Source organism: Nitrospinota bacterium, from assembly GCA_016235255.1.
Taxonomy (GTDB): Bacteria; Nitrospinota_A; UBA7883; order UBA7883; family JACRLM01; genus JACRLM01.
This window is the reverse complement of the sequence record JACRLM010000105.1, coordinates 1-57,671: the sequence shown is the minus strand read 5'-3', so window position 1 is coordinate 57,671 and position 57,671 is coordinate 1. Positions and strand designations below refer to the sequence as shown.

The following is a 57,671-nucleotide window of genomic DNA, read 5'->3' as shown; positions in this document are numbered from 1 at the left end:
AGTCATTCTCCACCCAGGCCGCCTTGAACGCGGGCTGGAACGCCCAGTCGGTGAAATCGTTCTTTTCCGCCTTCGCCTCCAGCGACAATTTCAATTTCCCGCCCATGGCCGTATATTCGTTCTTGGCGAAAAAGCCGTACAGATTGTTCGTCACGTCGGGCATTATCACGGCGTCCGTGCTGGTGAAACCGGAAGCGGACACCCGGTAGTTCAGCCCCGCCGTCAGAGTGTGATTCGTAATCCCGCGGTATGCAAGCTGGGCCTCCACATCCCCCGTGTCCAACGCCTCTTCAAAGAATATTTTGTTGATGTGAGTGCTGTCATAGTAAGTCTGGAACGACGCCGCCAGGTTTTCGGACAATGTCCGCTCGGCCCTCAAAAGGATGTTCTTCCCATTGTATTTGTCGTCATTCTCATATCTGACCACACCTTCGGACAATGACTTGTAAACGTCCCCTTCGGAGCCGCTTGTGTTGTCATATATGTCGCCGTGAAGCGAAATCCTCGAATCGGCCCCGCTCCAGTCGGCCCGGAATCCGGCCTGCATGTTCCGGCTCTTGTTATACAGTTCGCCCCCGTCGGCGGGATTGTCCGACCACACGTCGTTTATCACCCTCCCCCGATCCGACCCGGAGCCGGTGAAATAGGCGCTGGCGGAGGAATTTCCCCCCATTTCCCACCCATAGCGGGCCGTCCCGAACCATTTTTCCTGGGACCCTCCCCCGGCGCTCACCATCGGCCCGGCGGTCTTCGAGGCGCTTTTTGTGATTATGTTTATTATCCCGTTGCTGGCGTTGGCGCCCCAAAGGGCGGAGCCCGGCCCCAAGATCACCTCTATCCTTTCCACATCGTCCAGAGGATAGTTCACGGCTGGCCACCACACCTGTGAGAAGGTGGGGGAATGGATGGACCTTCCGTCTATCATCACCAGCAGCTTGTCGGTGAAAGGAAGGTCGCTGTAGCCCCTTGACGTGATGACGTAATTGTTCGAGTCCTTGCGCGCGACGTACAGGCCGGGGACCAGGCGCAACGCCTCCGGGATGTTTGTGGCGCCGCTCCTTATGATGTCGTCATGGGTCAGCACGCGGATGGCGGAGGTGGACCCGAAGGCGCTCTCCTCCTTTTTTGATGCGGTGACCACTTTTACGTCCATCAGGTCCTCGATGGACAGCTCCGTCAGCGAGCGGGGATCCGATTTGTCCGCCATGGACAAGGCCGGAGAAACGATGAGTTTTAGAGTGACGGCGGCGATAATCACCGGGCCATAAACGCTCACAAGTCCACGTTTGGTCACAAACTTCCTCCCAAATTTTTTCAGTTGGAACCGGCGATGCCATGATTGGGCGCCATCGTTTCAAGCGGCTCAAAAAATCACGGTCGCCCGGATATCTTTTCGGACAGGGCGAACATGGCGGCGATTTCTTCTTCCGTCATTCCAGCCCCGCGCGCTACACCTGTGGCGGTCTGGCGGCCCATAAGGTCGCGGGGGGAATGCGTATCTGTGTTGAAAACAAGCCCCGCCCCGCATTTGCGCGCAATGGCGGCCACATGGCCGTTGGTGAAGCTGTGCCCGCCTCGGCCGCTTATCTCCAGAGCCACTCCGTTTTTCGCCGCCAGGGCCGCCTCCTCCTCGCTGATAAGGCCGGGATGGGCCAGAATGTCCACGCAAGCTTCAATGGCGGCCTTGTTGGTCCCTGGGGCCACTGGTTCGACGATGGTCTCGCCATGCACGACAACTATCTTCGCCCCGGCTTCCCTGCACAGGCGCACAAGCTTTCCTATCTGCCATGGCGGAGCGTGGGTGATCTCCGCGCCGGGCAGGACTTTTATGGGCGCAACGGCCATTTCGGCCGCGAACCGGGCGATGGCGGGGATAACCGCGCCGTAATTGGAATAGTCCACATGGTCGGTGATCGCAATGGTCCTGTAGCCGATCGCTTCGGCCCTCCGGACAAGCTCGGAGGGTATAAGTTCACCGTCGGAGAAAAGGGAGTGAGTGTGCAGGTCTATCACACGAATCATCCTTATATGAAGAGGTTGATAACAACCATGGTACCCGAAGATAAGAATATATCATTCAAACATATATGGCAATAGCGATGAACCTGGTGACAAGTTGCGCCATGATGATCCATGGGAAGACTGGTTTTCCATGACATTTTTAGTCACCGTAAATCCCGGAATAGTTGAGTAAAAACAGCAAGTTATGCTTTTCTTAAAGGTGGATGGTCAAATGTCCTGACAATAAGTGTCATTTAAAGGGTTGGTTTGAATTGGTTCTAAACTTGAAAAAGTGATGATTTGATTAAATCGTCTCCTCCTTATTGAGGTTAACATATTGATAATCCAGTTGAAATGAGTTGCGAGAGATTATTGTCTCGTCACTTTGCCCATTATGGCATAAGCATTGAAATATACATTGGCAACAGCGGGTGATAAAGCCCGCTAATAGGAAACTCATTTATATAATTGGGAGGAATTACAACATGTTGCGCAAGCAAGAAGGCTTTACACTCGTTGAGTTGTTGATCGTTGTGGCGATCATCGGCATTTTGGCCGCCATCGCGATCCCGCAGTTCGCCGCCTACAGGGCGAAATCCTATTGTTCGGCAGCCAAGTCCGACTTGGCCAACTTCGCGATAGCCCAGGAGGCTTATTTCACGGACAATAACGCTTACACCACCACCACCACAGTCACCGGCTTCTCGCCGACAACTGGCGTTACCCTTACCGCCGGCACGGTTGACGCGACCCACTTTGAGGTGACCGCCAATCACGGTAACTGTCTGCAGAACAGCACTGGCCAGGCTGCCGGCACATTTGCGTGGAACTCCGCCAACGGCGGCTTGGTCCCCTAACGGCGACCTGATCTGTCTTTGGTTCGGGCATGGTGTTGCAAAACGCCATGCCTTTTTTTATTTCTTCCGCAATGAATGCGTGATTTCTTCTCCGGCGATAACGTCCCTCTCCCGCACGAATAATTCGTCCTTCAAGCCGTCCTGCGCCAACAACCTGTATTTTGAAACCTGCCCATATTCCGGTTTTTCAGAAGAGTATGGAAGAGTCGCGTGAAAAACGCCGTCCGGCCCGGCCGCCACGTTTTTTCTGTACACCCTTTCCCGCCCCGCCGAGGATTTGAACGAGTACGATATCTCCAGCCGTTCACCTGGTTTTCCACCGTGGACTGCAAGGCGCGCCCCATTAACAAACTCGTAGAATTTCCATTGTGCCATGTCATCATCTTTTTCAGAGTCCACCATCATCCGAAACCTGTCGAGCGCCGGAACAATGAATTTCTCCCCCTTGGCGTTGGACAATGACGTCTCTGACCCCGCAAGTTTGGCCAGGCGGAAAAAAATGGTTTCAATCATTTTGGGCAGGAATAACTGGCTTACCGGCTCCGATGCGCCCGGTATCGTCACCGCCCTGTGGAATTGCGACGGGCTCTGCCCCGTGTAAATCGCGGCGGAGTCCACAATGCCTAGCATGTAATCGGCCACAACATATCGTACGCCCCGCCGCTCCAGTATTTTTACGGCCTTTGCCTCGTCCGTTTCTATATAGAACTCCGCCCAGTCCCGATACGAATCCTCGCCTGCGTGTGAGCCGAAATTGCAGGCCACCACCGGCATGTCCGCCAGATAAAGTATTTTGTGGCCGATCCCCCAATGATTCATCACCGCCGGGGCCGGGCTTATGGCCCTGTGCGTGGGGTTGCCAAGGCCTGCCGCTTTGCGGAAATCCTGGACGGCTTCGAACACTTTTACGTCGTATGATTTACCGGCCGATTTGTCCATGGCTCCGAAAACGGCCAGAAGTTTTTGCGGATCGGCCGCGTATTGCGCGTAATACGGTTCAAAGGCCGCAACGCAGATCAAGGCCGCGGCCATGAAGGATATCGCCCCGCTCCAGCGAGCGCCAGCAAGGCTCTTCCCCGCGATATGGCCGGCCAGGGCCGCGCGGATTTCCACGATGAACCATCCGGCCAATATGGCCATGGCCGGAGCCAGCGTCTCGGCGAAGCGGCGTTGTTTTAACGTCATCAGAAAAAGCGCACCCGTCCATACCACCAGCAAGAGCTGTTTTGCGTCCACGGCCCCTTGTTTGCGCCATTTGCGGAACATGGCCGCAAGCATTACCGGGATTATTAGGAAGAAACCTGAAAGTGACATTACCGCTTCGGAAAAATGCCAGGCCTCAAAGCCGGCGATCACCGGCCGCGACTCCATCACCGAAGACATGAACTTGTCCGTGGTGAGCACCCATCCCATCCCCTCCACGACGGCCTCGGTCATAAAGTCCAGGGCGGCCCACACGCCAGCCGCCAAGGCCGCCCCCACGCCAATTTTTGCTTTCCACGACGTCATTTTCAGTCCCGCCGCCGCCCCCCAATTCAACACGGCCGCGCCAAGCCCGATACAGCAGAGTATCCCTATATGGAAAAACGAAGTGGTGACCGACGAAAAGGGCCTGCCGCCATGCGAAATTGTTTCCATGACCACGGGGAGCATGGCCGCCGCCGCCGGAAGGTGCGTCCCCCATATCACAGGCGCCACTTTCAATCCGGCGCCCTTCCAGTCCATGATGAGCAGGGTGAACAGGTAAAGGTCGAGAATGGCGGCATGGAAAATATATCCGTTCCAAACGCCGAACCCGGCCGCCATGGACAGAGCGGCGAGGAATGTCCACCACCATTTCCTCGTGTTTCCGGAGTCCAGCGCCTTGAGGACGCAAAGTAACATCAAGCACTCGATCAAGGTCACCGCCACATGATGGTCCACGAATCCAATCCGGCTGTAGAAGATGTGCGCCGGGATCAACGCAAGGAAAACCGCCGCCAGGGCCGCCGCAGGAGCTCCTGCTATCTCCAGCGCGATAAAAAATACGGGAACGCACGTCACGGCCCCTATGACCGGGACTATATAAGCCGACAACGCCTCCACCTTGCCGGTGTCCTGCGCACCATATCCCGCCAGCTTGTTCACCGCCGCCACGAAAAGATCGAAAAGGGGCGGCCATATCACCACCGAGCCTTCTGGATAATTAAGGTACGGATCGGAATAGGGGACATGGGGATAGCCGGCCAGGGTCATGAACACCCGCCTCATATGGTACAGGGGGTCGAACTCCTGCAAAACCACACCGTCGGCGGTGAAAACGCTTTGGGCGTCCGTGGCTCGCAGGACGAATCCGGCGAAGATCACGCAGGAAAGGAAAAGAACGGCGGCAAGAATTTGTCGGACCGGCATCTTCGCAACCTATTAATACTTTACAGGCTCCCGGCCATAAGTCCTCCAAGACCGCGCCGGGCTGTAATACAATACTTCAACAATCCGGAAAAGCAAACACCGGCGGGGAGCCTGCATGGACGGCCCCCGCCAAAACAGGTGACGATTTGGACAATAAAAAGTATCCTCTGGACGGCTGGCAGGTTGCCGCGCCGTTGGTGGCCATCATCTCCTTCACCTGTTATTCCGGGACCTTCCATTTCCCCTTCCAATTTGACGACGAGACTATGTTCGTCAACTCCGACCCGTCGGGATTTCTGAAGGATGCACGGACGATATGGAGTGTCAATCCTTCGCGGTTTGTCCATTTTCTGAGCTTTGGGATCAACTACTGGATCGGCGGGACGGACACCTTTGGATACCATGTCGTCAACTTCGCGATACACCTTGCAAATGTGTTTCTAGTATGGCGGCTGATGGAAATGATCGTCGGCATGGAGTGTCACCGCTCGTGCGGGCCGTTTGCCATCGGCTCGATCATGCGCCGCGCCCCGTTGTTCGCCGCTCTTTTGTTCGCGGCGCATCCGCTCCAGACGCAGGCGGTCACCTATATCTGGCAGAGGTCCACTTCGCTGTCGGCGTTTTTCTATCTGTTGTCGCTTCTGCTTTATCTTAAGTTTGCGCGCAGCGAAATATTGGGGGCCCCGCGCCGAAGGTTGCTTGCCGTGTCCCTGCTTAGCGCCATCGCCGCCATGTTCACAAAGCAGATAGCGGTGACTCTGCCGGTGGCCGTGGCGATTGTGGACTATTATTTTGTCAGCCGTTCCCTTTCCGGGCTGCGGCGCAGGATGACGGTCATCGCGGCGTATCTCCCGGTTCTGCTGGTGGTCCCGGCGATGTCGGCCATGGGGTACAGCAGGGAATTGACGGATGTTTCGGACCGTGCGCTCCGGGTGGCGGCGCATTCCGAATATCTTTTTACCCAATTTAACGTGATTGTGACATACATACGGCTTCTCGCGTGGCCCGTAGGGCAGAACCTGGACTACGATTATCCGCTGGCCAGGTCGTTGGCGGACTGTTTGCCGTCGCTCGTCCTGCTTTGCGCCATCTTCGCGTTGGGAGTGTGGCTGTTCCGGCGTAACAGGATCGCTTCTTTCGGGATCATCTTCTTTTTTCTGGCCATAAGCGTGGAATCTTCCATTTTCCCGCTGGAGGACTTGATATTCGAACATCGTGCCTATCTGCCGTCGGTGGGGGCGTTTGCCGCTTTCTGGGCATTGACGATGCCGGTAATCGGAAAAATCACCTATAGTGACAGGGGACAAAGGATTATTGCCGTGGCGTTCATCACAGTCATTCTCATACCGTTAATTGCGGCCACCCGCGCCCGCAACGAAGTGTGGAAAGACAAAATCACACTATGGTCGGACGTGGCGGAGAAATCCCCCGGCAAACCCCGGGGCTACATTCACATCGGGCTTGCCCATATGCGCGCAGACAGGCTCGGCGACGCCGAAACATGGTTTAATAAAGCGGCCCAGGTGGCGCCGCAAAACGCCTACGCCCATTACATGCTCGGCAAAATATACGTCAAACGCGGAGAAGACGGACGCGCCATCGGTGAATTTGAGGCCGCGTTATCAAGGCAGGACAATCTTTCACTGGCGCATATGCAGATTGGCGACATACACATGCGGCGGGGGGATTGCCCACTTGCCGCCAAAAGTTATATCCGCGCCGTCAACCTGGCGCCGGGCATGGTGGAATTCCGCATGAAACTGGGGCGCGCGCTGGAAAAGTGCGGTGACAGGCGCGGCTCCGCGACGGTGTTCGAAAGTGTCCTTAAAATAGAGCCGGAAAATATCGAGGCGCGCCAGGCGCTCGATGCCCAAAAGGGGGGGAATAGCGGCAGGTGAACTTCGCGCGGCAAACATCATTCGCCGCAGGCAGGCCGTCCCGCTTCACCGTCTCGGCTTGAACATGAGCATGCCAAGCGGCGGGAGCGTTATCCTTATGGAATCAGGCTGGCCGTGCCACGGCTGCCTGTCCGCCCACACCCCTCCGAAGTTGCCGACATTCGATCCATAGTAAATCTGTGCGTCCGAATTGAGGACTTCTTCGTAAAAAGCGTGTTCCGGCACCCCCAGCCTGTACTCCCACCTTGGCACCGGCGTGAAGTTGAAGACATACACGGTATGGTCCGCCGGGTTCTCCGCGCGCCGGACGAAGGATATCACGGACGACTCCCAGTCCCCGAAGTCTATCCATTCGAATCCGTTCCAGCTGAAGTCCACCTCCCACATGCTTTTTTCCCTGAGGTAAACGCCTCCCAGGTCGGCCATGAATTTCTGCAGTCTTGCGTGCGGAGCGTACTTTAGAAGGTGCCATTCCACCGACTTGTCATGATCCCATTCGCTCCACTGGCCGATGTCCCCCCCCTGGAAAAGAAGTTTCTTGCCGGGATGGGCGTACATATAGCCGAGCAGGAGCCTCAGGTTGGCAAACTGCCTCCAGGTGTCCCCCGGCATCTTGCCGATGAGCGATCCCTTGCCGTGCACCACCTCGTCATGGCTGAATGGGAGGACGAAGTTTTCATGGAACGCGTACAGCATGGCGAAGGTCAGGTTGCTGTGGTGATGCTTGCGGTGGATCGGGTCCTTGCTGAAGTACTCGAGCATGTCGTGCATCCAGCCCATGTTCCATTTCATCGTAAAGCCCAGCCCTCCCACGTATGTCGGGCGGGAGACGCCGCCCCAGGAGGTGGACTCTTCGGCGATGGTCACCACTCCGGGGAATTTTTCGTGGACGAGCACGTTCATCTTTTTGAGGAACTCGATGGCCTCCAGGTTCTCCTTGCCGCCGTACTGGTTTGGCGCCCATTCGCCCGCCTCCCTGGAGTAGTCCAGGTAAAGCATCGAGGCCACGGCGTCCACCCGGATCCCGTCCAGATGGTAGTGCTCCAGCCAGAACAGCACCGAGGAGAGCAGGAAGTTGGCCACCTCCGGCCGGCCATAGTTGAATATGAGCGTCCCCCAGTCCTTGTGTTCCCCGCGCCGCCAGTCCTCATGCTCGTACAGCGGAGTCCCGTCGAACCTTCGCAGGCCGAAATCGTCCTTTGGGAAGTGCGCGGGCACCCAGTCTATGATCACGCCGATGCCGTGGTTGTGGAAAAAATCTATGAAATATTTGAAGTCGTCCGGGCCGCCGAAGCGGGAGGTGGGGCAGAAATAGCCGGTCACCTGATAGCCCCATGAAGCGTCAAAAGGATGTTCGTTCACCGGCATGAGTTCCACATGCGTGAAATTCTGCCGCCGGCAATATTCCACCAGCAGCGGCGCCATGTCCCTGTACGAAAGCCAATGGGCGCCGTCCACGCTCCTGGCCCATGATCCTAAATGTACTTCATATATGGCCATGGGCTGCTTTAGCAGGTCCCGCGAATTCCTTGTCTTTATCCACTCCGAGTCGTCCCATTTGTACCCCTCCATGTCCCACACCACGGAAGCTGTGCGGGGGCGAAGCTCGCTGGCGTAGGCGTATGGATCTGCCTTGGTGAAAACATCGCCGTTCTTGGCCTTTATCTCGTATTTGTACATTGTCCCCCTGTCGGCGCCGGGGATGAATATCTCCCACACCCCGGAGCTTCCCAGCACACGCATGGGGAACCTGCGTCCGTCCCACCCGCAAAAATCCCCCACCACCGACACCCTTCTTGCGTTGGGCGCCCAGACGGCGAACCTGGTCCCGGTCACCCCGTCCACATTCATCACGTGGGCGCCCAGCTTTTTGTGTATATCGTAGTGGTTGCCTTCGTTGAACAGGTAAAGGTCCATCTCCCCGAGAAGCGGCAGGAAACTGTACGGGTCCCTGTTGACCCGGCTTTCGCCGCGGTAATTGACGATGTGCAGGTCGTAGGCGAAGACGGTCCTGTCCGGGACGAACGTCTCGAAAAAACCGGCGTCGTCCACGCGGGTCATCTGATATCGCAGCTTTTTGGAGTGTATGTCGACAACCGCGATTTCCGCCGCCTCCGGATCAAACGCGCGTATCGCAACGCCGCCAGCCGCCGGGTGTATGCCGAGCACTGTGAACGGATCATGATGGTCCGCGTGGATTATCCTGTCTATCTGGTGACGGGGGACGGTCGGGCACATATTTTGGAACCTTTGGTAAGAGGCCACGTCCGGCGTAATTGCCGCTTGTGTAAATGTTACAGTCGAACATCCCGCAAGGCAAGGGGTGATGATTCGGGCGCTTAAGGTTTTGACTTGTGCGGAGTATTCTCGATAGAGCCTATATTTTGGGCGCGGCCGCTTGATAAAGCTTTGTTTGTAGGCGCCACGTCCTGCCGATATACTCTTGCAAGGGGCCATTTATCAGTGTAATCTCTTGAAACTCAAAATGTTGACTTCAGCTCTGCCGTATTCTTTCTTTTTGGCGCCACGATTGCTCAATGACGTGTCAGCAATAGCATTATTGATACGCCAGGCTTATGGTGGCTTTGGCGTCGGATTTTCGGCTCACAACTTTGGGTTACAGGTAGAGGAGGTATTCATGAAAAAGGTGGTTCTTGGACTCATGGCTCTATTTTTCGCCGCAAGTTTTTCCCCGGCTCAAGCCGTTGATTTGGCCGATGGGTTCAAGCTAACCGGCTTTGTCCAAACCGATTATGACAATCAGGACAGGTCCGGTGTCTCCACATTCACCCTCGAAGAGGCGGAAGTGGATGTGGAAAAGTCCATTAAGGATGTGGGTGGAATGCGTTTTGACCTTAACTACAGGTCTTCGGACAGGATGACGGCCGTCAGCGCCAAAGCGGGGGAGACAACCGCCACGGTGGCGGGCCTTGCGGACGTCTCGCTGGAGCAGGGCTTCGTGTGGATCAACCTGCCGGCCGGCTTGAAGCTGACTGTGGGCAAATTCAACGCCCCCATCGGGTTTGAACTGGTGGATCCGAACCAGATGTTCCAATATTCCCACGCCATGGTTTTTATCTACGGGCTCCCGACCAACCTGACCGGGGTCAACCTTTCCGGCGCGGCGGGGATAGTGGATTTCCAGGTGTATGGAGTTAACGGTTGGGATAAACTGCAGGACGACAACAAGGACAAGACCATAGGCGGCCGGTTGGGAATCACGCCTTTGGAGGGGGTGAACGTGGGGCTTTCGTACATCACCGGCAAAGAGGGGAGCGACGCGAACAACGCCGCCGCCAACAACCTTTCCGCGTTTGACGTGGACGCCACGATCACGTCGGTAAAGGGGCTGACTATCGGGGCGGAGTTCAACTCCGGGAAGTTTGAGAAGCAGTCGGTGGTCAATCCCGGCGGCGACGCGGAGTGGAGCGGGTTTCTTGTGATGGTCAACTACGCCATCACGGACAAGGTCAGCCTGACGGCGCGGTATGACACGTTTGACGATAAGGGTGGCGCCAGGTTCGGCTCGGGCGTCAAGGAGAAGCGCGACGCTATTACGATAGCGCCCACATACACTTTCACCCCCGGCTTTATCGCCAGGGCCGAGTACAGGATGACCAAGTCCGACCAGAAGGTGTTTGTGGACAAGGACGGCAATTCCAACGACTCCGTTACGGACATCGCGCTGGATTTCGTATATTCTTTCTGAAGCGGTGAACTGGCTCCCCGGGCAGGTGTTGGGCCGGCCCGGGGCGGCTTGAGAGACGAAACTTAAAACGACAGGATGGGAAAGATGAAAAAGGTGGAAGCGATAATAAAGCCCTTCAAGCTCGAGGAGGTGAAGGAGGCGCTCACCGGAATCGGCGTGCAAGGCCTTACCGTCACCGAGGTGAAGGGTTTTGGGCGGCAAAAGGGGCACACGGAGCTTTACAGGGGGGCGGAGTACGTGGTTGATTTCCTCCCCAAGATAAAGCTTGAGATTGTGGTGGACGACGGGATGGTGGAGACTGCCATCGAAAAGATCATCGGCGCGGCGGCCACCGGCAAGATCGGCGACGGGAAGATTTTCGTCAGCCCCGTGGAGGAAGTGATCAGGATAAGGACCGGCGAGAGGGGAGCGGAGGCCATCTAGCCTTTTGCGCCCTTGACTTGGCGGCCGTGTTATGAAAGCCTATGCGCTTTGAAGGGCCGTTCGCGGCGTTTGAAGGCGGTGGTCTTTAAGGACAACGACATGGATCTAAACGCCGCCCGGGGCCGTTTCCGCCAAAAGCGGGCGCGGAGCCGGGCGGCGCGTGACGTATTATGTTTTACCTTATTGAACATTTTCATTCAGAAAACAGGGAGGATTAGATGACACCAAAAGAGGTATTGGAGTTCGCCCGCGCGAACAAGGTCGAGATGTTCGACGTGAAATTTCTCGATCTGCCCGGTGTTTGGCAGCACTGCAGCTATCCGATGTCGGAATTGAAAGAGTCCACCTTCACCGAAGGGCTTGGTTTCGACGGTTCCTCCATAAGGGGCTGGAAGGCGATCCACGCTTCGGACATGCTCATCATCCCGGATCCCACCACGGCGATGATAGACCCTTTCTGCAAGTACACCACACTTTCGCTGGTGGCCAACGTTTTCGATCCGCTCACCATGGAACCGTATGAGCGCGACCCGCGCCACATAGCCAAAAAGGCCGAGGCGTACCTGAAATCCACCGGGATCGCCGACACGGCGTTCTTCGGCCCGGAAGCCGAGTTCTTCATATTCGACGACGTGCGCTACCATTCCGGCCACGGCTCGTCGTTCTACTCTGTGGACTCCGTTGAGGCCCAGTGGAACTCGGGGCGCGACGAAGGCCCGAACCTGGGCTACAAGCCGCGCTTCAAGGAAGGCTACTTCCCGGTTCCGCCGGTGGACAGCCAGATGGACCTGCGCTCTGAGATGGTGATGGTGATGCAGCAGTGCGGCATCGAGATCGAGGCCCAGCACCACGAAGTGGCCACGGCCGGCCAGGCGGAGATAGACATGCGCTTCTCCCCGCTGCTTCCGATGGCGGACAAGCTGATGCTCTTCAAGTACATCATCAAGAACGTGGCCCGCAGAAACAACAGGACGGCCACCTTCATGCCCAAACCGATCTGGGGGGACAACGGCAGCGGCATGCACTGCCACCAGTCGTTGTGGAAGGACGGAAAGCCCCTGTTCGCCGGCGACGGCTATGGCGGCCTTTCCCAGATGGCGCTCCACTACATCGGCGGCATCTTGAAGCACGCCCGCTCGCTGGCGGCCATCGTGGCGCCCACCACCAACTCATACAAGAGGCTGGTGCCAGGCTATGAGGCCCCGGTGAACCTGGCGTACTCTTCCCGCAACCGCTCGGCTTCCATCCGCATCCCCTCCTATTCGTCCAGCCCGAAGGCAAAGCGCATCGAGGTCCGCTTCCCGGACCCGAGCACGAACGCCTATCTGGCCTTCTCGGCGATGCTGCTGGCCGGCCTGGACGGCGTCCAGAACAAGATCGACCCGGGCGCTCCGCTGGACAAGGACATCTACGGGCTCACCCCGGAGGAACTGGCCGAGGTGCCCAGCCTCCCCGGTTCGCTGGAGGAAGCGCTGGAGGAACTGGAGAACGACCACGACTACCTGTTGAAAGGGGACGTGTTCACCCAGGACCTTATCGACACCTGGATCGGGTACAAGAAGGAGAAAGAGGTGGACGAGCTTCGCAAGAGGCCCCATCCTTACGAATTCACGCTGTATTACGATATTTAAGGACTGTGGGGGCGGGTTTAAAACCCGCCCTTGCATTGTTAATTGTCACCCTGAGCCTGTCGAATGGGTGAGGTTGAATTCACAGCCGGGAAGGAGAAATCCTTCCCGGTTTTTTATTTTGCAGGGGCGGGTTTTAAACCCGCCCCTGCGATGATTGCAGAACGCTTTCTTTTTTACGCATTGTTCACGTATTGGGAGGAAATTCCAATTTATTGTCATCGCAAAATATTGCCGCTGTCCGGGGTGTTCTTCACCCCGGTTTCCTTGGCGCATTGTTTCATTGGCGCATATGTTAGGACGCCGGGGTGACGCGCTGTCGCTTAAACACCCCTGCTAACAGTAAAAAGTCAAAAGTAGAGACCTGCCCCCTTTCCACCTTTCCACTAATACCCGCTATCTTACCAGGCAGGCGGCGTAATGGCCGGGGGAGCGTTCTGTCAGCGGGGGGACGGTGGCGGCGCACATATCTTTAGCCAACGGGCAGCGGGTGCGGAACACGCATCCGGAAGGGGGATTTACCGCGCTTGGCACGTCCCCCTCAAGGCGTATGCGCTTGCGGTGTGAATCGGGATCCGGCTCCGGCGTGGCGGAGAGCAGCGCTTCCGTGTATGGATGGACATGCCTGGAATATACCGCCTCAACAGGGCCGGTCTCCACTATCTTCCCCAGGTACATCACCGCCACCCGGTTGCACAGCCTTTCCACCACCGAAAGGTCGTGCGATATGAAAAGGTACGCCATGTTCATCCGGGCCTTTAAGTCCATGAGCAGGTTTATCACCTGCGCCTGGATGGACACGTCCAGCGCGGACACCGGCTCGTCGCAAACAACAAACTCGGGATTCAACGCTATGGCCCGGGCGATGCCGATCCTCTGGCGCTGCCCGCCGGAGAATTCGTGGGGATAGCGCGAAACGCAGTCCGCCCCCATGCCGACTGTTTCGAGGGCCGCCAGGGCCATGTCCCGCCTATCCTTTTTCGCCCCGACGTTGTGGATGTGGAACGGCTCGGCCACAGTTGCGCCCACGGTCATCCTTGGATTGAGCGATGCGTAAGGGTCCTGGAAAATTATCTGCATTTTGCGGCGCAACGCCCGCATCTTATCGCCGGGGAGGGCGAAAATGTCCTCCCCCTCGAATTTCACGCTCCCGGCCGTCGGCTCCAGAAGCCGCAGCACGAGCCTGCCGGTGGTGGACTTGCCGCAGCCGGATTCCCCCACAAGCCCGAAGGTCTCGCCGGGATTTATCGCAAAACTCACCCCTTCCACAGCCCGCACTCCTCCGGTGATTTTTGAAAGGATCCCCGACCGGAGCGGGTAATGCTTCACGAGGTCTTCAACTTCAAGCAAGGCAACTGGATTCATAGGGTAATTTTATGTCAACCCGGGCCGATGTCAATCAAAGGCGTGCGGCGGCGTTAATCAAACGACCGGGAAAATAGTCTTTTCGTTGAATTTGGACTCGATTTCAAAATAGAACTGGGAGCCGATTATCATCCTGTCGTATTCCACCCCCTCCATTTCGTCCAGAAGATAGACCGGCCTGTCTAAAAAAGTGGACGTCAACGAGTCATGAGGCGTGGAGGAGGCGAAGCCAACAACTGAAATACCGTTTTCGGTCAGAATCGCGAAAAGCCCACGGGCGGCCTGGCCGGTTCCGAAAACAACCACCCGTCTGACCCCGTCTTTTTTAAGCGCCGCCACTGTTCCGCGCTCCCTTGGAACCAGCAGGTGGTCCCACTTGTTCCTGTATAAATGGTAATTGGCGCGCAGATGGCCATGTTTGCCGGAATCCTTCATCGTGGCGGACTCGTGGTGTACGCTCTCCGCCCGCGGAACGTAAACGACACCCGCGCCATAGGCGGCGGCCTTCAGGCAAAGATCAACGTCCTCATAGCCCCACACAAATCCCTCGTCAAATCCTTTCACCCCTTCGAACACATTCCGCCTGGCCATCAGCATTGCCCCGGTCACGGCGAACATTTCCTTTTGCGAATTGAATCTTGCGTCCTCGCTCATGCCGCCGGAGCCGTAGTTGGAGGCGTATCCCCAAAGCATCGGCACAATACCCGCGTGCTGCACCCGCTCCGATCCGGGAAAAACGAGCTTTGCCCCGGCCATCCCTATTGTTTTGTCGGTGGAGAACGCCTCGGCCATGGCGGCCACGCTGTCCGATCCCACCGTCACGTCGTTGTTGAGGAAAAGCAGCATTTCGCCCTTGGCCCGCGCGGCGGCCTTGTTGTTCGCGATGGAGAAGGTGAGGTTGTCATCGTTGCGCAGATAAACGAACTTGCCGAACTGCCCGCCGAATTCACCGCCTAGCTGCGTTGTCTCGTCGGTGGAAGCGTTGTCGGCAAGGATGACCTCCATGTCCGTGGCGCAACTGGACCGCGAAAGTGACGACAGGCACTCGCGCGTCATGTCCACCTTGTTATGGGCAAGGATAATAACGCTGATCACCGCCCCATTCCTCCGATTTTCACCGAAAGCGCGTCCTTATATATTTCATGAATCATATCGCCGATCCTTTTGCTGGAGAACCTGGCGGACGCGTCCGCCGCCGCCGCCTTTGGATCATGCCCGGCAAGATTGCTTGCGGCCATTTCAAGTTTCTCCGCCAAATCATCCCGGCTGCCGTTTTCGCAAAGAAAACCCTTTGCGTCTCCATCTATTATATCCTCCGGCCCGCCGCAACGGGTGGAGACCACCTGTTTTCCGCACGCCAGCGCCTCCATCAGCACGCACCCGAAACTCTCATACCGGCTTGTGAGGACGACGATATCGCATTCGTCCCTGATGGTATCCGCCATTTTCATCCGCTCGTTGGCCGGTATCACCGGCAGGAACCGGACGGCTTTGCCTATCCCGAGTTCGCCAACCATTCTCTTCAAGCCCTCCTCGCAAGACGGATCGGAAGGTTTGCCGGAGCCTATCATAGTCAATGTGGCGCGTGGGATCGACTTCAAGACGGAAGCGAAAGCGCCAATGAGCAATTCCAGGTTTTTTACCGCCCGGAAATATCCGATGAACGCAAAACGTGGCGCGGCCAGATCGGGCGCTGGTCCTGTGGAGGGATAAAACACTGAAGTGTCCACGCAGTTTGGGACCACGGCAAGCTTGGCCCGGTCCCGCTCGTCCAAAAAACCGGCAAGTTTGTCCCTGTGCGCCCGGGACACCGCTATCACCCGCGAAGCTGTGGCGATGTTTGATCTTATGACGCCCGCGAACCTGTCGTCGCTAAAAAGCTTGTCAACCTCACCAAGATGCTCCGTGATAACGAGCGGGACTCCGAATTTCCCGGCGATGGCCGCGCCCGCCGCGCCGTCGTGGAACGTGGAATGGGCGTGGACTATATCAAAAGGGAACAGGCCGTGAATATTACGCACGGCTTTTAAAACGGGACGCCGGTAAAAATCGGCGTGATTCCAATAGCTCCACAGCAACGGATATGGAATGTGGATGGCCGGGACGCCACCCACGTCATACCAGCGGGCGTCATGAAATGTCCGCAGGTAGTTCGCCGCGGTGAAAGGAGAAAAAGCTAGCGCGGCGGGAAATCCCAGGTCTAAGTTCCGGACAATCCAGAACCTGTATGGCGCGATTGCCCGTGCGTCCACCCCGGCCTCCCGCAGGGCCCGCGCCTGGTCCAGAACAAAGCTTCCGGAATCATAAATGGGGTTGGGGAACATCTGCGATATGAAAAGCGATCTTGCGCTCCACCCGGTTATTTTTTCTTTTTCCGGGTGGAACGGCCTCCATTTTTCATCGGGGATAAACGGCCTGTAACTAAGAACGTTCCCCCATGGATCGGATTTTGCCATCAGCGCAACGCCAGCCTCTTGCATTCACATTTCCGGTCAGCATACCCTCGCCGGAGCACCGGCGCTATCATCGTAAATTGTATTTGTACGGGTTTCAATAATGATGGCTAATGAATTGTCCGCCCGTAAATCGCCGGCCGCCTGAAACACTGTTGTATAATGTGCGGATTGCCTCTATCAATGGAAGCGGAAATCAGGATGGAATCCACGCCGGAAATTCCCGGAACGGTCGGCGCCAAGACCTTAGCCGTCACCGCCACCACTCGCATGGACCAGTTGGCGGTTGTTGTGGAGCGCTTAAATAAACTGTTTCCGGAAACCAAGATAACCATCGTGGCTCAGACGGGAAAAACGGACTCCGTAAATAACGCTATTGCCGGCGTTAACGTGGTGGAGGCTCTGCCGGGCGGCATGTTGGGCTACGGCAAGATTCCATCGGTGAAATTTGGCGCGGTGAGAGCATTGAAGGCGGACATAATGGTGGTGGTGTACAACAATCCTTCAGGCGCCGGTTACCGGCTGCTTGAGCTTGCGGCGCTGGCGTTCAATGGCAAAACAACGCTTGGCGTGTTCTGCGATGACAGCGAGGGCCGCGATAAATCCGTGTTCAGGGAAATAACTTTGGGGGGAATCGCCGCGCCGGTCTTGATGGACATTGCCATGATTCCCGTGGCGCTGGCTGTCAAAGCAGTTGTTGAGATTGCGTACCTTGTGGCGGTGGCCATTGGCCGCATCCGGGGGGATTCGTCCTCCTGGGACAGGAATTGACGGCTCTGTACTTAAAACAACGCCGTTCAGTCAAAATGAGAACGAGTTCAAATTTACGCAATGCAAGGCGGCCAGATCAGGAATCAGTGTCCCAAAGTTTTTTTATCACGCCAGAATAATTGCCAATATTGAAAATGTCGGCGGCGGCTTTCATGCAACGGGCCGAATATCCAGCGCGATCGTCGGTGAAGGTCTTAAGAGCCCCGGCGAGGGTCTTGACGGACAGGGAATCCCAATCGCACAAAACCCCTGCGTCACGCTGGTTTAATATCCTGGCCACATCAATCTGGTTTCCCGACGCAAGCGCCGGGACCCCCGCGGCAAGATACTCGGCAAATTTTGACGGCAGCCCGATATCGATGGCCTCCGCCGGTTTCCGCAAAAGGAGCGCGCAATCCATACACGAAGTGTACGCCGCAAGTTCATCCCTTTGCGGCGACATCAGCCGCACCCGAGCCGGGTCGGCCCCGCTCATCCGCAAAAGCGATTCGAACCATGCGGCGTCCTGCGAAAGAATGAGGCCGCGCGTATCCGGATCCTGGGCAGTAAGTTGGGCCATAAGGCGCGCCACAAGTTCCGGCGACTGGTAATGGACGGCTGAGCCGGAATAGCCGGCGACACGCATTCCTGAAAACCCAAGTTTCTCCCTGTACACGTCGCGCAGCTCCGCCGCCTTTGCGTAATGATCCGTGTCGACCGAGCAGGTGATTATCACCGGCGGCCTGGGCATTTCGTAGTTCTTTGAGAGCAGGGCCGCATGGGCCTCCCCAACGGCTATCACATGGTCTGCGCAGCCAAATGCGGCCCTTGTCATCGCCATGTCCAGATTTCTGGAAATAGGGCGCGTATTGTAATATCCGGACAGGATATTCTCCTCCATCCATGCTCCACGGGTATCGAATACAAACCTCAATCCAAGCGTTTTCTTGAGGATTGCCGCGATGAACGCCGGGCCATAACTCCGGGCATGCGTTGTCCTCACCCCATGTATCGCCGCCGCCAGCGTCAATTTGGGCAGGGCGCAGATAAGCATTCTGTGCATGTTCGGATCGAACCGGGACTCGATCCGGACAGCGTCGTCCAGAGGGAATGGGATATTGGCGTTCAACTCGATGCGACCCTCGAATGAAGCGAACACCGCCCGTTGCCCGGTTTTTTTTATCCATGCAAGACTATGGCTCAGAACCAGTGGATCCTGCCAGCTGTCGTTTGCTATGTATAGTAGCTGGTATCGGCCCCTGCGGTGGACCAGGCGCGTCATGACCGCCAAAATGAGCGCGGCGGGAAGGACCAGCAAGGACAAGACGGTCAGGATCCATCTTCGCGCGCTCCTGGTGAGAAGATCAAGGAGGACCGCGATGGTGATCGGCTCAAAACCACCTTTCGAGTGGCTCCAATAAGCCTCTTTGGCCATAAGCCACGCCAGGGCGAAAACAGTGAAATACCCCTCGGCAAACCGGTCGCTTACAGGCACGACGGCCATACGGTAGCCTTTGGCCTTCAGCGAGGGCACGTCTACGCTTTTAAATGTGAACCAGCGGGACTTGGCCGCAATCACCTCCCGCGCCAGGCCAAACTCCTTCACAGTGTCCACTGCCTCTGGCTGGGCCAGAACGTCGACGGGATTTTCGGGATACTTTTCTTTGGCTGCCCGCAATGTGTTGAGAAACACCGGCCACTGCGCCGACCTGAATATTATCAACGGCTGGGCGGGCGCATGTTCGTTGGCTAAAATCATTTGTGGACGCGCTGTTCCTGCTGACGCTAAAAACAGATAATGAATAGCATGCTTATTCCATATATCATGTCTACATATCATAAAGGATACTCCATGTCCATACGCCCTTGCCCAGCATGCCGCTGGAAAATTTCTTTACCTTGTTGACTGAGGTCAATACGGCTCATGCAGGCGCGCTGGCCGGGCTGGAAGCCACGCTGGAGCGTGGATAATTGCGATGACAGAGCTTGTTGAAAGGCGCAATTGCCCGGTATGTTCCACCGCGTCAATGGGGACGGTTTACTCCTGCGCTTACAGCATGGAACCGGTCGCCGGATTTCTGCGCGAAAGTTATGCCCCTTTTGCGGCCGGAAAGCTTGCCGAAGCGCTTCATGAAGCTGAATTTGCGCTGGACGAATGCGGCGTGTGCGGTCTTGTTTATCAGCGATGGGCGCCCGGCGAAAATTTGCTGGCCGATATCTACGGCGAATGGGCCTATCAGGGATCCAGCATGGAGTCTGCGGAGAAAAGGCTGTCGCTTAACAATTATGCCGCTTTTACACGCGAAATAATGACCATGATCGCCATGTTCGACAGGCCCCCCTGGTCCATAAGGGCGCTGGAATATGGCATGGGCTGGGGATTCTGGGCACGGATGGCCAAAGCTTTCGGCGTGGACGTTTGGGGCATTGAGGTGTCGGGCGAGAAGGTGGAGCGCGCGGCGGGCTGGGGCATTTTGGCGCCCGACGAGAGCGTGGCAGGGTCGTTTGATTACGTCAACGCCGATCAAGTCATGGAGCATCTTCATTCGCCACTGGAGACCATGAAAACGATTGCCGGATATTTACGGCCAGGTGGAATCGCGCGGATTGGCGTCCCGGATGGGAGCGGGATAAAGGAGGAATTTGCCGGGCGGGGCGTGTCTCCCGGCTTGAACCTCGCATTTCCGCTGCTTCACCTGAACGTTTTCAACGAAAGCTCTTTGCGGAACCTTGGCAAGCTTGCCGGTCTGACTCCATATTCGCCGCCGCGCCGGAAGATATTTGTAACGACCAACTGGACACCTCTGAAAAGGGCAATCCTGAGTGTCTGGCGTCCATTGTGGAGAAAAAATTACTGGGGGGATGGAGTGGCATATTTCATCAAAGATGGCAAAGCGCCGGAAGGCCGTTAGCTGCCAGCCAATATCTCCACTATTTTCCCGCCCGCGTTTCCATCGCCGTACACAGGCTTGAACACCGGCGCGGATTTCGACAACGCCCATCGCATGGCTGAGGCCATCCTGTCCGGATCGGCCCCCGCCAGGACATTCGCCCCGGCGTCCACAAGCTCCGTCCACTCGGTTTCATCCCGCAACGTGACGCATTTGCGGCCGGAGAAATAGGCCTCTTTTTGAAGCCCGCCCGAGTCGGTGATCACGAACGAACAGCTTGCAAGGTGCGAAAGGGTGGCAAGATACGAGAACGGCTCGCATCCGTCCACGTTTTCCGGCAATGCAATTCCGGTCCGCTCGATCATCCCGCGCGTGCGGGGATGGAGGGGCAAAATGATTTTTATGGGGCATGTGGCAAGGCCCGCGAATATGGCCGCCAGCCTTTCCGGGTCATCGGTGTTCTCCGCCCGGTGGATTGTGCAAAGTGCGAATGGCCCGTCGATTTTCACTGGCTCCGCCTTCTTCCTGTAATGCACGATGGCGTCATACATTACGTCGCCTGTGACATGGACTCCTTCCGTCACCCCTTCCCGCGCCAGTTGCTCCGCCGAATTTTTCGAGGGGCAGAGAAGGATGGACGCCACATGGTCCGTCACCACCCGGTTTATCTCCTCGGGCATCCGGCGGTTGAAACTTCGCAGGCCGGCCTCCACATGGGCCACCGGGACGTTCAATTTCGCCGCCGCCAATGCGCCCGCCATTGTGGAATTAGTGTCGCCGTAAACCAGGACGATGTCCGGCTTCCTTCCGATTATCTCCCGCTCGATACCGGCGATCATGGCCCCTGTCGTCTCGCCGTGAAGCCCGGAACCTATGGACAGGTTGACGGCCGGCTCCGGGATTTCCATCTCCGCGAAAAACACGCCGCTCATGTTATGGTCGTAATGCTGGCCGGTATGCAGGATGGCCTCGGTCAACCGGACGGATCCGGCGCGCGCGTTATATGCGGCTATGGCCCTGCTGACCACCGCCGCTTTCACGAATTGCGGCCTGGCTCCGGCGATCGTCAAAATTTTCACGGCGCTGGCGACACGGCGCCTTTTTTATGAGTGTACCTGGTCCCGCACGCGCCGCAGACCGCCTTTTCTTTGCGGAACGCGAGTTTCACCCCGCAATGGCACATCCACCCTTTCTGGACGGCGGGATTGCCCACCATCAGCGCATGGTCCGGAACGTCGCGGATGACCACCGCCCCCGCCCCGATGAAGCAAAAGCTCCCAAGCGTTATCCCGCAAACTATCGTGGCGTTCGCGCCGATTGTCGCCCCCTTTTTCACCAGGGTGGCCTTGTACTCGCTTTTGCGGGCGATATGGGAGCGCGGATTCATCACGTTTGTGAACACCATGGACGGCCCGCAGAACACGTCGTCCTCCAGCGTCACCCCCTCATACACCGAGACGTTGTTCTGTATCTTGCACCCGTTCCCCACCGTCACGTTCGGCCCGATCACCACGTTCTGGCCGATGTTGCATTTCCCGCCGACAACGCTCCCCTTGAGCACATGTGAAAAATGCCATATCTTCGTCCCCGCCCCTATCCGGCACCCGTCGTCCACCACGGACGTTTCATGGACAAAGTGATCCGCTTTTTCCTCATGCCCTTGCGCATGGCGGGCAAGGCTTATCACGCGCCCGCCTTGTTCCATAGAGGCCTGGCAAGCTGTCAGCACCCTTAACACATCGAGCCCTTCCCTGCCGTCGGTGAATGGCGGAACACCCGTTTCCACCGCCCTTATAAAACTCCTGCATTCATTTTCCAGCGGCTCGGTCTTTTCCAGTTCCACTTTGATGGCTTCTTTCTTGTCCGGCACCGGCACGCCCCCGCGCCAGTTGATCACGTGCGGATACAGCAGAAGCTTCTCCTCCGGCTCCATGTCGTTGAACACGGCCATTTTCCTGTCCCCCACCACCACAAGCTTCTGCTCCTTGAACGGATGCAGCCAGTTGACGAATATATGCGCGCTCACCCCAGAGGGGAAAGTAAGGTTGCTCAGCGTCACGTCCGCAATCGTCTTGTGCAGGAAATAGGAGCCGAAACTGGCCACGCTGTCCGGCGTCTGGCGCGTTAGCGAAAGGATCACGGAGATGTCGTGCGGGGCGAACGACCAAAGGATATTTTCCTCCGTGCGTATCTTCCCGAGATTTAACCGGTTTGAATATATGTACTGCAGCCGCCCAAGTTCGCCGCCGTGCACAAGTTTTTTGAGCGCTATGACCGCCGGGTGGTATTGGAGCAGATGCCCCACCATCAATATTGTTTTTTTATCAACCGCAAGCTTGAGAAGTTTTTCGCCGTCGTCCACGTTCAAGCAAAGGGGTTTTTCCACATACACCGCCTTGCCCGCTTCAAGGCAGGCCACGGCCAGCGAATAATGGGTTTCGGCGGGAGTGGCTATGGCGACGGCGTTCACCTCCGGGTCATCAAGGACCTCCTTGACAGTGGACGCGCCGCAAACGCCCGGATATTGCCGTTGGAAACCGGCCAGCGTGTTCGGATCGCTGTCGCAAACGGACTTCAACGCGCCGAGCGAATGGAAATTGCGGACAAGGTTTTTCCCCCAGTAGCCAGCTCCGATCACAGCCACTTTGACATTGCCGGTTGCTGCGTTCATTTGACGCTTACCTGTTTAAAAATATGGATGGCGTTGTTTTTAGCGTCGGCGGCCAGAAGGTCTCCTCCAAGAAACCGGGCATCGGCCATGATGGACAGGCATTGGGAGTCAAGTTTCATTTCCGCCCCGCCGGACAAAAGCGCCCCTATCTGATATATGGCCCTGCCATCGGCGCCGTAGGCCTGCACACCCGTGTCCGTGGCGACAAAAAGGATTCCCTCTTTGTTTTTAGCCGCGCTCACCGGGGTGAGCAAATGGTTGTCATCAACAAATTTCCATTCTCCTCCCTCCGGATCGAATTCGCGCACCGCGGCGTCCGCCGGGAACGCCGTGGCAATAAAACGTCCGCCCGCAATCTTGATCTCCCCAAGCTCTACAGGAGGAGCGCCGATCAACTCGCAACTCATAAAATCTCCGGAAACCCTGAAAATCCCCTTGGCTCCAATCTGGTCATAAACGATAAGGCCGCTGGAATTGTAATAAGCCTTGTAGGGCACAAGCGGCTCGCCCTGATAAACAACGGCGGGGATGTCTGTGATGACGCCGGTTTCAATGTTCAGAATCTTGAGCATATAACCGCCGTTCGGATCAGCGGGATTCGTCCGCATGACCATAAGAATTTCGCCTGATGGCGCCCGGTCCAGGCAAGTTATCACGGCCGGGTTGTCCAATAGCGGCCTGAGGCGGCATGCGCCGTCATCCTCCTCGCACAGGAAAAGTTCCTGCGCCCAGACATCACTGACGATGAGCCTGGACGCCGAAAGCGGAAGTATTAAATGCGGCCTTATCGCCTTGGCTGTGTATGGATGCAAGAGGTGGATGCTTTTCAAATAACCGGCGTCGGCGCCGGAGGGGAGAGAAAGACCTTGCCCTAAAGCGCCACTGATCAATTCCCCTTCGACAAGGCGTATTGTGGGAAGCTGACTGGACAATATCTCCTGGCGCCTGGAGGCTTTTTGCCAGTCGGCGGCCCCGCCGCCTTCAGAAGTTGAGAACCTGCTTATGAATTTGCCGGAAAAGAAAAGCTCGCCATGCCTTTGAAAGCGCTCGGCGGCCTCCAGCGCCTGCATTGGATTGGCCCGGCGGTATGTCTCGTGCCGGGTTTCCAGCGCCTTGTAAACAAAGTCCGCCGTTTCAACATAGTCCCATACCACGCATGCGTGGGCTATGATTGTTAACACCTTGTTCGAGTAATTCAGGCTGTCGGATCCATAAGGTTCAAGCAGGGCTGAGATGAACTTCTCGCTTTCCAGCGGTTGGACATTTTCAGGAGCGCCCCCCAGAAGCATGATCGACTTCCTTGTGTACTTGATGTGATCCAGCAGGAAGCCCGCCGCGGCGAAAGCATGAGCGCATGCTTTCACATGCACAGTTCCCGGGCTATTTAGCCTCTCCGACAGCCAGACAACGATTTCCGCGAAATCCTTGCCACGCGCTTCAAGTTCGCTTTCCATTAATTGCTGAAAATCGGCGCGCTCGCCGGAAAGACGCTCCATCCACGTATCACCCGCAAAAACATCCGTAAGCCTGGCCATGTCTTCCATCAGCGCCCAACGCAACATTGAACGCTTTTTCTGGAGCAACTTGGCCGAAAGGGCCTCTTTCATCGCCGCTTCGTTCGCCACGGAAGCGGCGGCCCTGTCTTTTGCGCCGTAGACCGCTTCCATTGCCTCGCAATGCGACGCCACCGCCCGCAGCAATTCGCTTTCCGTCTCCATAAGCCCCCTGGCCGCGGAGATGGCGGACGACCTGCATGCACCGGCATACCAGCTCAATTTGCCGTCCGTCACTTTGCCCTTCGGGGCGCAATCCAGATAAATCCGCCATTCATCACCGCATTTTTCCGTCCAGTGGTTTGGAACAGTCTTCAACTCTTCTTCATCGGGGAAATCATGTGGCGCCGCGGCCGCCGCAAGCTTGTTCCATTTTTCATGGTCAAACTCATAACGGTCTACGACTTTCCTGACGCCATCGGCGATGAATATTTCCGTGACGCCATCCCCCCTTTTGCGCGACAAGGCGGCGGGGGGGCGTGATATATCGGCGTCAAACGTCGCCTCCACAGACAGCCACGGTTTCTTGATATCCATGATTCTTGGAGCGGAGCCAACTGCTCCCACCAGTACAACGCTTCCGTCAACCGGCGTGATCGAGACGGGGAAATGGTATGGCGGATGGCCTTCAACGTCCAACTTAACGATTTTTGTATAATCACCGGTTTTAGTTACATGAACGAGGCGGCGCGAGCCGGTGTCGGCTATCACAAAAGTCCCGTCATCCAGCCGTGCAAAGGACATCGGGTAATTAAGCCCGCGGCTGGCCGCCCCCGCGCCGAGCAGGATCAAGAGGTCATTTTGCGCCTGTTCGGCCACCCTTGTCATATACCCGCCAAAAACGTAAACGGTCACGCCGCCAAGGGCGCATTTTTTAACTCTGTGGTTGCACCGGTCCAGTATCCATACATGCCCCTCCCCGGCGTCTAGAACGGCCGTTGGCTCGTCAAATCCGCTTCCGCCGTTCCCAACCGAGCCGAACGATCCGATGTGGCCGCCGTCCATGCCGAACCGCTGGATGCGGTGGTTCCACGCGTCGCACACCACAAGTTCCATAACTCCGGCGTTTTGGACGACGGCCATGCCGCGTGGATACCAGAACTCACCCGGACCGCCGCCCCGCTTTCCGATGACCGAGACCACCTCGCCACCATCCGAAACCTTCAGGACGCGATGGTTGAATTCGTCGGAAAGGAAAAAACCGCCATCGGGACTTGCCACTATGGAATGAAACGGCATAGGGGAGCCGTCAACGGCTCCTGTGATGGGAATGGACCCGGCATGTTTCAAAGGAGAGTCTTTTTCGCTCATGCGTCCAGGTTAATGCGTAATAGGTTTAATATAATAACATCAAGCGCTGATGCGGCGGCGCAATAAAGGCCGCCTCGCGCGCCGCTACTTTACGGCCCTTATATATATGTCCAGCCCCATAAGCCTTCCCAGCGTTGGAAGTAGCCGATGACGGGGGGCCACAAGCCTGCCCCTTAAATAAAGGTCGTCGCAATTCTCCTTGCGGAACGTGACCCTTGAAAATCCGGAAAGCATCTTGTTCAACTGGCTGATCGATGAGAAGACCGTCTCCGGGGCCGCTTCCCCTCCGCCTCCGGCGTCATATGCTTTTTTCTGGTCCTCGCTTGCCGTCTCAGGCCCTCGCCCCACGCCGAAATCCCGGGCCAGGGCGCGCAAATTACCCCCCGGCCAGTTGATCCACTGCCTCAGCGAAAACTGATTATATACCATGATTACCGCCACTCCGCCGGGCTTGAGAATCCTGCGCGTCTCTTCAAGGCATTTGCGCAGGTTGCCCGTATGGTGGAAACAGCCGATGGAGACCACCGCGTCCATCGAGGCGCTTGCGAAAGGGGCGTCGAGCATGCTTCCCTGGATGGCTCGCCCGTTCATGCCCTGCACCCGCAGTCTGCCGCGCATCATCCGCACAGGCCCCTCGGCGATGTCCATGCCGGTGTATCTGGCCCCGCGCTCGGCTATCTTCTGCCCGACGGTCCCATACCCCAGCCCAACCTCCAGCACCTTGCGCCCTTTAAGCTCGTTTGGCCTTATTATTTGCGGCAGGTATGGATAGAAACCCAGGTAGTAGTCATCGAATCTTTTCAACGATTCGGGCGAATGGTCTTTTATCCCCAAGGCCCGCGCCGCGTTGCTGCCGCACAGTTCATTCCAGAAGTCGCGGTTTGCCTTGTCCGTCCCTTCCTGGCCCACGGTTCCGCCTGAAATCGCCATCAATCCCGCCCTTGGTCCGATAGCGCCCGTTCATATAACTCAGCCAGTTTCCATGTCACCTTGCTGTAATCGAAGTTCTCTTCGGCGTACTGTCTGGACAAAAGCCCGGCTCGTTTTCTCTCCGTTCCGGAAAGCAGCATACCTCTGATAACGTCTTTGGCGTTATTCACCGTGGCTTCAACAACCGGAAGATTCTTGTAATGGATCCTTTGACGGCCTGAAACATGGCCGATGACGGGGACTCCCAGCGCCATTGATTCGCGCGCAAAAGATCCGAACGAGCCGTATCGCAACTGGTCTATCACCAGGTCGGACTGCAGAATATGGTATCGCAGGTCGCGGAACGATATCCCGGTCACTTCCCTGTAGTCAACCCGCAATCCCTCCCGGGCAAGATCCTCCATCGCCCCTTTTATCACCGCCGAACCTTTCACGTCACCCCGGTTATTTCCGCCCACTGCATGCAGTACACGCACTTCGCCCTCTTTTTTTGCGGGAAGCGCATGCTCCGCGGGTATCCGCAGGCCCGGACGCCAGAAGTTTATGTCTATCGACCCTTGAAGGAACACCGCGGATGAATTAGTCCCGGTAAAATCGGGCTCGTGGTTTATGATCACATTGGCCCATTCCGATTCGCGTTCGAGCCGTTTGCCGATGATTTCGTCGGTGCATGACTTGCCGTACATCGGACAAAATCCGGAGCACAAACCTTCGTCACGGTCAAAATCAGATGGCGTCCTCCCGTCCCTGCATCCCCACCTGCTCAAAAAGACCTTTTTCCCCGCTTTCCTCAGGATTTCCAGGTCGGCCCCGTAATAGAACCATGGGAACAGGGTGTATCCGCTATGGAAGTGGAATATGTCATACCTGTCCAGCGCGGACAGGAAATACTCCATGACCGCCGGATTGAGCAATCCGTCTGATTGCAGGATGATCTGCCCCGGCTCTTCGAAAGTGAAGGATGAGTAATTGGGATTTTTGTCCGCGTCTATATACAGCAGGTCCACTTCCACCCCATGCTCCCTCAGGCCCCGGGTGAGAAGCGCCGGCTGGTAAAGGGCTCTTATGGGGGCGTGAAGCACACGGTAACCGGGCCCATTATTTTTGTTCATCTAAATCCTGGCGGCGCGTTGGCTTATTCCAATCCGGCGAACTTCGAAGACGCCCAACGTTTAATTTATCGTCCCGGTTCGAGGCAAACTTGAGCGGCGTAAAGCGGCCAAACCGGCCCTTCCCGGAATTGGGCGCGGCAAGGGCAATTTTACCTCAACAACTGCGGCGTCACAACAAGCTGCTCACGCCGGTCTCTTGCGGGCATCGTATTGATGGGATAAACTTTATCTGAATTCGGGCGGAATCAAAAATATGGGGGCCGGTGAGCGGATTGGGAGTGGATGAAAGTTCCGGCGTGTTGATGTTCCGCTCGGTCCCATGGGCCGGTTTCCGGCGGTATCAGGACGCTGTGTCAGCGATTTTTCCGGGAAAGGCCATCACCGTTTTCGCGCGGGAGCCTTTTGAAGAAAAGCCCCCGTCTTCCAACATAAAATATGCCGGCTATTCTTCCTCCATCGTAAAACTTTCCAGTGACGACATGCGTGATATCGGCATATCGAGCAATGCCTTCGAATGGGCTGTGATCCCCTGCCACAAAAAGGCCGCCGCCCCATACAGGAATCTGGCCGAAATCGCGCTCCGCGCGGTCACCAAGGGGATAATATTCCTGTTTGACGACCTCTCCATGGAGACCGTCGCCCTTGATGATGGCGAAACAACATGCCCCCGGGACAGCCTGGCTTTCCGGAAAAAGCTGTATGGATTGGTACACAAGAACGATCCATTCTTCTGGCCGGAAAGGCAGTTAAATTACGCACACAAGGTCTATGGTGATGAACTGCCGGAAAACCTGCCGGGAAATGGCGAGGCTGGCGGAGTCCTTCTTGTTTACACGCATCTTCTTGAAGCCAACGCCGCCACTGTGGACGAAAGCATACGGTCATTTTACAAATATTCCACTTTCCACGTTTTGGGACTGAACGCGGAGATGGGAATTCCTCCGTTTGTCCGCAAAATGCGTTTTGCGGCCATCGTCCTCCATTATTCGGCATTTTATCCCCTCCACTTTCTTGATGAACGTTATCCGGAATTCCGCTCGTTTTTGAACGGACTAAATGGCTCCGTAAAAGTGGCCTTTTTCCAGGACGAGCATTTCGGATGCGCAAAAAGGTTCAAGTTCATCAATGAATACGGGATTGATCTTATTTATTCTTGCTTCGCCCCATCGGCGTTCAAGGATTACTATTTCAAGTTCACCGGCCCGAGGGATGTGCGTTCATGCATCCCCTCATATGTGGACGGCGCCCTGCCAGCGATCGCGGCCAGGTTCTCGCTCCCCCGAGATCAAAGGCCGGTGGACATCGGCTACAGGGGCAGGCCGGTGCCATGCTATATGGGCAAAGGGACATATGAGAAATACGAGATCGGGGACGTTTTCGCCCAAAAGTGCGCCCAAAAAGGGCTTAAGTTGAAGCTGGACATCGGCCTTACAAGCAAGGGCCGGCTGTATGGAGATGACTGGAACAGGTTTTTGGGCTCCTGCCGGGGCATGCTGGGGGTGGAATCGGGAAGTGATCTTGTGGACATCGGTGGCAAGGCGTTTGACGCCTGCGCAAAGCTTTACGAGGAAAATCCTGAGATGCCGTTCGGCGAAATGTATCAGCGGGCCGGCCTTGCCAGACTGGACAATAACATGAGCTACCGGACCATAAGCGCCCGGCATTTCGAGGCGGCGGCATTCATGTGCGTCCAGATACTTTTCGAGGGGGAATATTCCGGCATGATGAAACCGATGGTCCACTACATTCCGCTAAAGAAAGACTTCTCCAATTTCGATGAAGTAATAATGATGTTCAACGACGGGGAGCTTTGCGGAAGGCTTGTGGAAAACGCGTACAATGACCTGATCGCAAGCGGGCGTTATACATACGAGTCGTTCATCAGTGAATTTGACAAGGCGCTCGCAGGCCACATAGAGGGCAAATAAGAAAGGACATGGCGGAAAATCCCTGCAAACGGATTCTGATGCTGTACTGGGACCCGAATCCGTACAAATATCAGCGGTCGAATTTCACGGCCCACCGCCGTGTGATGGAAGCATCCGCAAACAAACATGACATCCTCTATTTCAACGTGCTCGCCCCTCCGGCTGCATGGATAAGAAAGCACAGGTGGGATGCGGCCATCCTTCACACCTCGTTCTGGAGCCCGCGATTCCTGGACACGCCGGGCTTCGAGGAATGGAGGCGAAAGCTAGGCTGGGTGCGTGACCTCGACTGCCTGAAAATCGCCATGCCCCAGGATGAGTACGACTTCTCCGAACTTCTGGACGAATGGCTTGACGAGCTTAAGGTCGCCGTAATTTTCAGCGTTTTTGACGAGCCGCTTTACAGGCTTATTTACACCGGCATGAGCGGCAGGGCTGTGTTCCGCAAGTGCATGACCGGCTATATTGACGAACCAGCGATGGCCAGGGCGCGGCAGTTTATCACTCCCTACGCAAGCAGGGCCATGGACGTGGTGTATCGCGCAAGGAACCTCCCGTTCCAGTTTGGGAGCCAGGGGCAGTTAAAAAGCAAGATTGCCGGCGCCGCATCCAGCGGAGCCGCCAAACTGGGCCTTAAGTGCGACATTTCGACCAAGATGCAAGACACGATCTATGGAGAGAAATGGCTTAAGTTCCTCGCCGATGGCAAGTGCACCATCGGTTGCGAATCCGGCGTGAGCGTCCTTAACCGCCGGGGAGAGATCAAACGCCAGGTGGGACGCATCCTTCGATCATCCCCTTATATTGAATTTGAAGCGCTGGCCAGGCAAATGCCGCCGGGGTGGGACGATTACAAGTTCTTCGCGCTGGGCCCGCGCCATCTGGAGGCGGCGGCCACCATGACCCTCCAGATACTTGTGGAGGGGCGGTATGACGGCGCGCTGGAGCCAGGACGGCATTACATCCCGATAAAAAGGGATTTTTCGGACATGGACGAAGCGCTGGAGAAAATCGCCGACGTGGATTTCGCGGAAAAAATGATCCGGACGGCGCATGAAGAAGTGTACTTGTCCGGCAAGCACAGTTACAGCGTTTTGGCGGCGCAGATTGAGGATGCCATAAACGAATTTGGCGTAAAAAATGCCACTTCCGGAATTTTGCCGGCGCTTCCATGGGGAATCAGCAAAGCGATCGCCGCCGCGCAGGAGATTGACGGCATATTCACCTACCATGGCATCGCGGCTTTGCGAAGAATCACGCAGAACATGACGCGGAGCATAGCGGGCAGGTGCATGTTCGGCAGGAATTGGCGCGCAGGAATTGAAGCGCACAAGCTGGCGGCGCGAAAGGTAATAGTTTTCCGCTCCGCCAGGCCGCAGGTGATACGGCCGCTTCTGCCGCTTGTCGTAAAGACTTTGGACAGCGATGTGCTTTTCGCATGCCACGAGTCACGCATCAGCGAAAACTTGAAGCCGGGCAAACGGATCACTCCGCTTGCGCTCAAGGAAAACGGGTTCCTGTTCTGGGACAGTCTTGGGAACGGCACGCAGGAGGCCCTCCGCAATTTCGGCGCGGACATTGTGATAATTCCTACAATGAGCTACTCTTTGGGTGAAATCGTCGAGACGTACCAGAACATATGGGAAATAGCGCGCGCCATCGCTCCGGGCAGGATAATCTTTGTCACCAGGAACGGCGAAATCATTCCGGCGGACTGGGACAGCGCTCCCGCCGCCTGATCAGGCGGGCTTGCGCCTGAACCAGAATGAGCTGCTGATCCGCTTGTGAAGCGCCGGATCATAAAACGGAAACGCCTTTTTAAACTCCTCCGGATGGTCCTTCATAATGCTGGTCATCGCCAGCAATATCTCAAACCGCTCATTGAGGCTTAGGAACGCCTGCAATAAATATTGCTCAGTCCAGAACTGGCGGAAGACTTCAGAAGTGGCGTACTCCACTGGATACTCATACGGCATGGCGATGTCATGGACATGTACCGACACTCCATTGGCAAGGCGCGGAAGTATTTCCAGATATAGATAATTGACGTCGCCGCCGATCTTCACCGAATGGGACGAATCAATGAACAGGATGTCATCGGCCGCCAGTTCGCCAAAAATGTCCGGCGTTAAAAACTCCACCCGGCTTTCGATTATTTCCACTCCTCCAAGCCAGCCTCCCACCCTTGGATAGGGATCTATGATGGTGTGCCGGCAAGCGGCGCCATTGTCTGAATTGGCCCCGATGGCCTGCTGGATCACCAGCGACGACATTCCGGAACCGATTTCTACAATCCGGCGCGGCCTTAAATGCCTGATCATCGAGTACAAAGCGGCGGCGCATCCGAAGCTGAAGCCATCATGGCCGGTGTGGTATTTCGTCGGATCGCCCGTGGAGCGCCCAGGCCAGCGGCATTGCGCCCCGTATTCACGGCCCAGCGTTTCAAGAAGCTCAAGCTGTTCCCGCTCGCGAAAATCAATGCCGGCAAGCCGGCTTTTGACAGACCATACATCACGCTTTTTCAGGTCATCCAGGTCGGGGACCGGGGAGTAGTAGTGCGTGGTCAAAGGAAGGAAGCCGTTTTCAAGGCATATATCGCTCCCTTTGCCGGATATGGCCACTTCCCGGAATATTTTGGAAAGCAGGCGAACGGCAAGCGGGACATGCGCCAGAGCCCCAAGCCCCTTCTCCCGAAGCAACGCAAACGCTTTCCACATTCCACCCCTCGCATCATCATCCTCCAGGAACAATCTGAACGAGGCGAAATCATGGAATTCCGAAAATCCCATTTGCTGGAGCTGTCTTGATATGGCTGGATATCCCGGTTCGGACGCCAGGACTATGTAATCAATGTTTCCAGCCAGAAGCCTGGAGGGGGGCTCCACTTTGCGCCCACATATATTCCCGCCGGAGCGCGACAGATCGTTGTCCACCACGCAGGCGATTGGAACACCTGACGACTTGAACTGGCGGATGATCATGCCCGCCGCCGACCCCGCGCCGAAAATGGCGATCTTTCCCGCTTCTTGCAGACGCTCATGCGATAGCGTCCAAACGTCACCGGTATCGTCTCCCGCTTTTTGGTGTGAACTCATGTTGTTTTTAATATCAGGGAAACGGTCTTGTTTCAAATCCGGTTTGCGGCGGCGCTCATCTTTTCTGCGTGCCGGGCGATACATCCTTCGATCACCGCCATGTTGGCTTTCGTCCACTCTACGGTCTTGCGCAATCCCTCCTCCAGGCCAACGTCCGCCGTGAAACCGAGCTTCTCCCTGGACTTCACCACGCTGCCGAACCGCTTGCCGGACTTGTCCCAGCCGCGCCCCGGAAGTTTTTCAATCCCCCCCCGGTTTTCCGCGATCCTGTTGATCGTCTCCGCCAATTTGCGGACGGAGGTTTCCGCTCCCGATGCGAGGTTGTAAACATCGCCACCCTCGCCATATAACGCGCAGCTGATAAGCCCGCGGACGATGTCCTCCACAAATATGAAGTCCCGCGTGGCGGCGCCATCCCCTTCCACCGGCAGCGCAACCCCCTTTAGCGCCTTGTATATGAAAACCGGGGTCACGTTCCGCCAGACCGTGGCGTATGTGCCGCGCCATTGCCCGGCCCCCAGTATCTCCCCCGGGCCGTAAACATTCTGGAAACGGGCGCGGACGGTGGGAACTTTATGACGGTTATGGTAATAGACGGCGTAAAACTCCCCGGCGATCTTGGAGATGGAATAGGGGCTGTCCATGGCAAGCGACACGGGGTCCTCCTCCACCGTGGCCTCCGCGTCGTCCATTGTCTTCTCCGCCACCGCGCACCCGGCGGCGGAATAAACGAATTTGCGGAGTTTCTTAAAGCCCTTCACATGTTCAAGCAACCGTAGCGTTGGATAAAGGTTGTTCGCATGATCCTTCAGCGGATCGGAAATGGAGCTTTGGTTGCCGTGGAACGTCGCCAGATGAAAAATGTGGTCGTACTCGTCCGCAACGCAGGCAAGGACGGAATCGTCTGTTATGGATCCTTCCGTGAATTTCACCCGGGAGTCGGCCGGGACGTTCCCCTTCTCGGCGGAAAGCAGGTTGTCCACAATGTGGACTTTTCCCGCGCCAAGCGAAAGGACCATCCGCGCGAGATTTGAGCCGACGAACCCTGCCCCGCCGGTTATCAGGACCGTAGCGCCGGAAAGCGCGCCAAAATCCCTATTCATTTACCTGCTTTAAATGCGTATATGTCTGGCTGATTCCGAATTGCTGATAGTATGCAACGGTCTTGGCGATACCGGCCTGAAGCGGCGTGGAAGTCTTCCAGTTAAAATCCTTTTCGGTACTGGACGGATCCAGAAGTATGGAGAACACGTCGTCCGGGTTGCGCTCCCTTTTCTCCGCCTCCGGAGCCGGATCAAGCTTAAGCGCCTTGACCGTGGAGTCGTAAAGTTCTTCAATAGAAAAATCGCTGCCCGAACTTATGTGGTAGTAACCTTTCGATCCGGTCCCGTCCACCGCTTTGACCACCGCGTCCACAAGGTCGTCCACAAAGATAAAGTCCCGCCGGGTGTTCATCACGAAACATTTCCTGCCGGATGTGAGCCTGCTGTAAAAGGTTGGGAGCGGGCCGCTCAGGTTCCTTGGCCCGTATGCGTTTGCCAGCCGGAAGGAGATGAAGTCCATCCCGCTCAAGGCTATGTACGCCTCCCCGGCGGTCTTGCTGATGGCATAGCTGCTCCCTTCCAGCTTTACCGGGTGGGAGAGCGTGATCGGCTGTTCGATGGGCTTTAGACCATAGCAAAGGGCGGTCTGGAAATATATCAGCCTGAGCGCGCCAACCTTTTTTGCGGCGCGCACGATGTTCACCGTGCCAAGGGCGTTGGTCCTTGCGTCCTCTTCCCATCCTTCCGGGTCCTTATACGACGCTGCGGCGTGGACCACGATCTCCGGCTTGAACCTGTCGAACGCCGATTGCACCAGCCCTTCGTCCGCGATGGTCCCCTCGACGATCTCAAGCCTGGGCCCCGCCGTCACATTGTCCCGGCGCCCAGTGGCGTAATTGTCCATCACCAGCACGGTATCGCCCCGCGCCGTAAGCCTGTCCGCAAGGGTTGAACCGATGAATCCAGCGCCGCCCGTTATAAGAACTTTCATCTGACCGCAACTCCCGTTTTTAAAGCTTCCTTGAATTTGGCCTCCTGGTCGTGGAAAGTAGTCTGCCACAGCTCCAGGCACAAAAGGCCCCAGATTTTCCTGCCGAACTTCGGCTCTTCGGCGATCTTTTTTATCACCGCGCCGTTGTTCACAAGCTCGCGCTCCCTTGCCCGCTTGGATCCTAGGATATCATTTACGAATCCTCTCATGGGACCGTTGATCCAGTCTGTCAGCGGCAAAGGGAATCCCATCTTGTCCTTGCGGGAAAGTATGGACTTTGGAAGGGCATAGTCCATGGTCTTCCTGAATATATGCTTCAGTTCGCCGTTCTTGAACTTCACGTTGGCCGGCAACGTGGCGGCGAACTCCACAATCGAGTGGTCCAAAAACGGCACCCGCGATTCGAGCCCGTGCGCCATGCTCATCCTGTCCTCCACCTGCAAAAGGGCGGGGAGCAGGGTCTTAAAGTCGAAATGGGTCATGCAGTCGAAATACGACTCCTTCCCCACGTTCTTCGCCCTGAACACTTTCCTGAACGCGTCGTATGGGGAATAATCGCCGTTTAGCGCCCCCCAGTTGATTTCTTCTTTCAATGAACCGGCGCGATCTATCAGCCGCAGGTACCGTTTGTCCATGTCTTCCGTGAAAATCCCGTCCTTCCACAATTGCTGGAGCATAGGCTTGTAGTTTCGCAGGCTCATCAGGTTCGGGATGATGGACTCGTATGTGACGATAAAGTTGCCGCTTTTCATGGTGCCGTCTATGGCTCCCTTGAGGCACTGCTCGAAGTAGGCCACAAGGTAGCGGGTGTAACCGCCGAAAATCTCGTCCCCCCCCTGCCCGCCGAGCACCACTTTTACATGTTCGGAAGCAAGGCGCGACACCATATACTGAGGGAAAGATCCCGGCCCGGCCACCGGAAAATCCAGGTGGTAGATGACCTTGCCGATGTTTTCGACAAAATCGCCGCAAGTGATGTCCAGCACATGTATAGGGAAATGTTTCCACCCGGCAAGGTCGCGCGCATAGCGGCTTTCATCGTATTCCTCCCCTTCCGGGAACCTGCCGTTAAATCCGCAGAAACCTTCCGGGGCCTGGTCCGCCGCCAGGGATGATATTACGCCGGAGTCCACCCCGCCGCTCACATACGCCCCGACCGGCGTGTCCGACACAAGATGCGCCCGCACCGAATCTTCGATAAGGCCCCGCAGCTTTTCGGAAAAATATTTCCCGGTATGGTCGAAATCGGGCTTGAAACGCACTTCCCAGTAACGGGTGACCTGGATTCCGGAAGACGAGGCAGTCAGATAGTGCCCCGGCGGCAATTCATGGATTCCCTTGAAAAGGGTCTTTCCGGCCAGGCAGAACTGGAACGCAAGATAGTCCCGGAAACCATCCGGGTCGGTCTCTATCCTTTCCACGAACGGCAACAGGGCCTTTATCTCCGAGGCTGCGTAAAGCACGTCGCCGATTACTGTGTAATACAGCGGTTTCACCCCGAACCTGTCCCGGGCGAGGAAAAGGCGATGCCGCCTTTCGTCCCACATGGCAAAGGCGAACATTCCCCGGAGCCGTTCCAGGCACCCGGCGCCCCATTTTTCGTAAGCTTTGAGCACCACCTCCGTGTCCGACGCCGTGTGGAAGATTTCCGGGCCGATCTCGGAGCGAAGCTCCTTGTAGTTGTATATCTCGCCGTTGTACGAGATGACCTTGCCATGCCCGTTTTCCATGGGCTGGGCGCCGGTCTCAAGGTCGATGACGCTAAGCCGCCTGTGCGCAAGGCCCACAAAACCGGACTTGTGCCGCCATGTCCCCGCCCCGTCCGGCCCCCTGTGGGCCTGAAGGTGGTTCATGGCCGCAAGCCCGGCCTCAAGCCCGGCCACCGGCTCCATGGACATGTTGAATATGGAGCCTACTCCGCACATAGCGGGCCGCTCCTGTGGTCATGCTTCGTCACCGCGGGTCTGCTCATCCGGCAATCCAATTAGTTAGCAGGATTATATATTATCGGCGGTTTTGCCCCGAAACAATAGAGGGCTGGCCAATAAAACATGCGTCCCCTTTTGGGGGCCATACAGCGGTTATGGACAGCTTCGGTTATAATACGGGCTTAAAGCCTCATTTGTTTTGATTGCGCTCCCACCGCCGGGATTATGGCCATCTTAAAGAATAAAGGTAATGGACAGATTTGCCGATAATAGCAAGATGAAAGCTTCTTCAACAGGCCATGCCGCGCCCAAACCGGTAAAGACGGTTCCCATAGCCCTGCCTTCCACCGGCGAGGAGGAGTGGCGCGCGCTATTGGGCCCCCTTTCAACAGGCTGGCTGACCCAGGGGCCCAAAGTGGCCGAGTTTGAAAAAGCCTTCGCGCTTCGCCAGGGGGTCAAACACGCGGTGGCCACCACAAGCTGCACCACCGCCCTGCACCTGATCCTCAAGGCGGCGGGCATTGGGCCGGGGGACGAGGTTATAGTCCCATCCTTCACATGGGTGGCCACGGCCAACGCCGTGGAGTACTGCGGGGCAACGCCGGTCTTCGCCGATATCGACCCGGCGACGTTCAACATCGGCCATAAAAGCGCTGGGGCGAAAGTTGCTTCGCGCACTAAGGCTGTCATCGCCGTCCATCTTTTCGGCCTGTGCGCCGATATGGACCTTCTGGCCGAGGCGGTGAAAGGCGCAATCATCGTGGAGGACGCGGCGTGCGCGGCAGGGGGATCGTTCAAAGGCCAGCCCGCCGGGTCTTTGGGTGTGGCCGGGGCGTTCTCATTCCACCCGCGCAAAATTATCACCACCGGCGAGGGGGGGATGATCACCACCAACGACGGCGCGCTGGCCGGCAAAGTGAACATGCTGCGAAACCACGGCGCATCCTCCCCCGAGGAAGCGCGCCACCAATCTCCAAAACCATATCTGCTCCCCGATTTTAATGATGTTGGATTCAACTACCGGATGACGGACCTGCAGGGGGCGGTGGGGCTGGTTCAGTTGAGGAAACTGGACGGATTTCTGGCGGAGCGCAGGCGGTGGGCGCAATATTACATGCGTGAACTTGCGGACATCGGCTGGCTGCGCCTGCCCAACACTCCGGAGGGGCACGAGCATGGCTGGCAGGCTTTTGTGACAATGGTGGACGAAGACAAGGCCCCGGCGGGACGGGATGAAATAATGGACCGGCTGGCCGCCATGGGGGTGGCCACGCGCCCCGGAACCCACGCCGCGCATACCCTGGGCTATTATTCGCGCCGGTACGGGCTGAAACCCGCTGACTGCCCGAACGCATACGCCTGCGCCACGAAAAGCATGGCCATCCCGCTTCACAACCGGATGGACGAAAGCGATTACGCGTATGTGGTGGACTGCTTAAAATCATTGCGATAACAAGGTCATTTCACGATGTGCGGAATATGCGGCGCGGTCAATCTGGACGGCTCTCCGGCCAACCGGGAGAGCGTGCTTGCAATGACACGGGCCATAGCCCACCGGGGCCCTGACGGCGAAGGGATTGCCATGCTTGGCCCCATCGGCCTTGGCCACAGGCGCCTTGCCATAATCGACGTCAGCTCCGCCGCGTCCCAACCTATGGCCACCGGCGACGGAGGGCTTACAATCTCCTACAACGGTGAAATATACAATTTCATGGAACTGCGCAAAGAGCTGGAGGGGCTGGGGCACAGGTTCCATTCACGTTCAGACACGGAGGTTGTCCTTCATTCATACGCCCAATGGGGGAAAGAGGCGCTGGGCAAGTTCAACGGGATGTTCGCCTTGTCCATATGGGACGCGAAAAACAAGGAGCTTTTCCTGGCCAGGGACAGGTATGGGATGAAGCCCCTTTACTATCTTCAGAGCGGCGGACAGTTCCTGTTCGGATCCGAGATAAAGGCGATTCTGGCGCACGGTTCATATCAAACACAGTTGGACAAAGAGGCGCTGCTCGAATATTTCACGTTCCAGAACATCTTCACGGACAAGACTTTTTTCAAGGACGTGAAAATGCTCCCCGCCGCCTCGCATATGACGATAAACGCCGGGAACGGGACCGCCGGGCCTCCCGTCCAATACTGGGACTATGATTTCACCGAGCCGGAAAAGCCGGTCAACGCCGATGAATGCGTCGCGCGGCTTGATTTCCTTTTCAGGCAGGCCGTACACCGGCAGCTGGTAAGCGACGTGGACCTGGGCAGCTACTTGAGCGGCGGGCTGGACTCCGGCTCCATAACAGCCGTGGCGGCAAAAAGCCTGCCGTATATCAAGACGTTCACGGTGGGATTCGATTTGACCTCCGCCTCGGGCATGGAAATGGGGTTTGACGAGCGGGCCAAGGCCGAATACATGTCATACCTGTTCAAGACAGAACATTACGAGATGGTCCTGAAATCGGGGGACATGGAGCGGGTCATCGGCGCCGTCACCGGAAGCCTGGAATACCCCAGGGTGGGCCAGAGCTATCCCAACTATTGCGCGGCCCGCCTGGCCTCCAGGTTCTGCAAGGTGATACTCTCCGGCGCGGGTGGGGACGAGATGTTCGGCGGCTATCCCTGGCGGTATTACCGCGCCGCGGTGAACGGAAATTTCGAAAGCTATGTGGACAAGTATTACGCCTTCTGGCAGAGGCTCATCCCGGACGATGATACCCGGGACAGGATATTCGCTCCGGTGTGGAGCGACGTGAAGCACGTGCGGACGCGGGACATATTCCGCAAAATGTTCAACGGCCATGTGAAAAAGATAAACACGGCTGAGGATTATATAAACCATTCGCTTTATTTCGAGGCGAAGACGTTCCTGCACGGGCTTTTCATGGTGGAGGACAAATTGAGCATGGCCCACGGGCTGGAGACGCGGGCGCCTTTCATGGACAACGACCTGGTGGACTTCGCCATGAAGACCCCGGTAAAGATGAAACTTGGCAACCTTGGCGAAGTGGCCCGGCTTAACGAAAACGAATTCGGACCGAAAGCGGCCAGGTATTTCGAGAAAACGCGGGACGGAAAGCTTGTCCTTCGCAGGATGATGGAGCGGTATATACCAGAGGAAGTGACCACAAGGATAAAACAGGGATTCACGGCGCCGGACGCAAGCTGGTTTAAGGGCGAGAGCATTGATTACGTGCGGCGGATTCTCTACAATGACAACGCAAGGATATACGAGTACATGGACCGCAAGACAGTGCTGGGCTTAGTGGACGGCCACCTTGAAGGCAGGACGAACAGGCGTCTGCTGATATGGTCGCTTATCAGCTTTGAAGAATGGCTCAAAAGGTTCGCTTGAAAAGTTTGAGCGGCATATAACCATTGAACGATACATTTTCCCTCAGACGTTTTAAGAGGCTCGCGGAATCCGCGATAGCTGATTTCAAGCTTGATTTGAAAAAGATGAACGTTTTAACTGAGGCCGCGTCAGGAGCCTTTGCCTGCACGCCTTTGATAGCCGCCATGGCTGGCTGCGAACATGTTGTCGCAGTTGCAAAGGACTCACCATACGGAACCGCGAAAAAGGTGGCAAAACGGTTGCGCGGGCTCGCCGGGGAATTAAATATATCCAACCGGATAAAGGTAACGTTTGATCCGCCGCACAAACATGCCAAGAACGCCGACCTTGTGACAAACACCGGCTTTGTCCGGCCTTTGGACGCGGATTTCATAAGCCGCATGAAAACAGGCTCGGCGATAACATTGATGTGCGAGCCTTGGGAGGTCAGGCATTCAGACGTAGATGTCGGGGCTTGCGAACGAAAGGGCGTCCCCGTTTTGGGAACATGTGAAACTCACAAGCGTTTATGCACTTTCCGGTATGTCGGCATGCTTGCCTTGCGGTTGCTCATGGAAGCGGAAATAGAAGTGTTCAGGTCAAATATTATTCTTGCCGGATCCGGCGTTTTCGGCGACGAAATCCATCGGGCGCTGAAAAACAACGGGGCCATAGTCAAGCGCATCAATCCCCTTCATGGATGGAAAAAGGAGATGGGGGTGGCGAGGGATTTCGCGGCCAAAGCGGATTGTGTTGTTGTATGCGAACACCATGCAAGGTCGCTTGTCCTTGGCGGGAAAACCGGCCTGTCCCTAAAGTCGCTCGCTAAAAATGAAGTACCTGTTGTCCATATCAGCGGGGCGATGGACTACGAGAGCATGGACAGGCTCAATATCCGCAAAATCCCGGAAAAGCGGGTTGCTCCGGGCGTGATGACGGTAACAACAGCATATTTGGGGCCAAAGCCCGTCATTGACCTTCACACAGCGGGGCTCAAGGTGGGCGAGGAACTTGTAAAAGGAATGCGTTTGACCGGGGATCCTGAAAAAGCCGTCGGGATCGCGCTGGCGCACAGCCCGGCAATGGCGTTGCGCGGCGGGCCTCCGTCAAATAGAAGGAGTTGATGGTGAAAGTCCTTATCATGGGGCGCACGGAAATTCTTTATGATACGGCCAGGCTGTTATTGCGCGGCGGGAAGCATGAAATCACCGGCATAATTACGGCCAAAGCCAGGCCGGAATACAAAAGGACGGAATCTGATTTCCGGAAGCTGGCGCGTGAAAACGGCATACCTTTTTTATCTGCGCAAAAACTGGACGAAACCGCAGTTGGGTTTATAAAAAAAACCGGCACCGACATTTGTGTTTCACTGAACTGGATCACCATCGCAGGCAAAGAGCACATCAACCTGTTCAGGTTCGGCGTGTTAAACGCCCATTTTGGAGATCTGCCGCGTTATCGCGGAAACGCGGTCACAAACTGGGCCATTCTGATGGGTGAGAAAAATATCGCGTTTATAGTGCATTTCATGGAGGCGGGAGAGATTGATTCTGGCCCGATTTTGCTCAAGGAGCAGATGCGCCTTGCGGATGATACGACAATAGATGATATAAACCGCCTTGCTCAAAATCGGGTCCCAGGCATGTTTTTGCGAGCGCTGGACGGGCTTGCGGATGGAACTATCAAACCGAAAATCCAGCCCATAAAAAAAGTAAAACCGTTCAGATGTCATCCCCGTCTTCCGATGGATGGCAGGATAGAATGGAATTTGTCCGCCAAGAAAATTCATGCGCTGGTGCGGTCCCTCGCAAAACCATATTCCGGCGCGTACACATATTGCCGGATTGCTGACAACTCGTTAAGGAAATTTTACGTCTGGAAAAGCCGGGTGGTCAAGGAACGGACGGATGACATAGGCGTTCCCGGGCATGTGATCAAAAACGATCCTTATAGCGGAGAATCATGGATATACACCGGCGGCGGCATACTGGCCTTGCTGGAAGTTTCTGATGGGGAAAACGGGAAGCCATTCGCTCCTGGATCCATGTGGAAAAGCACGCGAATGCGATTGGGCATGGACGTGGAAGAGGAGTTGTTCAACCTGCTCTCGCGGCGCAAGAAATGAAAACGTTCAATGTCGAGGCGTATAAGAAGCTAATCTTGTCGCTCAAGGATTCCGGCAGGCGCTTAGTCTCGTTCGCGGACCTGCCCGATGATGGGACGCTCCTGCGGCTGGACGTGGACTATGATCCTGCCTGGGCGGCGCGGCTGGCCGGAATAAACAGGGAATGCGGAGCAACGGGCACTTTCTTCGTCCAGGCCGCTTCGCCTTTATACAATCTGTTTTCGGAAGACAACCTTGGAGCCATCCGCCAAATCGCCGAATCGGGCCAGTGGATAGGGCTGCATTTTCACCACACCAGCGGGCAACTGGACATAAGCAGGCTTGAACGGGAGGTTGGCATCCTTAAAATGGCGGCTCCGGAGGCGCTCCGGGTGGTGGCGTGGCACAACCCGCCCACCGATTTTTCTCAAATCAATCTGGAGGCGGAAAAGGCGGGATTCATCAGCGCATACGCAGATCGCTTCTTTGGAGATGGCAAGTATATCTCCGATTCAAACATGCGCCATGATTCGGACAAAATAATCCAATTCGCAAAGAACAGCGGAGCGCCGGTAATCCAGGTCCTCCTTCATCCATTCAATTGGGTCATGGGGGGCGATGAAATGAAGGAGGTCTTGCGCAGGACCTTCAAAAACAAGTTCGGCCAGCTTGCCGGCGAGTTCTCCAATAACAGTGTCTGGCGCGGCGGTCTGGGGGATGAAATACTGGGCCAGATGGAAAAATGCCCGTGGTACGGCGGGAAACCGTGACCGGAGGAGTTGTTGTCTTCGGGGACGAAACCGGTGTCCCGATGGTTTTGCGCGCCTTGTGGCCGGACAAACCCGCCTTTATGGTAATGGATCCGAAACGCGAGGCTGCCGTCAACTGGTCCTTCACAATCTACGAAGGACCACCGTTATTGGGCCATCCGGAGCCGTCTGGCCGGGCCGAGTTCATTAAAAATATGCTCGGGTGGCCGTCGCCCAAGCTTGGCGTGATCTGTTCCTACAGCCGCATACTCTGGCGCGATTTGATCCAAGCTTTCCCGATGGGTGTTGTGAACCTGCATGGCGGAAAACTGCCGGAATACCGCGGGGCCAACGTTCTGCAATGGGCCATGATCAACGGTGAAAAAGAAACCGCCGTCACCCTTCATTACGTTGATGAAGGAATAGACACAGGCCCGGTGATAGCCGAGCGCAAAGTTTCAATAGAAGACTGCGACACCGCCTTGACCCTGCGGGAGAAACTCGCTGGCGCAGGTGAAGCCCTGCTCGCGGAGTGGATACCCAGGCTTGCCGCAAGCCGTGTTCCAGCGAAAACACAGGATGAAAGCCGGGCCCGCGCATGGCCGCGCCGGAAACCGGAAGACGGGCTTATAGACTGGTCGTGGCCTGATGAAAAAATACAAAACCTCACAAGGGCGCTTGTCCCTCCATGGCCGGGGGCATTTTATACCGGGCGCGATGGAAACAAAGTCGTTGTTGACAGGCCGCTGGACATCGAGGATATCCGGCGGTTGCGGCATGAGGCGGCCGGATGATCGCCGCTATCCACCAGCCGAATTTCTTTCCATGGATGGGGTATTTCCGCAAGATCGCCATGGCGGACGTTTTCGTTTTTCTGGATACGGTGCAGTTTCCCAGGACGAGCCGTGGCTCATGGATCAACCGGGTGAAAATCCTGGTGGACGGCGAACCGCGCTGGTTGACATGCCCGATTGTTCGAAGCGAGGGCATCGGCTCGATAGCGGACATCATGATAGACAACGGCCAGCCCTGGCGGGAGAAAATGGTCAAAACACTCGCGCACTTTTACGGAAAAGCGCCATGTTTTGCCCCGGTGATTCAATGGGTGGAACCAATGATACACCGCCCAAGCGTCTCATTGGCTGAGTACAATATCGCCAACATAATGGAAATATCGGAACGTCTGGGCTTGAGTCCAAAGTTCGAAAGACAATCGCAAACAAGCGATCCCGGTGTCCTGGAAAAAAGCGGGAGTGAAAGACTGGCGGCAATCTGCCAGATGGCCGGGGCGGACACTTATCTGGCCGGAGACGGCGCGGCTGGGTATGAAGATGAAAGTGTGTACGAAAAAGCGGGTGTCCGCCTGGTCAAAAGCGGATTTGCGAATCCGCGTTATCATCAATATGGGCTGAAGGATTTTGCGCCCGGAATGTCCATCCTGGACGCGCTTTTCAACATAGGCGCTGAAAAGACCGCGGAATTGGTCAAAACCGGCGCATAAACGGCAATATGTTTTTCTGCCCGGAAGATTTGGCTAAACTTTCCCGCCCGGATGACGATTATTATAGGTGTGTGGACTATTGGGAGAAGTATGCGGTATCCAAAGCCATGGCCTTCGGTCCTTCCGCCATTTCATCATGTGAGTATTAATTAGCGTGGACATACACAACCTGACGGCCGCCGAAAAGGAATCCCTGCGCAAGCAGCACATGCGGATGGGTTTTCCGTTCTCTTACGGGATAAGTTTGGGCGAGTACAAGTGCAACAGGCTTTGCCGGATGTGCCCGATGTTCAACTCTCCTCCGGAGAAAGAGCGGTATATCACCGACGATGTCATGGAGCGCGCATGCAAGGAGGTCGGGCGCAAGTCCATTAATGTTGAAATCAGCGCCTACGGCGAGACGTTCATGCATCCGAAAGCGGACGATTATATGTTCATGGCGCGGAAGCTGTGCCCAAAGGCTGAAATAGTCGTGGCGACCAACGGCGTTCTGCTCAACGCCGAAAGATGCGAAAAAATCGTGGACAGCGGAATTGACCACCTTTCATTCTCGCTGGACGCAGGATCGGCGGAAAGTTACAAATGGCTCACCGGAGCCAAGGATTACGAGCGGGTTTGCAGGAATCTGGAGAAGTTGGTGGAGACGCGGAATAAGCGCGGCGCGAAGCACCTGAAGATCACCACCCACATAATCCAGATAAAAGAGCTGGAAAGCGAATTCGCTGATTTCAGGAAACGGTGGGAAGGGATCGCCGACCAGGCCATCGTGAGAAACTATGGCAACTGGGCCGGGATGGTGGACAACAACGGGGTCAGCCCGGCGGTGGCCCAGAACATTCCGGAGGAGCGATATCCGTGCGCCTGGCTGTGGTATGCGACGAAAATAGAGCCGAACGGGGACGTGTCCAAGTGCTTTATCCATGTGACGGGGGAGAAAAACCCGCTGGGCAACATCATGAAGCAAAGCTTCGAGTCCATATGGAAGGGCGAAAATATCAATAGATACCGCCAGGCGCACCTTGAAAACAGGCCCGGCGAACTGGAACATTGCCAAAACTGCATCGTGTGGTCGCTGTTCCCGGAATTCTGGGACAAACAATCAAGCTCCTCCAATGGAGGCGGATGGAAATAATGGAAAACGAAACCTCGCAAACAGGGACTGTTTTGAACGCCCATGACCCCGGTACGGAAGGGAATCCTTGGGTGATCGGGCAGCCTGCCGCAAGGAACCTGGGAGATCCGGAGCCGTTGCCATATCCCACCGTGGCCGAGCCGTCCATCGATCAGATGAACGGGAAAGTATTTCCGGTCTTTCCGTCGTACATAGCCCTTGAAGTGACCAACGTGTGCAACCTGAAATGCACCCATTGCAATTACAGGTTCGGAGTGGATCATTACACGCGTGACCGGGGTTTTATGAGCCATGAGACGTTTGAGAAGGCGGCCAACGAGGCGAAGGAAAACGGGTCTCCCGTGCTTATGAATTACGACGGCGAACCGCTCATGCACAAAGATTATCTCAAGTTTCTCCGCCATGCCACGGATTTGGGCCTAGTCAATTATTTCAACACCAACGGGACGCTGTTCACTCCGAAGTTCGCCGACGAGCTTGTCAAATTCTATAAAGGCTCGGTGTTTTTCAGCGTGGACGGGGACAAGAAGTGGTTTGAGACCATCAGAATCCCCGCCAATTACGACAAGGTGCTTGAGAACATCTCGTATTTTCTCAAGGCAAACGAGCAAAGCGGCTGGCCGATAACTGTGGGGATAAGCCTTTGCAACCTGGGGCAGACCGCGCAGGAACGCAAGGCTTTCCTGGACCAATGGCTGCCAAGGGTCAACTACGTTTCCATGGGAGAGGTGAACGACAAGTTCGGGACGATGATTTCCGCCCCCATGACCGTGATGCAGCCGCGCAAAAGGCCCGTTTGCGTCGTCCCCTGGCAGACGATGGGCGTGTGCCACAACGGCGACGTGATCCCATGCAGCATCTACGTCACGCGGGCCAACACCGCCAACGCGATAATGGGGAACATCCACGAACAAAGCTTAAAGGATATCTGGAGCGGCAAGCCGATGGCCGATTTCAGGAAAATGGTGGCCGGGAAACGGTATGCCGAATCGTATTGCGACAAATGCGAGCGCTGGAGATGCCAGTTCGGCTTCCCGGCGGTGACCGATGGAAACGTCAAAATCGAGCGCAACGGCTTCTGGACCACGTTTCACAATATCGAAAAAGGCAGCCTGAACTTCCGGAAGTGAACCGGTGGCCGATCATATTTTAGAGGTTGTTCAATCCGAGCATGACGAATAATCCACCTGGCGGAAATGGAATCAAAATAGTCTTTTCCGCGAAAGACGAAACCGGATTTTCCAGGCTTTATCTGACCTGCGGGGATTTTTCCAAATTCACCCTGCTTGAGGGCGTTTCCGGGGAAGACGCCATAACGCCAATATTCACGCCGGACGGCATGGGTGTTTTCTTCGCGGAACGTCATGAAGGCCGCTTCAACCTGCATTACTACGATTTATCGGCAGGCCGGTCGATTGCGCTCACCGATGACGGCATGAATGATTACGCCCCGGCAATATCCCCCTGTGGCAAACGCCTTGCGTGGTGCAGATCACCTGAGATGACGCTGAAGGGCGCTAACCTTGCCGAAATATTCGTCTCAGACTGGCCGGAATTCAAACCGAGGCGGCTTACGGATAATGACCGGATGGACGCGTATCCTGTGTTCACAGGAAATGGGGAATCGGTCATAATCGAATCTGGAAATACGGCCGGGCTTTTCGGCCTTTTCAAAATAAACTTCGATGACGGCCGTGAAACTCCATTGTCATACGATCCTGAAAATTACGGCGCCGGAATACCCAGCGCATTCGGCGGCAGGATTGTTTACGAACGTTGTGAATCGGCGTCGCCCGGGCTTTTCAACATTTTCGAGATATCTCTCGAAGACAACGGAAGCCCCCAAAATATCGCGGCCTGGAACACTCCGTGCAATCCGTCTCCCCGATATTCGCCAGATGGAAAGCTGGTCGCGGCGCACAGGCTCGGCGATGACAGGGCCAGCAGCCAAATAGTCATATTTCCTGCTAGCGGCCACGCGCCGCTCGTGGAAATCGGCGGGCCGGATGAAAGGTACATGCTTCCGAGATGGAGCAGGGACTCAGGAGTGTTGGCTTTTGTAAATTCCAGCGAGCTTGCTTTATACTTCCTGGACTTAAGCAACGGCGGAGGCCGTCCCAAACGGATTCCATCACCGGGGCCATACCGCATGCAACGGTTCATGGAAATATACAACTTCGATATATACTGATTTTTTCAGAAGCTTTAGGCGTTCATCATGGAACATGTGAATAACTGCCTTCTTTGCGGCAACGGGGAGTCCCTTCCGTATTACGGCTTTGGGGCGCCGGACAAAATCCTGGTAAGCAACCGGATATGCGAACATTGCGGCCTTGTGTTCCAAAGCCCGAGGTTCGATCCGGACGAGCTGCGCCGGTATTACGAAAGCTACATGTCCGCCACGCAGCCGCAAATAGCCGACATCCCTCCAAGTTTTGAGGAGCACATAATCGCCATCAGCCGGTTGAGGCTCCAGTACCTTGAACAATTCCTCAAGGACGGCGACCGTGTTCTGGACATCGGCTGCAGTTTCGGCGCGATGCTCAAGGTTTTGCGGGACGAGTCCGGCCTGAAACTATCGCTGACCGGGGTAAATCCTGAAAATTCCCTTTCCGGATTCGGAAGAAGGAACTACAAGCTCGATATACGCACCGGGCTGTTCGAAGACATGGACCTGCCTGCCGGGGGATTCGATTTCATCATTGTCGACAACGTATTCGAGCACTTCTACGATCCTAAACAGACCGCGGCCAGGATGCGCCGTCTGTTAGACAAGGATGGGCTGCTGTTCATAGCCACGAACAACCTGGACGAGCCGCACGGATTCCTTTGGCGGAACTTCTTCCTGGATCATACGGCCACATTTTCCCCGATAACTTTGCGGGCGCTTTTGGAATCGCGGGGTTTCAAGATCGTTTCGCAGGACACAAACGGGCACGTCACCTATGAAGGCTATCACTATCCATATCAATATTGCGTCGCCGTCAAATCGGAAATCCCGGCTGGATACGATTTCGCGGCGAACGGAGAAAAAGCGGACGCCAAGATACGGATGGCGAAAAAACATATCAAGGATTATTACAAAACCGGCAAATACGAAAAAATACTCCATGAACTAAAATTGAACAAGGCCCCCTCTCCCGCCGAAAAGCGCAAAATACACAGGTATGAAACGCTGGCGCGGCAGAAAGGGCAAACTTCGAAATTCAGGGTGTTGGGGCACACCCTGCCGCCGGAGGAATTTTTCTTCAGGCGCATACTCGTCGCTGAATGCGCCACCGACGCCGACGCGGACCTGGCGTATCACATCGCGCAAAACAGCCGTCTGAACCCAATCGTTTTCATCCTGCGCAACACCCGGGAGGGAAAGCTTGCGCTTGGCGGCCATCCGGCGGACGTTTTACACGGACAACCGCCCCATGCATTTGACGATCGCGCGGCGGCATGGCGCTGGATCGCCGGCAATTTCCAGCATGTGAGCGAAGGGATAGCGGTCCGATTGAGCGGGGCGGACCTGAAAAGCGACGTTCTGGCGCGCTATCGTGAAAAATTCCTTGGCATGAAAGAAGATTACGCCAACTTCGATCTGCGGCAGTTCACCCAGGCGCGCATTGAATTTCTAACGGCGGCGGCGATCAACGGAATCAATGGCGGCGGCCTTGATGGAGCCCTTTGCGCCAGCGGAAAAGGCGATTACCATGGCGTGGCCTGGCCGTCGAGGGAGGATTACCGATATTACTACAAGGATAGATTCAAAAAGTATTACCGGTTCCCAAAGTCGATAAGTTTCGATTTGAATCCGTCATGCAACAAAAGGTGCGGCAAATGCCAGTTCCACTCCCCGGAAAGCCCGTTCGCCGGATCGATAATGCGGGACGAAACGATGCCTCTGGAACTGGCCTTCAGGATGCTTGATGAAGCCGCCAAGTGGGACCCAAAACCGGCCATCGCCCCTACGTTCAGCGGGGAGCCGCTTTTGTACCCGCATCTGAAAGAGTTCATTAAATACGCAAAAGGGCTTGGCTTCGCCGTCAGCGTCACCACCAACGGCTCTTTGCTGATTGAAGAAGCGGCGAGATTCCTGATTGATTCGGGCGTGGACTCTATCCTGATTAGCCTGGACGCGGCGGATCCCGGGACTTATTCGCGATTGCAGGAGCCGGGGGATTTCGAGCTGACGCGGGGCAATATTCTGTCGCTGCCGCGCATGCGTGGGACCAGGAGCAAGCCAGGCATCGGCGTGCACTTTGTCACAGATGAAAGGAACCAGGCGCAGTTTGAAACGTACCTGGGCTACTGGGCAGATAAGGTGGACTTCGTCAGCCGCGCCATAAGGCAGGACCAGTTTTCCGTGGCGCAGCTGACCCTTCCGCCTTTTTTCAAACTTGGCAAAAGGCAGGCTTGCTTTGCGCCGTGGCAATGCATGTACATCCGGTGGAACGGTGACATAAGTTTTTGCGGCTTTGACATTGACGGAAAAACGTCCGGGCTTAATGTGAAGGAACGGTCATTGGAAGACATCTGGAATTCGGAGGAGTATTGGAAATTCAGGGATGTGCAGATCGAGGGCAAAGTCAAGGAGATGTATTGCAAAGCATGTCCGGACTGGGCGGGGCAGCGATCCATCAATCGCATTGAAAACGGCCGCCGGGCCTCGCGCACGCCGTTCACGGAGGTGTACACACGCATCAAATGAAGCCGCGGCCTTGATCCTTCCGCTCACCGCCTGGAATATACTTCCCCGACCATCTTCTCTTCGACGTAGTACATTTTCCAATGGTCGCACCCGGCGCACGCCGGATCGTGCACATCGCCGGCCACATGCGCCCGCCTGATATCCCTGTAGCTCGGGCCGTTCCATATGTCCAATATGGAGCTTGTGTTGATATCGCCGATACGATCTTTCCTGTCCCAGTCATGGTTGCACAGGGCCACCTGGCCGTCCCAATACACCACCATCTCCCTCATCACCTTCCCGCATGGAAGCCTGCGCGGGAAATCCGGCAGGCCCAAGCCGGATCCAAGGCTTCCGAAACTGCCGTCCTTGGAGTGCTCCACGAACAACCGCACCTTGTCCGCCCTCTCCAGCCAGAATTCCACAAACCGGTCCTTATATGGTCTTGCGATGTCCGTCTGGACCGAGGAGATTTGTATCTCCGGGGTCTTCGACCCCATTCCCTTTTTAAGTTCGATGAAACGGAGAATATTGCCGGCCGCCACGTCATACCTGGCCTTAATGCGAGATGTCTCGTAATCGGCGGCGTTCACAGTGTCCATGCTGAACGATATGAAGTCCACCCCGCTTTCGATGATCCCCCTCCCTTTCCTTTCATCGAGCAGCATGGCGTTTGAAACAAGCTGCACCGGGCCGAGGCCTCTTTGCTTGGCGTAAAACATCATCTCCAAAAATTCCGGATGGATAAGCGGCTCCCCCCTGAAAAACGGGATCAACCCAACGGGCCGCATGGACGCCATTTCATCAATGGCTTTTTTGTAAAGCCCCATATCCATGAAACCGAGCCTGGCGGTCATCAGCCGCCTTGGGCAAAAGCCGCATCGCAGGTTGCACGCGTTGGTCAGTTCCAGGGTCACACGCTCCGGGAACGCAAGTGGCGCGTCGTACTCCTCTTTGTTCACGGTCATTTCCGCTTCCCGCCGTGTTTGACCACGAGGTTGTCGGTGAGGCGTTTCCCGCCGATGAACACTGCGGCGTAGATCATCGTCTCATCACCATGAACGTCCTCGCGCAGCGTCTTCGCGTCCACCACCGCCGCAAAGTCCACTTGGGCCGATGGCTCCGCCTGTATCATGCGCCGCAAATCGCCCGCCAGCTTTGCGCGGGGGGGCTTGCGCAACTTTATTCTTTCGGCGATAGCTTTGATTGATTCCGGGATCACTAGCGCCGCCTTGCGCTCTTCGGGCGAAAGAAGGCTGTTGCGCGACGATAGCGCCAGACCGTCCGCCGCCCGGCGCGTGGCCACGGGGATTATCGTCACCGGGAAATTCAGGTCCGCTGCCATCTTGCGCAATATGGCCAGCTGGTGCGGGTCTTTTTTCCCGAAATAGGCTCTGTCCGGGCAGACAATGTTGAAAAGCTTGGCCACCACTGTGGTCACCCCTTTATAGTGCCAGCGGATTTTCTCCCCCTCCAGCCTCCCCGTCAATTTTTTCACTTCCACATAAGTGTCGAAATCTTCCGGATACATGGCCCCGGCGTCCGGCGAGAAAATGTAGTCTGCTCCGGCCCGGCGGCATATTTCCCTGTCGCAGGCCTCGTCCCTTGGATACGCCTTGAACGCAGCGGCCCGGAACTGGAGCGGATTGACAAACCGGGAGACCACCAGGACGTCGTTCTCCTTCCTCGCCCGGAGCAAGAGCGCCTCATGCCCCTCGTGCATGAAACCGAGGGTGGGGACAAAGCCTATCGTCCTGCCTTGCACTCTTTCGCCTCGGATGGCGGCGGTCATTTTCCCTGGTTGTTTGATTATCTTCATCGTCTGGTTTGCCCGTTATTGTCCGTAATTATAGAATACAGGGAGGCTTGGAGCTTCGATAGTCCAAGTTTTGTGTTAACAACAGCCCGCGACGGGGTGTATCCTTTAAGAAAACGGTGGAACGTTCACCATGCTGGAGGCTTTCATGAGAAACATTATTGTCAGCAAGTTGATGATCGCGGCTGTCCTGGCTGTGGCCACGGGATGCGCCACGGCGGAAACGCAGGCCACGGTGACCAGCGGCGGCGGTCCCACCATGCAGCAGGCCCAGCAGGAGGCATACAACGGCCCGAAGGCGCGCCTGGCGGTGAACAAGTTCACCGTCAAATCGGCCAAGGGAAAAGGCGACCTTGGGCAGGGCCTTTCGGACATGCTTACCACAGCCCTGTTCCACAGCAACAGGTTCATCGTGCTCGACAGGTCGGACATCGGCGCGGTCACCGCCGAGCAGGACCTGGCCGCCACCGGCAGGATCAAAAAGGAGACCGCCGCCCCAATAGGCCAGCTTGAAGGGGCGGAGCTTGTGGTGACCGCCGCCGTGACGGCGTTTGAACCGGACGCGGGTGGTGGGATCGGCGGCGTTGGGGTGCCTGTGGGCGGAGGGGCGTTTTTTGGCGTGGGCGGCGGCGGCAAGACCGCGTACATGGCCATAGACATGAAGGTTGTGGACACAAAGACCGGCCGCATCGTCGGCGCGGTGACCGTGGAGGGCAAATCTTCCGACTGGTTCGCCGGCATCGGCGGGGCCATCGGCGGCGTCCCGATCCCGTTCGGGCTGGGCTACTACGAAAACACCCCCATGGAAAAAGCTATCCGGGTGTGCATAGTGAAGGCTGTGGACTACATCGCCAGCCAGACTCCCGCGCAGTATTACCACAACAGGTAGAATGCGGCTCACACCTGCTATGGCCAACGCCTGCCTGGCTGGTATTTGACGATGCGGGCCGTCGTTCTGCGCGGATCCGGCGTGACGCTGGAAAAGGACTATCCTGACCCAACCCCCAAGCCCGACGAAGCGCTCATCCGCCCGCTGCTTTGCGGGGTGTGCAACACCGATCTGGAACTGGCGCGCGGATACATGGGCTTTTCCGGCGTTCTGGGGCACGAGTTCGTGGGGGTGGTCGAGGAAGCGCCGGACAAGGGGCTTATCGGCAAGCGGGTGGCAGGGGAAATCAATTGCCCCTGCGGAGAATGCCAATTCTGCATGGGTGGGCTGGGCACCATTGCCCCAACCGCACCGTGCTTGGAATCGCCGGGCGGGACGGAGTTTTCGCCGACCGTTTCACCCTGCCAATGCAAAACCTTCACATCATCCCGGATTCGGTGAGCGACCGGAGCGCCGTGTTCACAGAGCCGCTGGCGGCGGCGTTCGAAGTTTTGGAACAAGTGGATATCAAACCATCCCACCGGGTGGCCGTTTTGGGCGATGGAAAACTGGGGCTGCTTGTGGCGATGGTGTTGCGGCGGACTGCCTGCAAACTGGTTTGCGTTGGCAAGCGCCATGAACGGCTGGGGATACTCTCCAAACTCGGGATAGAGACGATGGAAGCTTCTGCCGCCCGCAATATCGAATGGGAATATGACGTGGTTGTGGACGCCACCGGCTCAGCCTCCGGGATGCAAGACGCCGCCAGGATGGTAAAGCCGCGCGGAACCATCGTGATGAAGACCACCGTCGCGGACCAACGGGCGATAGACTTGAACGCACTCGTGATAAACGAGATCACCGTCACCGGCTCCCGTTGCGGCCCTTTTCCAAAGGCGATAGAAGCGCTGAAAAAGGGAGAAGTGGACCCGGAGCCGCTGATATCCTGTATCATGAATCTGGACGGCGGAGCGGCGATACTGGAAAACGCAAAACGCAAAGATGTTATAAAAGCGTTGATTTCGATACAATAGGGTTGCAGACGCCGGAACGTTCTTGTGCTTGACGCATATTTAAAGAGACTGGAAATATTATTATGATCCGCGTTCCGCTGGACAAGGAGAATATCGCGAGATTTTGCGGTGGCCGCGGCATCAGGAAAATGTTCCTGTTCGGTTCCGTATTAAGGGATGATTTCGGCCCGGCAAGCGATGTTGACGTGCTTTTGGAGTTTGAGGAAAACAGCGGGATAACTTTTGAAAACCGGGTTGAAATAATGGACAAGCTTTCGGCCCTTTTCGGGCGCCAGGTTGATTTGGTCGACAAAAGATCGTTGCGCAATCCATTCCGCCGCCAGGCAATACTTTCCACCGCGGAACTGATATATGCAGCTTGATCCAAAAGACGCCGCCCGTCTTTTTGACATTCTTGAAGCGGCGGACAAAATCCTTCGCTATACCGTTGGATATAATTTCAAGGTTTTCGCCGGGAATGACCTTCTCATGGACGCTGTTGAAAGAAACCTGGAGATCATTGGCGAAGCGTCCAGGAACATTTCAGGTTCTTTCAAGGAATCGCACCCTGATGTGCCATGGCGCGAGATCGTGGCATTGCGAAACATTCTCATCCATGAATACGGCCGTGTAAGGAAAGAAGAATTATGGGAAATTGTCACGATTCATCTTCCACGGCTCAGGGAAATAGTCGCCGGCGCGATGCCAGCGCCCCCCGCTGATCAAAACCTGTAAAGCAGACGTTAAACACTGGATTACTTATTAATGGATTCTAAATGCATCCCATACTATTCAAATTCGGCCCCCTGACGCTTCATACTTACGGCCTTCTTGTGGCCGGCGGTTTCCTTCTGGGCATCGCCTGGGCCGCGCGGCTGGGCAAGCGGGAGGGGATGGCCCCCCAGATGGTGTATGACGTTTCGTTCTGGATCATCCTTTCGGCGATCCTTTCGTCCCGCGTCCTTTACGTCATGGTGGAATACAGGCATTACCTGGACAGGCCGCTGGACGTTTTCAAGATATGGGAGGGGGGGCTGGTGTTCTATGGCGGGGTGATCGGCGCGGTGGCCGCCATCGCCATCTGCGCCAGGATTTACAAGTTTGACATGTGGAAATTCGCCGACATCGCGGCGCCTTCCGCCGCCCTGGGGCACGCCATCGGCAGGCTCGGCTGCCTTTTCGCCGGATGCTGTTACGGGCGGGAGACGCATGTACCCTGGGCCGTCACGTTCGAGGATGTCCACTCCATCGCCCCCACCGGCGTGCCGCTCCACCCGACGCAGATTTACGATTCGCTCAACGAGTTCACTATATTCCTCATAATCACCGCGTTCCGCCCATACCGCAAGTTCAAGGGGCAGGTGTGGTGGATATGGGTGGGGCTCTATTCTTTCGGCAGGATGATCGTGGAAGGGTTCCGGGGCGATCCGCGCGGGATGTGGCTTGGTGATTCGTTCTCCACTTCGCAGATACTGGCGGCGGGCGGGATACTGCTGGCGGTGATTTTTTACCTGAGAAGCAGGCGGCTTTATAAAAGTGAAGGAATCTGACGCCGCGCCGCGCGCGCTGACCGTACCGGCGGAGGGGGCGAAAGTCCGTCTGGACAAGTTCCTCGCATCGTCGGAACTCGGCTATTCGCGCTCATACGTCCAGAAACTTTTGAATGACGGAATGGTTAGCGTGAACGGCCAGGCCGCGCGCTCCTCCCAAAAGCTCAAGGCTGGCGATATGGTGGAGGTGAAAATCCCGGCCCCGAAAAGCCTGGACATCACCCCGGAAGACATTCATCTGGACGTGGTTTACGAAGATGACGACTTCGCCGTGATAAACAAACCGGCCGGCATGGTGGTCCATCCGGCGGCAGGGCATTATTCGGGCACCCTCGTACACGCGCTTTTAAAATATTTCGGCGAAGGGCTTTCCACCATCGGCGGGGTCGTCCGCCCCGGGATAGTGCATAGGCTGGACAAGGACACGTCGGGATTGATCGCCGTGGCAAAGAACGACGACGCCCACGAATCGCTGACAAAACAACTGGCGGACCGGACGATGAGCCGGACATACATCGCCGTGGTCAAAGGGGAGCCAAGGCCGCGCGAGGGGACCATTGAGGGGAACATCGGCCGTCACAGGTTTCACCGCAAAAAGATGGCGGTGATGAAAGAAGGAGGACGCGAAGCGGTCTCCAAATACAAGGTGGCGCAGACGTTAAAGGGGGCGAGCGTGGTGCTCGTTTCTCTGGTGACCGGCAGGACCCACCAGATACGGGTGCATCTTCAAAGCGTCAACTGCCCGGTTATCGGCGACCCCGTATATTCGCGCGGCGTGGGGCGCTATCCCATAAAACGCCAGGCGCTCCACGCCTGGAAGATGCGGCTTGTCCATCCGAAGAGCGGGAAGAAAATGGAATTCATCGCTACTTTGCCCGACGACATGGCAAGGCTTATAAAAGAATTGGGGGGAGACCCGGCGGGATACTGTTAACAAAGCGTCATGGTGGGCATGCCGAACCATGACACTGCCTGCCGCTCGGCAAGGAAAATAGTCAGTGAAGGAAAAGAATGTCCAATTTTACAAATACTCCAACTAGTATAAATTGCAACATGTCAACCCAAGGGAACCATGAATGCTGGACAAGTAATGGCAATGGCCTCAAGAATAACTCTATCAATCCCACAACAATTATCAACATGCCACTTTTGTGATAGCGTAGTGAATTATCCCACTCCCCTCGATAAAAGGCAACTATGCTTCGGGTAAGCCCGCATGTTTGGCATGGCATTCCGGTATGTTGACGTACAAAGCATGTTGGGGAGTACCACGTTGTATTTGGGGTATTTCCACTCAAAACAATGGTAAAAGGAAAAAGGAGCGCAATAAATAACAAACAAGCGATCCCTATATTAGCGAATCTCCATTCTTTGGAGATATCAGGCAGTTTCATCTATTTTATTTGCATTTGTTCAAGTTGCTTTCTTGCATTTTCCCCTGCGCTGATTATAGAAAAATATTGAACACCAGATATGACAACTCCAATCAAGCTGATAGTCAGAGCGACAATTGCAAAAGTAGATTTTGTTTTTTGCGAATAAGCAATGCCTAATCCTAGTCCTGATATCAGTGTGGCCGGGATGCCAATGAAGAAAGCCAAACTCCCTAAGCAAGGAATAAACGCCCCTAATAATCCTATGAGGCCGAATACAAAACCAACCACTGATATAGCGGTGACTGTTCCAGAATCCTTGAGTTCTTCAGGCATCACGGCCTCCTCTTCTGGTTACAAGGTAAAGATGCATTTGAATGTGGTTAGTTCCCTAATGCCTTTTTGGTTTGCGCTTCCAGTATTATCTTTTTAACTTTCTCATCTCTGGCAAAATCATATGCAGTCCTTCCTTGATACTCTTTAATATTGGGATCGGCGCGAAAGTGTCCTAAACTTAGTTGAAACGAAGGTATGACCTCACCTGCTACCATGTTTTTGAACGAAAACAACGGAAAGCAAGGAGGTCACATGAAAAGAGTAAACGGTAACGGGAAAACTGGCAAGGGAAGAATGGATT

The 57,671-nt window shown here is 56.0% G+C and carries 48 protein-coding genes and 1 pseudogene (1 of these 49 running past the window's edge); 28 read left to right on the top strand and 21 right to left on the bottom strand.

Translation table 11 applies throughout. The annotated features are described in order from the left end of the window. Both HZB29_13785 and HZB29_13780 read right to left on the bottom strand, forming a co-directional pair. A protein-coding gene (locus HZB29_13785; GenBank protein MBI5816668.1) for a TonB-dependent receptor plug domain-containing protein crosses the window boundary here: on the bottom strand, positions 1-1,294 show its 5' portion. It extends 761 nt beyond the left edge of the window; the window shows 1,294 of its 2,055 coding nt (coding positions 1-1,294); its start codon is at positions 1,292-1,294; its stop codon lies beyond the left edge, outside the window. Positions 1,295-1,371: 77 nt separating this feature from the next. After that, positions 1,372-2,013, bottom strand: coding sequence for a histidinol phosphate phosphatase domain-containing protein (locus tag HZB29_13780; GenBank protein ID MBI5816667.1), 642 nt, complete (start codon positions 2,011-2,013; stop codon positions 1,372-1,374). A gap of 476 nt (positions 2,014-2,489) precedes the next feature. Between HZB29_13780 and HZB29_13775 the strand changes: the two are divergent. Further along, positions 2,490-2,579 (top strand): annotated as a pseudogene (locus HZB29_13775) (type II secretion system protein). Positions 2,580-2,915: 336 nt separating this feature from the next. On the opposite strand, the gene HZB29_13770 reads toward HZB29_13775, so the two are convergent. Continuing rightward, positions 2,916-5,249 carry a hypothetical protein gene (locus tag HZB29_13770; protein ID MBI5816666.1) on the bottom strand — a complete coding sequence of 778 codons (2,334 nt, stop codon included), beginning with the start codon at positions 5,247-5,249 and terminating at the stop codon, positions 2,916-2,918. Positions 5,250-5,395: 146 nt separating this feature from the next. On the opposite strand from HZB29_13770, the gene HZB29_13765 reads away from it, so the two are divergent. Further along, positions 5,396-7,147: a tetratricopeptide repeat protein gene (locus tag HZB29_13765; GenBank protein ID MBI5816665.1), complete on the top strand. Its 1,752-nt coding sequence runs from the start codon at positions 5,396-5,398 to the stop codon at positions 7,145-7,147. Between the two features lie 45 nt (positions 7,148-7,192). Here the strand turns inward: HZB29_13765 and glgB are convergent, their stop codons facing one another. Next, a complete protein-coding gene (gene glgB / locus HZB29_13760; protein MBI5816664.1) occupies positions 7,193-9,385 on the bottom strand; it encodes a 1,4-alpha-glucan branching protein GlgB in 2,193 nt (730 codons plus the stop codon). 400 nt (positions 9,386-9,785) lie between these two features. Here glgB and HZB29_13755 point away from each other — a divergent pair, with 400 nt between their 5' ends. From HZB29_13755 to HZB29_13740, 4 genes are all read left to right on the top strand, one after another. Beyond that, the gene (locus tag HZB29_13755) at positions 9,786-10,856 is read left to right on the top strand and encodes an outer membrane beta-barrel protein (protein MBI5816663.1); all 1,071 of its coding nucleotides are present in this window, start codon (positions 9,786-9,788) and stop codon (positions 10,854-10,856) included. Positions 10,857-10,940: 84 nt separating this feature from the next. Beyond that, positions 10,941-11,279: a P-II family nitrogen regulator gene (locus tag HZB29_13750; protein ID MBI5816662.1), complete on the top strand. Its 339-nt coding sequence runs from the start codon at positions 10,941-10,943 to the stop codon at positions 11,277-11,279. Between the two features lie 218 nt (positions 11,280-11,497). Beyond that, positions 11,498-12,910, top strand: a complete 1,413-nt coding sequence (gene glnA, locus HZB29_13745) for a type I glutamate--ammonia ligase (protein MBI5816661.1) — start codon at positions 11,498-11,500, stop codon at positions 12,908-12,910. A 63-nt stretch (positions 12,911-12,973) separates the two neighbouring features. Then, on the top strand, positions 12,974-13,219 hold the full coding sequence (locus tag HZB29_13740; GenBank protein ID MBI5816660.1) for a hypothetical protein: 246 nt from the start codon (positions 12,974-12,976) through the stop codon (positions 13,217-13,219). 84 nt (positions 13,220-13,303) lie between these two features. On the opposite strand, the gene HZB29_13735 is transcribed toward HZB29_13740, so the two are convergent. Genes HZB29_13735 through HZB29_13725 form a run of 3 tightly spaced genes read right to left on the bottom strand, consistent with a single transcriptional unit; the run spans position 13,304 to position 16,752 of the window. After that, positions 13,304-14,272, bottom strand: coding sequence for an ATP-binding cassette domain-containing protein (locus HZB29_13735; protein MBI5816659.1), 969 nt, complete (start codon positions 14,270-14,272; stop codon positions 13,304-13,306). 57 nt (positions 14,273-14,329) lie between these two features. After that, positions 14,330-15,367: a glycosyltransferase family 2 protein gene (locus HZB29_13730; protein ID MBI5816658.1), complete on the bottom strand. Its 1,038-nt coding sequence runs from the start codon at positions 15,365-15,367 to the stop codon at positions 14,330-14,332. Next, positions 15,364-16,752 (bottom strand): glycosyltransferase, encoded by a 1,389-nt coding sequence (locus tag HZB29_13725; protein ID MBI5816657.1) that lies wholly within the window; start codon positions 16,750-16,752, stop codon positions 15,364-15,366. The genes HZB29_13730 and HZB29_13725 overlap by 4 nt, the downstream gene beginning before the upstream one ends. Positions 16,753-16,908: 156 nt before the next feature. On the opposite strand from HZB29_13725, the gene HZB29_13720 reads away from it, so the two are divergent. Next, complete coding sequence (locus tag HZB29_13720) at positions 16,909-17,496, top strand: hypothetical protein (GenBank protein ID MBI5816656.1); 588 nt, start codon at positions 16,909-16,911, stop codon at positions 17,494-17,496. A 76-nt stretch (positions 17,497-17,572) separates the two neighbouring features. On the opposite strand, the gene HZB29_13715 is transcribed toward HZB29_13720, so the two are convergent. Continuing rightward, positions 17,573-19,234, bottom strand: coding sequence for a glycosyltransferase (locus tag HZB29_13715; GenBank protein ID MBI5816655.1), 1,662 nt, complete (start codon positions 19,232-19,234; stop codon positions 17,573-17,575). A 217-nt stretch (positions 19,235-19,451) separates the two neighbouring features. On the opposite strand from HZB29_13715, the gene HZB29_13710 reads away from it, so the two are divergent. Further along, a complete protein-coding gene (locus HZB29_13710; protein ID MBI5816654.1) occupies positions 19,452-20,387 on the top strand; it encodes a class I SAM-dependent methyltransferase in 936 nt (311 codons plus the stop codon). Here the strand turns inward: HZB29_13710 and wecB are convergent. The 5 genes from wecB to HZB29_13685 all read right to left on the bottom strand — a co-directional run bounded on the left by wecB (position 20,384) and on the right by HZB29_13685 (position 27,943). After that, on the bottom strand, positions 20,384-21,445 hold the full coding sequence (gene wecB / locus HZB29_13705) for a UDP-N-acetylglucosamine 2-epimerase (non-hydrolyzing) (GenBank protein ID MBI5816653.1): 1,062 nt from the start codon (positions 21,443-21,445) through the stop codon (positions 20,384-20,386). The genes HZB29_13710 and wecB overlap by 4 nt on opposite strands. Then, positions 21,442-23,037: a Gfo/Idh/MocA family oxidoreductase gene (locus HZB29_13700; protein MBI5816652.1), complete on the bottom strand. Its 1,596-nt coding sequence runs from the start codon at positions 23,035-23,037 to the stop codon at positions 21,442-21,444. The genes wecB and HZB29_13700 overlap by 4 nt, the downstream gene beginning before the upstream one ends. Then, positions 23,034-25,901, bottom strand: coding sequence for a hypothetical protein (locus tag HZB29_13695; protein ID MBI5816651.1), 2,868 nt, complete (start codon positions 25,899-25,901; stop codon positions 23,034-23,036). The genes HZB29_13700 and HZB29_13695 overlap by 4 nt, the downstream gene beginning before the upstream one ends. Positions 25,902-25,985: 84 nt before the next feature. Beyond that, complete coding sequence (locus HZB29_13690) at positions 25,986-26,831, bottom strand: class I SAM-dependent methyltransferase (GenBank protein MBI5816650.1); 846 nt, start codon at positions 26,829-26,831, stop codon at positions 25,986-25,988. Beyond that, positions 26,831-27,943, bottom strand: a complete 1,113-nt coding sequence (locus tag HZB29_13685) for a hypothetical protein (GenBank protein MBI5816649.1) — start codon at positions 27,941-27,943, stop codon at positions 26,831-26,833. Before HZB29_13685 ends, HZB29_13690 begins: the two co-directional genes overlap by 1 nt. A 263-nt stretch (positions 27,944-28,206) precedes the next feature. Here HZB29_13685 and HZB29_13680 point away from each other — a divergent pair, with 263 nt between their 5' ends. After that, on the top strand, positions 28,207-29,871 hold the full coding sequence (locus HZB29_13680) for a hypothetical protein (protein MBI5816648.1): 1,665 nt from the start codon (positions 28,207-28,209) through the stop codon (positions 29,869-29,871). An 8-nt stretch (positions 29,872-29,879) separates the two neighbouring features. After that, positions 29,880-31,610 (top strand): hypothetical protein, encoded by a 1,731-nt coding sequence (locus HZB29_13675; GenBank protein ID MBI5816647.1) that lies wholly within the window; start codon positions 29,880-29,882, stop codon positions 31,608-31,610. Here HZB29_13675 and HZB29_13670 read toward each other — a convergent pair whose 3' ends face one another. Genes HZB29_13670 through asnB (HZB29_13655) form a run of 4 tightly spaced genes read right to left on the bottom strand, consistent with a single transcriptional unit; the run spans position 31,611 to position 36,925 of the window. Then, entirely contained in the window at positions 31,611-32,966 is a 1,356-nt protein-coding gene (locus tag HZB29_13670) for a class I SAM-dependent methyltransferase (protein MBI5816646.1), read from the bottom strand. Between the two features lie 32 nt (positions 32,967-32,998). Further along, positions 32,999-34,069 (bottom strand): NAD-dependent epimerase/dehydratase family protein, encoded by a 1,071-nt coding sequence (locus tag HZB29_13665; protein ID MBI5816645.1) that lies wholly within the window; start codon positions 34,067-34,069, stop codon positions 32,999-33,001. After that, complete coding sequence (locus HZB29_13660; GenBank protein ID MBI5816644.1) at positions 34,062-35,000, bottom strand: NAD-dependent epimerase/dehydratase family protein; 939 nt, start codon at positions 34,998-35,000, stop codon at positions 34,062-34,064. The genes HZB29_13665 and HZB29_13660 overlap by 8 nt, the downstream gene beginning before the upstream one ends. Then, a complete protein-coding gene (asnB, locus tag HZB29_13655; GenBank protein MBI5816643.1) occupies positions 34,997-36,925 on the bottom strand; it encodes an asparagine synthase (glutamine-hydrolyzing) in 1,929 nt (642 codons plus the stop codon). Before asnB (HZB29_13655) ends, HZB29_13660 begins: the two co-directional genes overlap by 4 nt. Before the next feature lie 280 nt (positions 36,926-37,205). Here asnB (HZB29_13655) and HZB29_13650 point away from each other — a divergent pair, with 280 nt between their 5' ends. The 11 genes from HZB29_13650 (at position 37,206) to HZB29_13600 (ending at position 50,435) form a co-directional block, all read left to right on the top strand. Beyond that, positions 37,206-38,381, top strand: coding sequence for a DegT/DnrJ/EryC1/StrS family aminotransferase (locus HZB29_13650; GenBank protein MBI5816642.1), 1,176 nt, complete (start codon positions 37,206-37,208; stop codon positions 38,379-38,381). Positions 38,382-38,396: 15 nt separating this feature from the next. Next, complete coding sequence (asnB, locus tag HZB29_13645; GenBank protein MBI5816641.1) at positions 38,397-40,274, top strand: asparagine synthase (glutamine-hydrolyzing); 1,878 nt, start codon at positions 38,397-38,399, stop codon at positions 40,272-40,274. A 551-nt stretch (positions 40,275-40,825) separates the two neighbouring features. Further along, entirely contained in the window at positions 40,826-41,377 is a 552-nt protein-coding gene (locus HZB29_13640) for a hypothetical protein (protein ID MBI5816640.1), read from the top strand. Beyond that, positions 41,377-42,378 carry a hypothetical protein gene (locus tag HZB29_13635; GenBank protein ID MBI5816639.1) on the top strand — a complete coding sequence of 334 codons (1,002 nt, stop codon included), beginning with the start codon at positions 41,377-41,379 and terminating at the stop codon, positions 42,376-42,378. The genes HZB29_13640 and HZB29_13635 overlap by 1 nt, the downstream gene beginning before the upstream one ends. After that, positions 42,375-43,127, top strand: coding sequence for a hypothetical protein (locus HZB29_13630; GenBank protein MBI5816638.1), 753 nt, complete (start codon positions 42,375-42,377; stop codon positions 43,125-43,127). Before HZB29_13635 ends, HZB29_13630 begins: the two co-directional genes overlap by 4 nt. After that, a complete protein-coding gene (locus HZB29_13625; GenBank protein ID MBI5816637.1) occupies positions 43,124-43,900 on the top strand; it encodes a hypothetical protein in 777 nt (258 codons plus the stop codon). The genes HZB29_13630 and HZB29_13625 overlap by 4 nt, the downstream gene beginning before the upstream one ends. Beyond that, a complete protein-coding gene (locus HZB29_13620) occupies positions 43,897-44,607 on the top strand; it encodes a WbqC family protein (GenBank protein ID MBI5816636.1) in 711 nt (236 codons plus the stop codon). The genes HZB29_13625 and HZB29_13620 overlap by 4 nt, the downstream gene beginning before the upstream one ends. 154 nt (positions 44,608-44,761) lie before the next feature. Beyond that, positions 44,762-45,739 (top strand): radical SAM protein, encoded by a 978-nt coding sequence (locus HZB29_13615; protein ID MBI5816635.1) that lies wholly within the window; start codon positions 44,762-44,764, stop codon positions 45,737-45,739. Continuing rightward, positions 45,739-46,869 carry a radical SAM protein gene (locus HZB29_13610; protein ID MBI5816634.1) on the top strand — a complete coding sequence of 377 codons (1,131 nt, stop codon included), beginning with the start codon at positions 45,739-45,741 and terminating at the stop codon, positions 46,867-46,869. The genes HZB29_13615 and HZB29_13610 overlap by 1 nt, the downstream gene beginning before the upstream one ends. Positions 46,870-46,910: 41 nt before the next feature. After that, a complete protein-coding gene (locus tag HZB29_13605) occupies positions 46,911-47,930 on the top strand; it encodes a PD40 domain-containing protein (protein ID MBI5816633.1) in 1,020 nt (339 codons plus the stop codon). Between the two features lie 27 nt (positions 47,931-47,957). Further along, entirely contained in the window at positions 47,958-50,435 is a 2,478-nt protein-coding gene (locus HZB29_13600) for a methyltransferase domain-containing protein (GenBank protein MBI5816632.1), read from the top strand. A gap of 23 nt (positions 50,436-50,458) precedes the next feature. Here HZB29_13600 and HZB29_13595 read toward each other — a convergent pair whose 3' ends face one another. Then, entirely contained in the window at positions 50,459-51,382 is a 924-nt protein-coding gene (locus HZB29_13595) for a radical SAM protein (protein ID MBI5816631.1), read from the bottom strand. Then, positions 51,379-52,233, bottom strand: coding sequence for a pantoate--beta-alanine ligase (locus tag HZB29_13590; protein MBI5816630.1), 855 nt, complete (start codon positions 52,231-52,233; stop codon positions 51,379-51,381). Before HZB29_13590 ends, HZB29_13595 begins: the two co-directional genes overlap by 4 nt. A 172-nt stretch (positions 52,234-52,405) precedes the next feature. On the opposite strand from HZB29_13590, the gene HZB29_13585 reads away from it, so the two are divergent. Genes HZB29_13585 through HZB29_13555 form a run of 7 tightly spaced genes read left to right on the top strand, consistent with a single transcriptional unit; the run spans position 52,406 to position 56,595 of the window. Beyond that, complete coding sequence (locus HZB29_13585) at positions 52,406-53,119, top strand: hypothetical protein (GenBank protein ID MBI5816629.1); 714 nt, start codon at positions 52,406-52,408, stop codon at positions 53,117-53,119. 51 nt (positions 53,120-53,170) lie between these two features. Further along, the gene (locus tag HZB29_13580) at positions 53,171-53,560 is read left to right on the top strand and encodes an alcohol dehydrogenase catalytic domain-containing protein (protein ID MBI5816628.1); all 390 of its coding nucleotides are present in this window, start codon (positions 53,171-53,173) and stop codon (positions 53,558-53,560) included. Then, positions 53,557-54,132 (top strand): zinc-binding dehydrogenase, encoded by a 576-nt coding sequence (locus HZB29_13575; GenBank protein ID MBI5816627.1) that lies wholly within the window; start codon positions 53,557-53,559, stop codon positions 54,130-54,132. Before HZB29_13580 ends, HZB29_13575 begins: the two co-directional genes overlap by 4 nt. Positions 54,133-54,188: 56 nt before the next feature. Continuing rightward, positions 54,189-54,494: a nucleotidyltransferase domain-containing protein gene (locus HZB29_13570; protein MBI5816626.1), complete on the top strand. Its 306-nt coding sequence runs from the start codon at positions 54,189-54,191 to the stop codon at positions 54,492-54,494. Further along, positions 54,484-54,846, top strand: coding sequence for a DUF86 domain-containing protein (locus HZB29_13565; GenBank protein MBI5816625.1), 363 nt, complete (start codon positions 54,484-54,486; stop codon positions 54,844-54,846). The genes HZB29_13570 and HZB29_13565 overlap by 11 nt, the downstream gene beginning before the upstream one ends. Before the next feature lie 41 nt (positions 54,847-54,887). Further along, positions 54,888-55,661, top strand: a complete 774-nt coding sequence (lgt, locus tag HZB29_13560) for a prolipoprotein diacylglyceryl transferase (protein ID MBI5816624.1) — start codon at positions 54,888-54,890, stop codon at positions 55,659-55,661. A gap of 16 nt (positions 55,662-55,677) precedes the next feature. Next, positions 55,678-56,595: an RluA family pseudouridine synthase gene (locus HZB29_13555; GenBank protein MBI5816623.1), complete on the top strand. Its 918-nt coding sequence runs from the start codon at positions 55,678-55,680 to the stop codon at positions 56,593-56,595. Between the two features lie 61 nt (positions 56,596-56,656). On the opposite strand, the gene HZB29_13550 is transcribed toward HZB29_13555, so the two are convergent. Together HZB29_13550 and HZB29_13545 are read right to left on the bottom strand one after the other, a co-directional pair. Further along, the gene (locus HZB29_13550) at positions 56,657-57,055 is read right to left on the bottom strand and encodes a DUF2752 domain-containing protein (protein MBI5816622.1); all 399 of its coding nucleotides are present in this window, start codon (positions 57,053-57,055) and stop codon (positions 56,657-56,659) included. Then, positions 57,056-57,370 carry a hypothetical protein gene (locus tag HZB29_13545; GenBank protein MBI5816621.1) on the bottom strand — a complete coding sequence of 105 codons (315 nt, stop codon included), beginning with the start codon at positions 57,368-57,370 and terminating at the stop codon, positions 57,056-57,058. Positions 57,371-57,671 lie beyond the last annotated feature (301 nt).

Bases quoted from the DNA above. Each gene is read 5' to 3' on its own strand.
- HZB29_13550 (MBI5816622.1), bottom strand. From the start codon at position 57,055: ATGAAACTGCCTGATATCTCCAAAGAATGGAGATTCGCTAATATAGGG.
- glnA (MBI5816661.1), top strand. From the start codon at position 11,498: ATGACACCAAAAGAGGTATTGGAGTTCGCCCGCGCGAACAAGGTCGAG.
- HZB29_13585 (MBI5816629.1), top strand. From the start codon at position 52,406: ATGATCGCGGCTGTCCTGGCTGTGGCCACGGGATGCGCCACGGCGGAA.
- HZB29_13640 (MBI5816640.1), top strand. From the start codon at position 40,826: ATGGAAGCGGAAATAGAAGTGTTCAGGTCAAATATTATTCTTGCCGGA.
- HZB29_13580 (MBI5816628.1), top strand. From the start codon at position 53,171: ATGCGGGCCGTCGTTCTGCGCGGATCCGGCGTGACGCTGGAAAAGGAC.
- lgt (MBI5816624.1), top strand. From the start codon at position 54,888: ATGCATCCCATACTATTCAAATTCGGCCCCCTGACGCTTCATACTTAC.
- HZB29_13665 (MBI5816645.1), bottom strand. From the start codon at position 34,069: ATGAATAGGGATTTTGGCGCGCTTTCCGGCGCTACGGTCCTGATAACC.
- HZB29_13590 (MBI5816630.1), bottom strand. From the start codon at position 52,233: ATGAAGATAATCAAACAACCAGGGAAAATGACCGCCGCCATCCGAGGC.
- HZB29_13685 (MBI5816649.1), bottom strand. From the start codon at position 27,943: ATGAACAAAAATAATGGGCCCGGTTACCGTGTGCTTCACGCCCCCATA.
- HZB29_13620 (MBI5816636.1), top strand. From the start codon at position 43,897: ATGATCGCCGCTATCCACCAGCCGAATTTCTTTCCATGGATGGGGTAT.
- HZB29_13725 (MBI5816657.1), bottom strand. From the start codon at position 16,752: ATGCAAGAGGCTGGCGTTGCGCTGATGGCAAAATCCGATCCATGGGGG.
- HZB29_13660 (MBI5816644.1), bottom strand. From the start codon at position 35,000: ATGAAAGTTCTTATAACGGGCGGCGCTGGATTCATCGGTTCAACCCTT.
- asnB (MBI5816641.1), top strand. From the start codon at position 38,397: ATGTGCGGAATATGCGGCGCGGTCAATCTGGACGGCTCTCCGGCCAAC.
- HZB29_13700 (MBI5816652.1), bottom strand. From the start codon at position 23,037: ATGAACGCAGCAACCGGCAATGTCAAAGTGGCTGTGATCGGAGCTGGC.
- HZB29_13715 (MBI5816655.1), bottom strand. From the start codon at position 19,234: ATGATTTTAGCCAACGAACATGCGCCCGCCCAGCCGTTGATAATATTC.
- HZB29_13595 (MBI5816631.1), bottom strand. From the start codon at position 51,382: ATGACCGTGAACAAAGAGGAGTACGACGCGCCACTTGCGTTCCCGGAG.
- HZB29_13755 (MBI5816663.1), top strand. From the start codon at position 9,786: ATGAAAAAGGTGGTTCTTGGACTCATGGCTCTATTTTTCGCCGCAAGT.
- HZB29_13740 (MBI5816660.1), top strand. From the start codon at position 12,974: ATGGGTGAGGTTGAATTCACAGCCGGGAAGGAGAAATCCTTCCCGGTT.
- HZB29_13630 (MBI5816638.1), top strand. From the start codon at position 42,375: ATGAAAACGTTCAATGTCGAGGCGTATAAGAAGCTAATCTTGTCGCTC.
- HZB29_13770 (MBI5816666.1), bottom strand. From the start codon at position 5,249: ATGCCGGTCCGACAAATTCTTGCCGCCGTTCTTTTCCTTTCCTGCGTG.
- HZB29_13610 (MBI5816634.1), top strand. From the start codon at position 45,739: ATGGAAAACGAAACCTCGCAAACAGGGACTGTTTTGAACGCCCATGAC.
- HZB29_13710 (MBI5816654.1), top strand. From the start codon at position 19,452: ATGACAGAGCTTGTTGAAAGGCGCAATTGCCCGGTATGTTCCACCGCG.
- HZB29_13565 (MBI5816625.1), top strand. From the start codon at position 54,484: ATGCAGCTTGATCCAAAAGACGCCGCCCGTCTTTTTGACATTCTTGAA.
- HZB29_13720 (MBI5816656.1), top strand. From the start codon at position 16,909: ATGGAAGCGGAAATCAGGATGGAATCCACGCCGGAAATTCCCGGAACG.
- glgB (MBI5816664.1), bottom strand. From the start codon at position 9,385: ATGTGCCCGACCGTCCCCCGTCACCAGATAGACAGGATAATCCACGCG.
- asnB (MBI5816643.1), bottom strand. From the start codon at position 36,925: ATGTGCGGAGTAGGCTCCATATTCAACATGTCCATGGAGCCGGTGGCC.
- HZB29_13600 (MBI5816632.1), top strand. From the start codon at position 47,958: ATGGAACATGTGAATAACTGCCTTCTTTGCGGCAACGGGGAGTCCCTT.
- HZB29_13650 (MBI5816642.1), top strand. From the start codon at position 37,206: ATGAAAGCTTCTTCAACAGGCCATGCCGCGCCCAAACCGGTAAAGACG.
- HZB29_13690 (MBI5816650.1), bottom strand. From the start codon at position 26,831: ATGGCGATTTCAGGCGGAACCGTGGGCCAGGAAGGGACGGACAAGGCA.
- HZB29_13695 (MBI5816651.1), bottom strand. From the start codon at position 25,901: ATGAGCGAAAAAGACTCTCCTTTGAAACATGCCGGGTCCATTCCCATC.
- HZB29_13735 (MBI5816659.1), bottom strand. From the start codon at position 14,272: ATGAATCCAGTTGCCTTGCTTGAAGTTGAAGACCTCGTGAAGCATTAC.
- HZB29_13545 (MBI5816621.1), bottom strand. From the start codon at position 57,370: ATGCCTGAAGAACTCAAGGATTCTGGAACAGTCACCGCTATATCAGTG.
- HZB29_13670 (MBI5816646.1), bottom strand. From the start codon at position 32,966: ATGAGTTCACACCAAAAAGCGGGAGACGATACCGGTGACGTTTGGACG.
- HZB29_13750 (MBI5816662.1), top strand. From the start codon at position 10,941: ATGAAAAAGGTGGAAGCGATAATAAAGCCCTTCAAGCTCGAGGAGGTG.
- HZB29_13605 (MBI5816633.1), top strand. From the start codon at position 46,911: ATGACGAATAATCCACCTGGCGGAAATGGAATCAAAATAGTCTTTTCC.
- HZB29_13675 (MBI5816647.1), top strand. From the start codon at position 29,880: ATGGCGGAAAATCCCTGCAAACGGATTCTGATGCTGTACTGGGACCCG.
- HZB29_13635 (MBI5816639.1), top strand. From the start codon at position 41,377: ATGGTGAAAGTCCTTATCATGGGGCGCACGGAAATTCTTTATGATACG.